The organism is Nocardioides oceani, assembly GCF_030412965.1.
Lineage (GTDB): Bacteria > Actinomycetota > Actinomycetes > Propionibacteriales > Nocardioidaceae > Nocardioides > Nocardioides oceani.
Genome location: NZ_JAUHJQ010000003.1, coordinates 214,702 through 272,372 on the forward strand (window position 1 = coordinate 214,702; position 57,671 = coordinate 272,372).

The 57,671-nt window shown below is 74.9% G+C and carries 49 protein-coding genes and 1 tRNA gene (1 of these 50 running past the window's edge); 23 read left to right on the forward strand and 27 right to left on the reverse strand.

Annotated features, from left to right (window positions below; genetic code table 11):
* Nucleotides 1–176: 176 nt before the first annotated feature.
* Nucleotides 177–252 (reverse strand) — tRNA-Gly (locus QWY28_RS10585).
* Between the two features lie 35 nt (nt 253–287).
* Nucleotides 288–1,085, reverse strand: a complete 798-nt coding sequence (locus tag QWY28_RS10590; protein ID WP_300952502.1) for an SGNH/GDSL hydrolase family protein — start codon at nt 1,083–1,085, stop codon at nt 288–290.
* Nucleotides 1,086–1,154: 69 nt separating this feature from the next.
* Between QWY28_RS10590 and dcd the strand changes: the two genes are divergently transcribed.
* Complete coding sequence (dcd, locus tag QWY28_RS10595) at nt 1,155–1,730, forward strand: dCTP deaminase (RefSeq protein WP_300952503.1); 576 nt, start codon at nt 1,155–1,157, stop codon at nt 1,728–1,730.
* A gap of 65 nt (nt 1,731–1,795) precedes the next feature.
* On the forward strand, nt 1,796–2,734 hold the full coding sequence (locus QWY28_RS10600) for a siderophore-interacting protein (RefSeq protein WP_300952504.1): 939 nt from the start codon (nt 1,796–1,798) through the stop codon (nt 2,732–2,734).
* Nucleotides 2,735–2,767: 33 nt separating this feature from the next.
* On the opposite strand, the gene QWY28_RS10605 is transcribed toward QWY28_RS10600, so the two are convergent.
* The 3 genes from QWY28_RS10605 to QWY28_RS10615 form a co-directional block, all read right to left on the reverse strand.
* Nucleotides 2,768–2,917 (reverse strand): hypothetical protein, encoded by a 150-nt coding sequence (locus QWY28_RS10605; protein ID WP_300952505.1) that lies wholly within the window; start codon nt 2,915–2,917, stop codon nt 2,768–2,770.
* 58 nt (nt 2,918–2,975) lie between these two features.
* Nucleotides 2,976–3,815, reverse strand: a complete 840-nt coding sequence (locus QWY28_RS10610; protein WP_300952506.1) for a DUF4097 family beta strand repeat-containing protein — start codon at nt 3,813–3,815, stop codon at nt 2,976–2,978.
* A 107-nt stretch (nt 3,816–3,922) separates the two neighbouring features.
* Complete coding sequence (locus QWY28_RS10615; protein WP_300952507.1) at nt 3,923–4,483, reverse strand: toxin-antitoxin system HicB family antitoxin; 561 nt, start codon at nt 4,481–4,483, stop codon at nt 3,923–3,925.
* A gap of 161 nt (nt 4,484–4,644) precedes the next feature.
* Between QWY28_RS10615 and QWY28_RS10620 the strand changes: the two genes are divergently transcribed.
* Complete coding sequence (locus QWY28_RS10620; protein WP_300952508.1) at nt 4,645–6,393, forward strand: sodium:solute symporter family protein; 1,749 nt, start codon at nt 4,645–4,647, stop codon at nt 6,391–6,393.
* 19 nt (nt 6,394–6,412) lie between these two features.
* On the forward strand, nt 6,413–6,694 hold the full coding sequence (locus QWY28_RS10625) for a hypothetical protein (protein ID WP_300952509.1): 282 nt from the start codon (nt 6,413–6,415) through the stop codon (nt 6,692–6,694).
* A gap of 18 nt (nt 6,695–6,712) precedes the next feature.
* Here the strand turns inward: QWY28_RS10625 and QWY28_RS10630 are convergent, their stop codons facing one another.
* The 9 genes from QWY28_RS10630 to QWY28_RS10670 form a co-directional block, all read right to left on the reverse strand.
* On the reverse strand, nt 6,713–8,281 hold the full coding sequence (locus tag QWY28_RS10630; RefSeq protein ID WP_300952510.1) for an MFS transporter: 1,569 nt from the start codon (nt 8,279–8,281) through the stop codon (nt 6,713–6,715).
* Nucleotides 8,278–8,841, reverse strand: coding sequence for a TetR/AcrR family transcriptional regulator (locus tag QWY28_RS10635; protein ID WP_300952511.1), 564 nt, complete (start codon nt 8,839–8,841; stop codon nt 8,278–8,280). Before QWY28_RS10635 ends, QWY28_RS10630 begins: the two co-directional genes overlap by 4 nt.
* A 148-nt stretch (nt 8,842–8,989) precedes the next feature.
* Nucleotides 8,990–12,685: a heterodisulfide reductase-related iron-sulfur binding cluster gene (locus tag QWY28_RS10640; RefSeq protein WP_300952512.1), complete on the reverse strand. Its 3,696-nt coding sequence runs from the start codon at nt 12,683–12,685 to the stop codon at nt 8,990–8,992.
* A gap of 191 nt (nt 12,686–12,876) precedes the next feature.
* Complete coding sequence (locus tag QWY28_RS10645) at nt 12,877–15,321, reverse strand: hypothetical protein (RefSeq protein WP_300952513.1); 2,445 nt, start codon at nt 15,319–15,321, stop codon at nt 12,877–12,879.
* A gap of 26 nt (nt 15,322–15,347) precedes the next feature.
* A complete protein-coding gene (locus QWY28_RS10650; RefSeq protein WP_300952514.1) occupies nt 15,348–16,316 on the reverse strand; it encodes a DMT family transporter in 969 nt (322 codons plus the stop codon).
* Nucleotides 16,313–17,065, reverse strand: a complete 753-nt coding sequence (locus tag QWY28_RS10655; RefSeq protein ID WP_300952515.1) for an IclR family transcriptional regulator — start codon at nt 17,063–17,065, stop codon at nt 16,313–16,315. The genes QWY28_RS10650 and QWY28_RS10655 overlap by 4 nt, the downstream gene beginning before the upstream one ends.
* Before the next feature lie 50 nt (nt 17,066–17,115).
* The gene (locus tag QWY28_RS10660) at nt 17,116–17,631 is read right to left on the reverse strand and encodes a hypothetical protein (protein ID WP_300952516.1); all 516 of its coding nucleotides are present in this window, start codon (nt 17,629–17,631) and stop codon (nt 17,116–17,118) included.
* A gap of 47 nt (nt 17,632–17,678) precedes the next feature.
* Nucleotides 17,679–18,869 carry an MFS transporter gene (locus tag QWY28_RS10665; protein ID WP_300952517.1) on the reverse strand — a complete coding sequence of 397 codons (1,191 nt, stop codon included), beginning with the start codon at nt 18,867–18,869 and terminating at the stop codon, nt 17,679–17,681.
* A gap of 156 nt (nt 18,870–19,025) precedes the next feature.
* A complete protein-coding gene (locus tag QWY28_RS10670; protein ID WP_300952518.1) occupies nt 19,026–20,279 on the reverse strand; it encodes a choice-of-anchor P family protein in 1,254 nt (417 codons plus the stop codon).
* A 289-nt stretch (nt 20,280–20,568) separates the two neighbouring features.
* Between QWY28_RS10670 and hutH the strand changes: the two genes are divergently transcribed.
* The 5 genes from hutH to QWY28_RS10695 all read left to right on the forward strand — a co-directional run bounded on the left by hutH (nt 20,569) and on the right by QWY28_RS10695 (nt 27,075).
* On the forward strand, nt 20,569–22,194 hold the full coding sequence (hutH, locus tag QWY28_RS10675; RefSeq protein WP_300952519.1) for a histidine ammonia-lyase: 1,626 nt from the start codon (nt 20,569–20,571) through the stop codon (nt 22,192–22,194).
* Nucleotides 22,191–23,867: a urocanate hydratase gene (hutU, locus tag QWY28_RS10680; RefSeq protein WP_300952520.1), complete on the forward strand. Its 1,677-nt coding sequence runs from the start codon at nt 22,191–22,193 to the stop codon at nt 23,865–23,867. The genes hutH and hutU overlap by 4 nt, the downstream gene beginning before the upstream one ends.
* A 76-nt stretch (nt 23,868–23,943) precedes the next feature.
* A complete protein-coding gene (malQ, locus tag QWY28_RS10685) occupies nt 23,944–25,797 on the forward strand; it encodes a 4-alpha-glucanotransferase (RefSeq protein ID WP_300952521.1) in 1,854 nt (617 codons plus the stop codon).
* Between the two features lie 4 nt (nt 25,798–25,801).
* Nucleotides 25,802–26,824, forward strand: coding sequence for a M48 family metallopeptidase (locus QWY28_RS10690; protein ID WP_300952522.1), 1,023 nt, complete (start codon nt 25,802–25,804; stop codon nt 26,822–26,824).
* A complete protein-coding gene (locus tag QWY28_RS10695; protein ID WP_300952523.1) occupies nt 26,821–27,075 on the forward strand; it encodes a peptide methionine sulfoxide reductase in 255 nt (84 codons plus the stop codon). Before QWY28_RS10690 ends, QWY28_RS10695 begins: the two co-directional genes overlap by 4 nt.
* A gap of 111 nt (nt 27,076–27,186) precedes the next feature.
* Here the strand turns inward: QWY28_RS10695 and QWY28_RS10700 are convergent, their stop codons facing one another.
* The 6 genes from QWY28_RS10700 to QWY28_RS10725 form a co-directional block, all read right to left on the reverse strand.
* Nucleotides 27,187–28,056, reverse strand: a complete 870-nt coding sequence (locus QWY28_RS10700) for an HpcH/HpaI aldolase/citrate lyase family protein (protein WP_300952524.1) — start codon at nt 28,054–28,056, stop codon at nt 27,187–27,189.
* A 2-nt stretch (nt 28,057–28,058) separates the two neighbouring features.
* The gene (locus tag QWY28_RS10705; RefSeq protein WP_300952525.1) at nt 28,059–29,165 is read right to left on the reverse strand and encodes an HpcH/HpaI aldolase/citrate lyase family protein; all 1,107 of its coding nucleotides are present in this window, start codon (nt 29,163–29,165) and stop codon (nt 28,059–28,061) included.
* 192 nt (nt 29,166–29,357) lie between these two features.
* A complete protein-coding gene (locus tag QWY28_RS10710; RefSeq protein ID WP_300952526.1) occupies nt 29,358–29,927 on the reverse strand; it encodes a DnaJ family domain-containing protein in 570 nt (189 codons plus the stop codon).
* Nucleotides 29,928–29,994: 67 nt separating this feature from the next.
* A complete protein-coding gene (locus QWY28_RS10715) occupies nt 29,995–31,461 on the reverse strand; it encodes an MFS transporter (protein ID WP_300952527.1) in 1,467 nt (488 codons plus the stop codon).
* Nucleotides 31,458–32,810, reverse strand: coding sequence for a M20/M25/M40 family metallo-hydrolase (locus QWY28_RS10720; RefSeq protein ID WP_300952528.1), 1,353 nt, complete (start codon nt 32,808–32,810; stop codon nt 31,458–31,460). Before QWY28_RS10720 ends, QWY28_RS10715 begins: the two co-directional genes overlap by 4 nt.
* Nucleotides 32,811–32,916: 106 nt before the next feature.
* Nucleotides 32,917–33,549, reverse strand: a complete 633-nt coding sequence (locus tag QWY28_RS10725) for a nitroreductase family protein (RefSeq protein ID WP_300952529.1) — start codon at nt 33,547–33,549, stop codon at nt 32,917–32,919.
* Nucleotides 33,550–33,583: 34 nt separating this feature from the next.
* Here QWY28_RS10725 and QWY28_RS10730 point away from each other — a divergent pair, with 34 nt between their 5' ends.
* From QWY28_RS10730 to QWY28_RS10775, 10 genes are all read left to right on the forward strand, one after another.
* A complete protein-coding gene (locus tag QWY28_RS10730) occupies nt 33,584–34,807 on the forward strand; it encodes an allantoate amidohydrolase (protein WP_300952530.1) in 1,224 nt (407 codons plus the stop codon).
* Nucleotides 34,804–36,084, forward strand: a complete 1,281-nt coding sequence (locus tag QWY28_RS10735; protein WP_300952531.1) for a formimidoylglutamate deiminase — start codon at nt 34,804–34,806, stop codon at nt 36,082–36,084. Before QWY28_RS10730 ends, QWY28_RS10735 begins: the two co-directional genes overlap by 4 nt.
* A complete protein-coding gene (hutI, locus tag QWY28_RS10740) occupies nt 36,081–37,250 on the forward strand; it encodes an imidazolonepropionase (RefSeq protein WP_300952532.1) in 1,170 nt (389 codons plus the stop codon). The genes QWY28_RS10735 and hutI overlap by 4 nt, the downstream gene beginning before the upstream one ends.
* Before the next feature lie 103 nt (nt 37,251–37,353).
* Nucleotides 37,354–37,503 carry a hypothetical protein gene (locus QWY28_RS10745; RefSeq protein ID WP_300952533.1) on the forward strand — a complete coding sequence of 50 codons (150 nt, stop codon included), beginning with the start codon at nt 37,354–37,356 and terminating at the stop codon, nt 37,501–37,503.
* A 27-nt stretch (nt 37,504–37,530) separates the two neighbouring features.
* Nucleotides 37,531–40,476: a helix-turn-helix transcriptional regulator gene (locus QWY28_RS10750; protein ID WP_300952534.1), complete on the forward strand. Its 2,946-nt coding sequence runs from the start codon at nt 37,531–37,533 to the stop codon at nt 40,474–40,476.
* Nucleotides 40,477–40,579: 103 nt separating this feature from the next.
* On the forward strand, nt 40,580–40,849 hold the full coding sequence (locus tag QWY28_RS10755) for a hypothetical protein (protein WP_300952535.1): 270 nt from the start codon (nt 40,580–40,582) through the stop codon (nt 40,847–40,849).
* 2 nt (nt 40,850–40,851) lie between these two features.
* Complete coding sequence (locus QWY28_RS10760; protein WP_300952536.1) at nt 40,852–42,009, forward strand: cupin domain-containing protein; 1,158 nt, start codon at nt 40,852–40,854, stop codon at nt 42,007–42,009.
* Nucleotides 42,006–42,935 (forward strand): ferredoxin family protein, encoded by a 930-nt coding sequence (locus tag QWY28_RS10765; protein ID WP_300952537.1) that lies wholly within the window; start codon nt 42,006–42,008, stop codon nt 42,933–42,935. The genes QWY28_RS10760 and QWY28_RS10765 overlap by 4 nt, the downstream gene beginning before the upstream one ends.
* On the forward strand, nt 42,932–43,999 hold the full coding sequence (locus QWY28_RS10770; protein ID WP_300952538.1) for a glycosyltransferase family protein: 1,068 nt from the start codon (nt 42,932–42,934) through the stop codon (nt 43,997–43,999). The genes QWY28_RS10765 and QWY28_RS10770 overlap by 4 nt, the downstream gene beginning before the upstream one ends.
* Nucleotides 43,996–45,297 carry a glycosyltransferase gene (locus tag QWY28_RS10775; RefSeq protein ID WP_300952539.1) on the forward strand — a complete coding sequence of 434 codons (1,302 nt, stop codon included), beginning with the start codon at nt 43,996–43,998 and terminating at the stop codon, nt 45,295–45,297. Before QWY28_RS10770 ends, QWY28_RS10775 begins: the two co-directional genes overlap by 4 nt.
* 31 nt (nt 45,298–45,328) lie before the next feature.
* Here the strand turns inward: QWY28_RS10775 and QWY28_RS10780 are convergent, their stop codons facing one another.
* Nucleotides 45,329–48,013: a SpoIIE family protein phosphatase gene (locus tag QWY28_RS10780; protein ID WP_300952540.1), complete on the reverse strand. Its 2,685-nt coding sequence runs from the start codon at nt 48,011–48,013 to the stop codon at nt 45,329–45,331.
* A 204-nt stretch (nt 48,014–48,217) separates the two neighbouring features.
* On the opposite strand from QWY28_RS10780, the gene QWY28_RS10785 reads away from it, so the two are divergent.
* From QWY28_RS10785 to QWY28_RS10800, 4 genes are all read left to right on the forward strand, one after another.
* Nucleotides 48,218–49,615 (forward strand): flavin-containing monooxygenase, encoded by a 1,398-nt coding sequence (locus QWY28_RS10785; RefSeq protein WP_300952541.1) that lies wholly within the window; start codon nt 48,218–48,220, stop codon nt 49,613–49,615.
* Nucleotides 49,612–50,253 (forward strand): TetR/AcrR family transcriptional regulator, encoded by a 642-nt coding sequence (locus tag QWY28_RS10790; RefSeq protein WP_300952542.1) that lies wholly within the window; start codon nt 49,612–49,614, stop codon nt 50,251–50,253. Before QWY28_RS10785 ends, QWY28_RS10790 begins: the two co-directional genes overlap by 4 nt.
* Entirely contained in the window at nt 50,250–51,197 is a 948-nt protein-coding gene (locus tag QWY28_RS10795; RefSeq protein WP_300952543.1) for an alpha/beta hydrolase, read from the forward strand. Before QWY28_RS10790 ends, QWY28_RS10795 begins: the two co-directional genes overlap by 4 nt.
* Before the next feature lie 63 nt (nt 51,198–51,260).
* A complete protein-coding gene (locus QWY28_RS10800) occupies nt 51,261–52,562 on the forward strand; it encodes an MFS transporter (RefSeq protein ID WP_300952544.1) in 1,302 nt (433 codons plus the stop codon).
* Nucleotides 52,563–52,609: 47 nt separating this feature from the next.
* Here the strand turns inward: QWY28_RS10800 and QWY28_RS10805 are convergent, their stop codons facing one another.
* The 6 genes from QWY28_RS10805 to QWY28_RS10830 form a co-directional block, all read right to left on the reverse strand.
* Entirely contained in the window at nt 52,610–53,785 is a 1,176-nt protein-coding gene (locus QWY28_RS10805) for a hypothetical protein (protein WP_300952545.1), read from the reverse strand.
* On the reverse strand, nt 53,782–54,240 hold the full coding sequence (locus QWY28_RS10810; RefSeq protein WP_300952546.1) for a hypothetical protein: 459 nt from the start codon (nt 54,238–54,240) through the stop codon (nt 53,782–53,784). Before QWY28_RS10810 ends, QWY28_RS10805 begins: the two co-directional genes overlap by 4 nt.
* A 52-nt stretch (nt 54,241–54,292) precedes the next feature.
* Entirely contained in the window at nt 54,293–54,748 is a 456-nt protein-coding gene (locus tag QWY28_RS10815) for a hypothetical protein (protein ID WP_300952547.1), read from the reverse strand.
* A gap of 153 nt (nt 54,749–54,901) precedes the next feature.
* On the reverse strand, nt 54,902–56,065 hold the full coding sequence (locus QWY28_RS10820) for a sulfotransferase family protein (protein ID WP_300952548.1): 1,164 nt from the start codon (nt 56,063–56,065) through the stop codon (nt 54,902–54,904).
* Nucleotides 56,062–56,910 (reverse strand): SDR family oxidoreductase, encoded by an 849-nt coding sequence (locus QWY28_RS10825; protein ID WP_300952549.1) that lies wholly within the window; start codon nt 56,908–56,910, stop codon nt 56,062–56,064. Before QWY28_RS10825 ends, QWY28_RS10820 begins: the two co-directional genes overlap by 4 nt.
* Nucleotide 56,911: 1 nt before the next feature.
* Nucleotides 56,912–57,671, reverse strand: partial view of a hypothetical protein gene (locus QWY28_RS10830; protein ID WP_300952550.1) — the 3' portion only. 401 nt of this gene lie beyond the right edge of the window; the window shows 760 of its 1,161 coding nt (coding positions 402–1,161); its start codon lies off the right edge, out of view; its stop codon occupies nt 56,912–56,914.

A 57,671-nucleotide genomic window follows, 5' to 3' on the forward strand; every position in this document is an offset into this window, starting at 1 on the left:
ATGACGAGACTCGAACTCGCGACATCGACGTCGGGTGCAGTGTCGCGCTGGTGGGCGCGGCCCCATCGGCGGCGCGTGGAGGACTGGAGCGGATGACGAGACTCGAACTCGCGACATCGACGTCGGGTGCAGTGTCGCGCTGGTGGGCGCGGCCCCATCGGCGGCGCGTGGAGGACTGGAGCGGATGACGAGACTCGAACTCGCGACATCGACCTTGGGAAGGTCGCGCTCTACCAACTGAGCTACATCCGCATGCCGGGGGACCCGACGGCGTGGAGTCTAGGGGATCACTCCCCGCCGGGTGACACGACCCGGCCGAACGTCGGGAAACGCGGCTCGACGGTGTCGCCCGAGGAGCGACCGGTGAGGCGGCGCTGGATCCACGGGGCGAGGTAGCCGCGGCTCCAGGCGGCGTCCGCACGCAGCTTCTCGCGGCGGGTCAGCACCGGCAGGTCGGGCAGAGGGAGGGGCTCGAGGTCGTGCTCCACGCCGAGCGCGTCGAGCACCATCATCGCGGTCACCTGGTGGCCGGCGGGGCCGAGGTGCATCCGGTCGACGTCCCACAGGCGCGGGTCGCTGGCGGTGACGTCGTACGGCAGCCGCTGCGCGACGCGCCAGGAGTCGGCGATGGTGGCGCCGTGGCGGTCCGCGATCGAGCGGACGTGCTCGTTGTACAGCGCGAAGCGCCCGCGGATCGGTGCATAGATCCCGCCGCTGCCGGGGTCGAAGGCGGTGAACAGCACGATCCGGGCGCCGGAGGCGGCGAGCCGGCCGACGGCCTCGTCGTACTGCTCGGCGAGCGCGTCCAGGTCGACCTTGGGGCGGACGATGTCGTTCGCGCCGGCGTAGACGGTGACCAGGTCCGGCTCGAGGGCGAGCGCGGGCTCGACCTGCTCGCGCAGGATGCCGGCGAGCTTGCGGCCGCGGATCGCCAGGTTGGCGTACCCGAAGTCGGGCTCGCGGGCGGCGAGCGCCTCCGCGACGCGGTCGGCCCAGCCGCGCAGGCCGTTGGGGCGGGTCGGGTCGGGGTCGCCGACCCCTTCGGTGAAGGAGTCGCCGATCGCGACGTACCGGTGGAAGCCCATGGGGTCATTCTCCGCCAGAGGTCGTCCGAGGAGCGGGCGGGTGCGGTCGGCGGCCGGTAGGTTGGCGCCGTGCTGCTCTCTGACCGCGACATCCTCGCGGAGCTCGACGCCGGCCGGGTCGCGCTCGACCCGTGGGACCCCGAGATGCTCCAGCCGTCGTCGGTCGACGTGCGGCTGGACCGGTTCTTCCGGGTCTTCGAGAACCACCGCTACCCCCACATCGACCCCGCGGCGGACCAGTCGGACCTGACCCGGATGGTCGAGCCGGACGGCGACGAGCCGTTCATCCTGCACCCGGGGGAGTTCGTGCTCGGCTCGACGTACGAGGTGGTCACGCTGCCCGCCGACATCGCGGCGCGGGTCGAGGGCAAGTCCAGCCTGGGCCGGCTCGGCCTGCTCACCCACGCGACCGCCGGCTTCGTCGACCCCGGCTTCTCCGGCCACGTGACGCTGGAGCTGGCGAACGTGGCGACGCTGCCGATCAAGCTCTACCCCGGCATGAAGATCGGGCAGTTCTGCTTCTTCCGGCTGACCTCGCCCTCGGAGCACCCCTACGGCTCGGAGAAGTACGGCTCGCGCTACCAGGGCCAGCGCGGGCCTACGCCCTCGCGCTCGTTCCAGTCCTTCCATCGCACGCCGATCTGAGGTCACCGCGGGCGTCCCCGTGTAAGGTCAGCCTAAGTAAGGTCACCCTCACGATCGGAACCGCGATGACCGCGCTCAGCTCGCCCGCCCTCCCGATGCTGCTGGAGGAGGTCGAGGTCGCCTCGGTCCGGCGTCTCTCGCCGAGCTTCGTCCGCGTCGAGCTCGGGTCGCCCGCGCTCGCGGAGTTCGGCGTCGACCAGCCGCTCTTCGACCAGCGGATCAAGCTGATCTTCCCGCCGGCGGGCGGCGCGCTGGAGTCCTTCGAGGGAGCCGACGAGGGCTGGATGCAGGCGTGGTACGCCCGTCCGGCCGAGGAGCGCGGCCACATGCGCACCTACACGGTCCGCGAGGTGCGCGGCGAGGGCCCCGACACCCGGATCGTGGTCGACATGGTGCTGCACGAGGCCGACGGGCACGCCGGTCCCGGCTCGTCCTGGGCCGCGTCGGCGGCCGTCGGCGACCGGATCGCGCTGATGTGCCCGCGGCGGGGGATGCCCTTCGGCGGGATCGAGTTCGTCCCCGGCTCCGCGAGCCGGGTCGTGATCGTCGGCGACGAGACCGCCGTCCCGGCCGCCTGCGCGACGCTCGCGCTGCTGCCGAACGACGCCCGCGGCGCGGCCTTCCTCGAGGTGCCGCTCTCCGCCGACGTGCAGACCGTCCAGCACCCCGAGGGCGTCACGGTCACCTGGCTGCCGCGCGACGGAGCCGACCTCGGCTCGCTGCTGGGGCCGGCGGTGCTCGAGCACCTCGGCGCTCCGGTCACGGTCGAGGAGGTGGCCGACGACGAGGTCGACCCCGACCTGTGGGAGACCCCGATGTACTCCTCCTCCGGCGAGATCGAGGCCCCGCTGGAGGCGACCACCGACGGCGTCTACGCCTGGATCGCCGGGGAGTCCAAGGTGGTCACCACCCTGCGCCGCGCCCTGGTCAACGAGCTCGGGATGGACCGCCGGCAGGTCTCGTTCATGGGCTACTGGCGCCGCGGCGTCGCCATGAAGTCCTGATCACCGGTGACGTCCTGACCGCGGAGGTCGTGGTCAGCCGTCGAGGCGGTCGGCGAAGCGCCGCAGCCCCCGGGCGACCTGGTGCCGGCGCGAGGACCGGACCTTCGGCGTGGAGGCGCGCGCGACGCGCTCGGTGATCTGGTGGTGCGCCTCACGCTCGATGAGGGCGTGCTGCTCGTTCATGGCTGCTCCTGGGGTCGGGTGGCCCCCACCGGGGCGGCGGGGCCGGTGGACGTGGTGGTCAGGCGGGCGTGAGGACGACGTCCCCGCTGACGGTGCGCGCGCGCAGCTCGACGTGGTCCTGGCCGTCGGCGGGCGCGCCGGTGCTGGGCAGCCCGGAGCGGATCGAGCCCGTGACCGTCGAGATGTCGGTCCACACCGGCGTACCGCTGCGGACGCCGACCCGGACGTCACCGGACGCGGCCTTGGCGGTGACGCGGCCGCGCAGCGCGGCACCGATCCGCAGGTCGCCGCTACCGGTGGCCAGGGACACGTCGGTGCGGGCCTCGGTGACGTCGAGGTCGCCGGACCCGGTCTTGACCGCGACCGGGCCGTCGTTGCTGCCGACCGAGACGGTGCCGGAACCGGTCGAGACGGCGACGGCCGAGGCGGCGTGCCCGAGGCGTACGTCGCCGGACCCGCTCTTGACGCGCAACTCGCCGCCCGCCTCCTCGATGTCGACGCGCCCCGAGCCCGTCTCGACGGTGGCCGGTCCGCCCAGCTCCTCGACGCGTACGTCGCCGGAGCCGGTGCGCAACTGGCAGCGACCGACCCGGCCGGCGAGGACGACGTCCGCGCTGCCCGTCCGGGTCACCACCCGGCTGCCGTGCGGGACCTCGACCTCCACGACGAGCGTCCGGTCGCCGGAGAGGAACCCGGTCCGCCGGCGGGGGCCGACCACCGACACCCGCTCGTCCCCGAGCTCGAGGGCGACGTCGTGGGCGTCGTGGCCGGTGACCCGGACGGCGCTGCGGTCGGTGTCGGTCGCGGTGACGTGCACGCGGCCCTCGCCGACCTCGACGTACAGGTCGACGGGGCCGGGGGCCGGGTGGTCGTGCTCGATGGCGGTGCGCTCGCTCACGGGAGCCTCCTGAGGGTGTGGCCGACCACGGCGCCGGCCGGGGGCCGGCCCCGGAGGGGGTGGGGTGGGATCGGGGAGAGGACGGGTGGGACGGGGGCTGGTGCGGGCTAGAGCCAGCCGTTCATCCGGCGGTTGCCGCGGCGGCCGAGCGGGTCGCCGCCGCCGAGGAACGGGATGCTGGAGAGGTCGATGTCGACGCTGATCGAGCCCTCGCGGGTCGCGCCGCGGACGACGCCGACCAGCCAGGTGTTGAGGGACTGGCCCGACCTCGCCGCGAGCTCCTCGGCGCGTGCCTTGACCGACTCGGGGAGGCGGAGGGTGATCCGGGCGACCGAGTCGTCCTCCGGCTCGGCCTCGGCGCCGGGCCCTGCCGGGGGAGCCGGGGGTGCCGGCGGCGCCAGCGGCGTCGGAGGGGTGGGCGGCGTGGGGGCCGCGTCGACGACGAAGTCGAGGTCGCGGCCGTTGAGGCGGACGTCGACGCCGCCGGCGGGCATCTCGGCGGTGATCTCGGCCGCCGCCTGGGAGACGGCCTCCATCAGGGCCAGCCGCGCGGCCGGGTCGAGGGCGAACGCCAGTCGCTCCGCGGCCTGGCGCGCCTCGGGGCCGGCTGCCTCGGCGGCCGCGAGCAGGTCCCGGCGCAGCGAGTCGACGTACGGCGTGATGTCCATGCGCACCACAGTGACACCACGGTGACGTCACGTCAAGAGGTGTTGGCGTCACGCCGGCAGCAGTTTGCCGTCGCGGACTTCCGGGCATCGGCCCAGACGGCTCCGCCCCCGCTCCACGGAAGCGGCGCCGCACCCCGCACCGCCGTCACGAAAGGCCGTCCATGGCCACTTGGGCACCGACCGTCCTCGCGAGCGACACCCTGATCGACGCGCGAGCCGTCGACTACCTGATCGTCGCCCTCTACTTCGCCGTCGTGCTCGGCATCGGCGTCATGGCGCGCAGACAGGTCTCCGACTCCGTCGACTTCTTCCTGTCCGGGCGCTCGCTGCCCGCCTGGGTCACCGGCCTGGCCTTCATCGCGGCCAACCTCGGCGCGGTCGAGATCATGGGCATGTCGGCCTCCGGTGCGGAGTTCGGCCTGCCGACCGTGCACTACTTCTGGGTCGGCGCGATCCCGGCGATGCTGTTCCTCGGCGTCGTGATGATGCCGTTCTACTACGGCTCCAAGGTCCGGTCGGTGCCGGAGTTCATGTACCGCCGGTTCGGCACCGGCGCGCACCTGGTCAACTCGATCTCGTTCGCGGTCGCCCAGCTGCTCATCGCGGGCATCAACCTCTACCTGCTCGGCACGATCATCCAGGCGCTCCTGGGCTGGCCGCTGCTCGTGGCGCTGCTCGTCGCCGCGGTCGTCGTGCTCTCCTACATCACCCTCGGCGGCCTGAGTGCCGCGATCTACAACGAGGTGCTGCAGTTCTTCGTCATCGTCGCCGCGCTCCTCCCGCTCACGCTGATCGGCCTCGACCGGGTCGGCGGCTGGGGCGGCCTGCAGGACAAGATCACCGACGCCGCGGCGGACAACCCCGAGACCGCGACCGCGGCCCAGCAGCTCAACTCCTGGCCGGGCAACGCGCTGTCGGGCTTCGACTCCGACCTGCTCTCGGTCGTCGGCATCGTCTTCGGCCTCGGCTTCGTGCTCTCCTTCGGCTACTGGACGACGAACTTCGTCGAGGTCCAGCGCGCGATGGCGACCGACTCGATCTCCTCGGCGCGCAAGACGCCGATCATCGGCGCCTTCCCGAAGATGTTCGTCCCCTTCATCACCATCCTGCCCGGCATGATCGCGGCGGTCCTCGTCTCCGAGATCGCGCAGACCAAGGCCGGCGAGGAGGTGGCCGGTGGTGCGGGCGGCACGGTCACCTACAACGACTCGCTGCTCTACCTGATGCGCGACCTGCTGCCCAACGGTCTCCTCGGCGTCGCGATCGCGGGCCTGCTCGCGGCGTTCATGGCCGGCATGGCCGCGAACATCTCGGCGTTCAACACCGTCTTCAGCTACGACCTGTGGCAGCGGTACGCCGTCAAGGACCGCGACGACGACTACTACCTCAAGATCGGCCGGCTCGCGACGGTCGGCGCGACCGTGATCGCGGTCGGCACCGCGTACCTCGCCACCAACTTCTCGAACATCATGGACTACCTCCAGACGCTGTTCGGGTTCTTCAACGCCCCGCTGTTCGCGACGTTCATCCTCGGCATGTTCTGGAAGCGGATGACCGCCACGGCGGGCTGGGTCGGCCTGGTGTCGGGCACCCTGTCGGCGGTCGCGGTGGCGTTCCTGAGCAAGGACGCCTTCGGGTCGCTCAGCCTCGGGGTGATCCCGGTCGGCGGCCAGGGAGCGGCGTTCCTCGCGGCCGGTGCGGCGTTCGTCGTCGACATCGTGCTGAGCGTGGTCGTCTCGCTGGTGACCAAGCCCAAGCCGGTCGAGGAGCTGCGCGGCCTGGTGTACTCCGAGACCCCACGCGAGGACCTGGTGGACGCCGACGAGGCGTCGTACCCCTGGTACCGCCGTACCCTCCCGCTGGCCGGCGTCGCGCTCGCGATGGTCGTCGTCCTCAACGTCCTGTTCTGACCGGCTCCAAGGAGTTCTCGTGCCTTCTGCAACCGTCCCCGACGCCCCCCGGCGCCGGCACCGCGCCGGCGCCCTCGACATCCGCAACATCATCGGCGGCCTGCTCGCGGTCTACGGCGTGATCCTCACGCTCGTGGGCCTCTTCGGCGACGCCGAGACCGAGAAGACCGGCGGCACGAACGCCAACCTGTGGTCGGGCCTGGTGATGCTGGTGGTCGGCCTGGCGTTCATCGCCTGGGCCGCGGCCCGGCCGACCTACGTGCCCGATGGCGGCGCCGAGGAGTCCGCGCCGACCGAGTGAGGGCACGGGCCCGGTCGCTCAGTGCTCCTGCTGGGTGATGTCGAGCCCGCGCGGCGCGGTGGACCACACGACGACGGCGACCGCGAGCATCACCGCGCCACCGACCAGGCAGGTCTCCACGAGCGCGTCGGTGAAGGCGGCCGCCGCGCGCTCGGCGAGCGCGGGGGCACCGAGCGTGCCGGCGACGTCGACGGCGGCGCCGAGGGAGTCCTCGGCCGTCCGTGCGGCTCCGGCCGGCAGGCCGTCGGCCACGAGGGTCCCGACCGCCAGCCGGTCGCGGTAGACCACCGACGCCACGCTGCCGAGGACCGCGACGCCGAGCACGCTGCCGAGGTCGTACGCCGTCTCCTCGATCGCCGCCGCGCTGCCCGCCCGGTCCGCGGGCGTGCCGGCCATGATCATCGCCGACCCGATCGCCAGCGACCCGGCGCCGGCGCCCACCAGGGTCATCGCCGCCGCGACGGTGCCGTACGTGAGGCCGCCCGGCACGAGCGGGACCAGCAGCGCGCCGAGCCCCGCGGCCGCCAGGCCTCCCGCCAGGACGGCGCGGGCGCCCACCAGGCGGGCGAGCGGTGAGGCCAGCAGGGACGCGACGAGGCCCCCGCCGGCGAGCGGGAGCAGGCGCACGCCCGCCTGGAGCGGGGAGTGCCCCTCGACCAGCTGCAGCCACTGGGCCAGCAGCAGGAGGATCGCCGCCATCGCGAACATCGCGCTGAGGGCGGCGACCACGCCCGCGGTGAACGGGCGCCGGCGGAAGAGCCGGACGTCGAGCAGCGGCTCGGGGCGGTGCAGGCAGCGGCGCACGAGGACCGCCAGGGCGGCGAGCGCCGCGACCAGCACGGCCAGACCGAGGGGGTCGGTGAGCGACTCCTCCTCGGCGACGTGCTTGACCGACCACACCAGCCCGACCATCCCGGCGACGGACAGCGCGACCGACGGGAGGTCCCACGGCGACGCGCTGGCCGCCCGCGCCTCCGGGAGGATCGTCACGCCGGCCACCAGGGCCGCGAGCATGAGCGGCACGTTGACGAGGAACGCCGCGTGCCAGCCGAAGTGCTCGAGCAGCGCGCCGCCGGCGATCGGGCCGACCGCGGCGCCCAGTGCCGAGACGCCGGCCCAGACGCCGAGGGCGGTCGCCCGCTCCGCGGGGTCGGTGAAGACCGAGCGCAGCAGCGAGAGGGTCGTCGGCATGATCATCGCGCCGCCGATGCCGAGCAGCGACCGCGCGGCCACGACCTCCCACGGCGAGTCGGTCAGCACGACCAGTGCCGAGGCGGCGCCGAAGACCGCGAAGCCGAGCAGCAGCAGACGCTTGCGCCCCCAACGGTCGGCCAGCGCGCTCATCGGGATCAGCAGTCCGGCCAGGACGAGGGAGTAGCTGTCGACGATCCACAGCTGCTCGGTCGCCGACGGGCGCACGTCGGCGGCCAGCTCCGGCAGGGCGACGTTGAGGATGGTCAGGTCCATCGTCACCACGAGCAGGCTCGCGGAGAGGACGGCCAGCGAGGCCCAGCGGCGGGCGGGCGGGACCTCGACGGTGGTCCCGGCGGAGCCGGTGGCCGAGGGGGAGCCGGACGGGGCGCTCATGCCTCGCCCCCCTCGACGGTGCTGAGAACGGCGATGGCGGCGGCCAGCGACGCGAGGTCGAGCGGCTCGTCGTGGAACGACGCGTGCATGGCCGCCCCGTCGAGGTAGACCGCGAGCGCGACGGCGGCCCGGGGTGAGACGTGGTCGCGCAGGACGGCGGTGAACCCGTCGTACCAGTGCCGCACGAGGCGGTGGAGCTCGGCGTCCCGCAGTGCCGCGGCCCACAGGGCGTTGTCGGCGCGGATGCGCTCCTCGTCGGCGATGTAGTCGTGGAGCAGCGCGGCCAACGTGCCCGGACCGCTGCCGGGGGCGGCGAGGGCCTCCCGGATCTCGACCAGCCCGGCCTCGTTGGCCGCGGCGATCTCCTCGAGCGCTGCCGTGCGCAGGTCGGCCAGGGTGGCGAAGTACTGCGTCGTCGAGCCCAGCGGCACCTCGGCGCGCGCCGCGACCCGGCGATGGGTCAGGTCGGCACCGTCGCCCTCGAGGAGCAGCTCGACGGCCGCCTGCACGATGGTGCGGCGGCGCCCCTCCGGGTCGCGCTTGCGGGCGGGGGCGGTCATGGGTCCTCCCGTCCTGTACGGATGTACATGTACGAGCGTACAGGTCGTCGTGGCTCCCTCGGGAACGCCGACGGGGTCGTGTGCCCCTCACCGCGCCGGAACGCGTCCTGGAGCACACGACCCCGTCGGTCGTGCGGTGCCGCCTCGCTCAGAGGTCGAAGAGCGACCCGCCCTCGGAGATCTCCACGTCGGTACGCGGCTGGTTGGCCGCGCCGCTCGAGGTCGGCTTCGGCTTCTCCTCCTCGGCCGGCTGCTCGGCCGGCTGCTCGGCCGGCTGCTCAGCGGGCTCCTCAGCGGGCTCCTCGTCGGCCTCCTCGTCGGCCTCCTCGTCGGCCTCCTCGTCGGCAGCGTCCGCCTCGGCGTCCGCCTGCTCGGCCGCCGGCTCCTCGGACTCGGCGCGGGCCTCGTCCTGCGCCTCCGCCTCGACCTCCGCCTCGGCGGTGGGCTCCCCGGCCGGCTCCGGCGTCGGGTCGTCGCTGGCGGCGGCCGTCGCGGCCGCGGTCAGCTCCTCCCCGCTGGGGGCGTCGGCCGGCGCGGCCGGCTCGGCGGCCGGCTCGGCGGGCGTCTCGGTCGGTGCCTCCGAGGCCGCAGCGGCAGGCTGCTCGGCCGGGACGGCGCGCTCCGGCTTCTTCTCCGGCTGGGCGACGGCCGCCGGGGCGGCGATGTCGAAGAGCGAGCCACCCTCCGGGATCGACGCCGACGGCGCGGCAGCCGGCTTCGGGGACTCCGCCGCCGGGGCGGCGGTCTCGGTCTCGACGACCTCCTCGGCGGAGGTCTCCTCCGACTCGGGGCTGTGCGAGGACTCGACGACCTCGTCCTCGGTGGCCGCCGGGGCGTCCACCTCGGGGTCCGAGGCCGCGGGCTGCTCGGCCTCCGGCGCGGGCGCCGCCGGTGCCTCGATGTCGAAGAGCGATCCGCCCGAGGACAGGTCGGTCTCGTTCATCTCCGGCGCCGGAGCCGCCTTCGGCTGCTCGGCCTTCGGCTCGGCCGGCTTCGACGCGGCCGGCTCGGACCCGGCCTTCGGGGCAGCCGGGGCCGGCTCGTCGGCGGAGATGTCGAACAGCGAGCCACCGGAGCCGAGGTCGGTCTCGTTCTTCTCGGGCGCCGGCTCGGCCGCAGCCTCGGCCTCCGGCTCGGCCTCGGGCTCGGCCTCGGCCTCGGTCTCGGCCTTCGCCTCGGCCGGCTCGTCGCCGCCGATGTCGAAGAGCGACCCGCCGGACGCCGGCTCGGCCTTCGCCGCGGTCGTGGTCGTGGTCTCCGGCGCAGCCTCGGTCTTCGCCTCGGTCCTCGCGGGCTCGGCCGGCTCGTCGGCCGTGTCGTCGCCGCCGAGGTCGAACAGCGACGAGCCACCGCCCTGGCCGCCCTGGCCGGCGGAGGACGCGGCCTCCGCCTCCTGCGCGGGGGAGGACTCGGTCGAGGCGGACTCGGCCTGGTCGCCGGAGGCGGCGTCCTCGGCGGGGGTGTCGAACAGCGAGGAGCCGCCCGAGGCCTTCGCCAGCGGGCCGGCGTCGGCCGTCTCGGTCACGACGTCGTCGGAGGCCTGGGTGTCGTCGCCGGCCTCGGGCTCGGCCTTGACGTCCTCGGACGGGGCCGCCTTGGCCGACGGCGTGCCGCCGCCCGGCTTGATCTTCGTCGCGACCTCGCCCTTGACCGAGGCGAGCAGCATCTGCGCGACGTCGAGGACCTCGACCTCCTCGCGGGCCTCGCCCTTGGACTGCTGGGCGGTGAGGCCGTCGGAGAGCATCACGCGGCAGAACGGGCAGCCGACGGCGATCTGGTCCGCGCCGGTGCCGACGGCCTCCTTGGTGCGGTTGAGGTTGATCCGCTCGCCGGTGTTCTCCTCCATCCACATGCGCGCGCCGCCGGCGCCGCAGCAGAAGGACCGCTCGGAGTTGCGCTCCATCTCGACGTACTCCGCTCCCGGGAGGACCTGGAGCAGCTCGCGCGGCGGCGAGTAGACGCCGTTGTGGCGACCGATGTAGCAGGGGTCGTGGTAGGTGATGGAGCGCTTGTGCGCGCCCTCGCCGGTGTCGACCGGGGTCAGCTTGCCCTCGCGGACCAGGCGGTTCAGCAGCTGGGTGTGGTGGACCACCTCCAGCTCGATGCCGAACTCCTTGTACTCGTTCTTGAGCGTGTTGAAGCAGTGGGCACAGGTCGTGACGGCCTTCTTGACCTTGTACTCCTGGAAGGTCTCCACGTTCTGCTGGGCGAGGCCCTGGAAGACGAACTCGTTGCCCGCGCGGCGGGCCGGGTCGCCGGAGCAGGTCTCGCCGTTGCCGAGCACGCCGAAGGAGACGCCGGCCATGTCGAGCAGCTCGGCGACGGCGCGGGTGGTCTTCTTCTGGCGGTCCTCGTAGGCGCCGGCGCAGCCGACCCAGAACAGCCAGTCGACCTCCTCGAGGGACTCGATGTCCTCGCCGACGACCTTGACGTCGAAGTCCAGGCCCTTGGCCCAGTCCATCCGCGCGCTCGGCGACATGTTCCAGGGGTTGCCCTTGTTCTCCAGGCCCTTGAACAGCCCGTTGAGCTCGGCGGGGAAGTTGGACTCGACGAGCACCTGGTAGCGGCGCATGTCGATGATGTGGTCGACGTGCTCGATGTCGACCGGGCACTGCTGGACGCAGGCGCCGCAGCTGGTGCAGTTCCACAGCACCTCGGAGTCGATGACGGCCGCGCCGCTGTCGGGCATGTAGAACCAGTCGTCGCCGGTGTCGCCGACCAGCGGCCGCTCCACCTCGCGGGCGATCTTCTCGTCCTTCTCCAGCAGGGCGGTGGCGGCCTCGCTGCCCTCGCCGCCGGCGTGGACGTACGGCGCCTTCTGGTAGGCGTGGTCGCGCAGCGCGGTGATCAGCAGCTTGGGCGACAGGGGCTTCTCGGTGTTCCACGCCGGGCACTGCGACTGGCAGCGGCCGCACTCGGTGCAGGTCGTGAAGTCGAGGATGTTCTTCCAGCTGAAGTCCTCGACGGTGCCGACGCCGAGCGAGGCGTCCTCGTCGAGGTCGTCGATGTCGTCGAGGCTGACCCGCTCGCCCTTGTTCGTGAGCGGCTTGACCGCGCCGAGCGCGGTGCGGCCGGAGGCCTCGCGCTTGAAGAAGATGTTGAAGAAGACCGTGAACCGGTGCCACGCGACGCCCATGTCGATGTTGAGCGAGATCGTGATCATCCAGGTGAAGGAGATGAGGATCTTCAGCATCGCGACGAGGTAGATCAGGTTCTCGATCGCGCCCAGCGAGAGGCCCGAGAAGGCGTGGCCGAGCCACGCGGTGAAGGGGAAGTGCAGCAGCGAGGCGTGCGAGGAGCCCTCGTGGTCGAGCAGGGCGTACTCCAGGCCGCGCAGCACCATGATGCAGAGGCCGACGCCGAGGATGACGCTCTCGACGAAGTAGCCCTGCCACATCGTGGAGCCCCAGAACCGGCCCTTGACGCCGCGGGTGCGCTCCTTGGGGCGGGTGGCGCGGTAGACGATGAAGCCGATGATCGCCACGAGCATCACGACCGTGAAGAGCTCGGAGATCCACTCGTAGAGGAAGAACTCACCGATGAGCGGCAGCGTGAAGTGGGCGTCGAAGAGCTGCCCGAACGCCGTCAGCAGGGTGAAGAACAGCAGGCCGAAGCCCACGAAGATGAACCAGTGGGCGATGCCCACCAGCTTCCACTGGAGCATCCGGGTGTGACCGAGCGTCTCCTTGACCAGGACCCAGGCCCGTCTGCCCGGCTGGTCCATGCGGTTCATCGCGGGCTGGCCGATGCGGATGACGCGGAGCATGTTCCTGATCGCTCTCGCGAACAGGGCGATGCCGACCGCCGCGATGGCGAGTGACACGACGATGGCGAAGATCTGCATGCTGCTCCTCGTAGTGGTGCCCGTCCGCTGAGCACGGACGCGTCCGCGAGCCTAGGTGTCACGCTCCGGCGCGTCATGGCCCGGTGGCGTGACAATCATCCTACGGACCAGTAACTTGCGGGCCCAGCGCGCGGTCGGACTCGCCGGCGCGCCCGCAGCGGGGGCCGCCGGCTCCGCCCCCGGCTCCGCCCTCAGCCCAGACGGCGCACGCCGGTGACGACGCCCTTGCGCGAGAAGTCGACCCGCACCATGACCTTCGGGTCGCCCGGCGCCTTGGCGCAGAAGCGGTACGTCGTGCCGAGCCGCTGGTAGGGCTGGCCGACCTTGCCCATCACCGAGCGGGTGGTCATGCCGGGCCGGACCAGCTGCCGCACGAGCGACCACTGCCGGCGCAGGCCCGGGTTGCGGCACGAGTCGGGCTGCACGCCGTACGCGCGCTCCCACGTCTGCAGGTAGGCCTCCGCGCCGCGGGCCATGTCGTCGACGATCGCCGCGCCGTCCTTGCCGGCGACCTTGCGCAGGTCCTCGACCCAGTCGGGGTAGAGGCCGTACTGCGCGACGCCGTCGACGTTGATGTCGTAGACGCGCTGGCCGGCGCGCTGCTTCTTGACCGTCACGCCGCCGAGGCCGCGGAAGGGGTAGGTCACCTTGTTGCGGACGTCGGCGCCGCGCGGGGCGCCCTGGGCGCCGAGGCCGTTGATGTCGGCGCCGAAGCCGAGGCCCCAGTAGAACCGCTCGTCGGCCCAGCCGACGTGGCGGCGCCACTTCTCGACGAAGCCGGTGGAGTCACCGGCGTACGGCGCGATGAAGCCGCCCGCCCGGTAGATGCGCGGGTAGGTGTCCGGGGTGGACCACGAGTGGCTCGAGAGCACGCCGGGGTAGCCCATCCGCTCGATCTGGTCCATCGCCTGGTCGCGGGCCTTGACGCTCATGTGGTCGGGGTCGAAGAGGATCTTGCGCTCGGCCAGCTCGCTGATCGTGTGCTCGCCGAGCGTGGTCAGGCCGCGGTTGTTGCAGTGGTCCGGCGGCGGGTAGAGCGGCAGCGGCACGGTCGGCAGGCCGAGCGAGGCGATCGCGCCGAACAGCGCGTCCTGGACGCCGGCGGTGATGTCGGGCACCGCGACCTGGTTGTTGTCGTGCGACTCGCCGTCGGCCGGCTCGCAGTGCCGCATGTCCCAGAACGTGCCGGTCTCCAGGAAGTTCGCCAGGTTGACGACCGGCCCGACCGCGCCGGCGTCGCCGGCGACCCCGGAGAGCGCGTTGTCGAACTTGTTGACCAGCTCCATCTGGCGCACGCCCATCCGGTGCACCTCGGCGATCTGCCGGTCGATCTCGGCGGCGTCGCAGGCGGGGACGCCGAGCTTGACCGTGCAGCCGAAGGGCACCGAGGTCTCGATGCCCATGACCACGGCCATCTTGCCGGCGTTGATGACCTCCCGGGCCTCCCACGGGGTCTTCACGATCCGGTAGAAGCCCTTGCCCGGCCCGCCGAACTGGGCGTCGATGTAGTCCTCGAAGGCGTGCATCTGGCGGGCCTGCAGCCGCACGGAGTCCATGTCGTCGCAGGAGTTGCGCTTGAAGGGGTAGAGCATGCACAGCTGGTTGTTCTCGACCAGGAGGTTGACGAACAGCCGCTGGCCGCCGCGCCAGGCGCGCTCCATCCACCGGTAGTAGGTGCCCTCGTGGGTCAGGGAGTTCGGCGCCGGCCAGTCCTTGAACGTCGGCCAGCCGACGGGGTCGTGGTTGGGCGTGCCGCTCAGGACGGACTCCAGCACGCCGCCGTACCCACCGGTGACGGTGTGGTCCTCGCAGTCGACGAGCGCGTACGGCGCGCCGTACTCGTGCCACGGGCGGCCGCAGTGCGCCTCGCCGCCGAGGAACTCGAAGGCCATGCCGTGCGTGTGCGCGTCGACGTACCCCCGCACCTCCTGGAACGGCGTGACGCCGGCGTGCGGGCCGCCCGCGACGTCGATCTGCGACTCGGGGTAGGCGGTGCAGCCGGTCGTGCGGGTGAGCGCGAAGGCCGACGTGGAGCCGATGCGCAGCGTGCCGGTGCCGTTGCGGAAGGTGAACCGCGCGCCCTTCTTCGTCACCGTCCAGACCGTCTCGGCCGAGGGGCGGGCGGCCCGCTCGCCGCCGGCGGCCACGAAGGTGCGGTCCTCGGCGTAGAGGAGGTACTTCCCGAGCGCGGTGGGCTTGAAGTAGAAGGGCTGCCCGGCCAGGGCGTAGCAGCCGTTGGCCATCGCGTAGCGGTCCTGCGGCCGCTGGCGGCGCGGCTGGACCGCGGGCACGGAGCGCAGCTGCGGGTCGGGGAGGGCCCGCTCGGAGGCGACGTACGCCGCCGCGGACCGCGCCTGCTCGGCGGTGGTCGGGTCGGTGGCGTCGGCGCCGGAGCCGACCGCGCGGGAGATCGCGTTCTTCGCCTCGTCCATGGCGACCTTGGTGGCGGTCGCGTCGGCGAACTGCTGCTCGAGGGAGCCGCCGCGCAGGCCTGCCGCGCCCGGGAGCACGAACGCCCCGGTGACCAGGGCGGCCGCGGTGAGGCCCGCGACCGCGAGCCGGCCGACGGTGCCCAGCCGCCGGCGTCCCGGGCGGCGTGGTGCGGTGCGGTCCGACGGCTTGCCGAGTGCGGGCATGCGTGCTCCCCAGTGGTTCGGCCCGGTCACGGGCGGTGCAGACCTGAGACCCTGTCAGGTTCTCGGGGTGGGGTCAACGGTCCGCCCACGTCCTGGCCACGGCGGCCCAGGCCGGCGACGGCGGCCAGGATCAGCAGGGTGCCGGCGATCCCGAGGGGGCCGACGCGCTCGCCGAGGAGGGCGGCGGCCACCAGGGCGGCGGTCACGGGCTCGAGCAGCGTCGCGACGACCGCGGAGCTGCCGTCGGCGGTGCGCAGCCCCGCGTAGAGCAGCCCGTAGGCCAGCGCCATCGTCAGCACGCCGAGGTAGAGCAGCACCGCGACCGGCACCGGCTCCGAGGTGGCGACGACCCCGCCGGTGGCCGCGTCCACGAGCAGCAGCGGCAGGAGCACCAGGGAGCCGACCGTGGTGGTCGCGATGGTGAGCGTCAGCGGTCCGGTCGACCGGGCGAGCGGCTCGCCCAGCGCGGTCGCCAGCGCGTACGCCGCGCCCGACGCGGCGGCGAGCGTCACGCCCAGGACCGGGTGCGGCCCCGTGGAGCCGCCGTGGCCGGCCCCGACGCTCACCAGGACCAGGCCGGTCAGGGCCGCGACGAGCACCAGCACCCGGTCCGCCCCCGGCCGGCGGCGGCTCCGGGCCGCCGCGGCCAGCGTCAGCAGCACCGGCGCCAGCCCCAGGCTCACGACCGTCGCCACGGTCACGCCGGCCGAGACGACCGCCCCGAAGTAGAGCGCCTGGTAGGCCGCCGTGCCGCAGCCGACGACCACGACCCGGCCCGGCCGCTCCCGCAGCAGCCGGCCGAGCGCCGGCCCGCCCCGGAGCGCCACCAGCGCCAGGAGCAGCACGACCGCGGCGATCGCCATCCGCCAGGCGCTGATCGTCAGCACCGACATCGGCACGTGCTCGCGCACCAGCTGCACGCCGAGGCCGCCGGTGCCCCACAGGACCCCGGCCATCGCGATCTGGGCCAGCCCGAGGCGCGGGTCCGGCCTCACTCGGCACCACCCAGGCGCCGGGTGAGGAGCCCGGCCGTGCGGCGTACCTCCTCGGCGATCGCGGCGGGCGAGGCGTCGGTGCTCTCGAACGTGACCGCCACCCCGGCCATCGGGTGGCCGTTGTGGTCGACCACCGCGGCCGCGACGCTGGCCAGCCCGGGGGTGACCTCGCCGTCCTCGGTGGCGAAGCCGCGCTGGCGGGTCTCGGCGAGCAGCACCCGCAGGGCGCTGAGGGTGCGCGGGCCGCGCCCGTGCCGGTCGACGAACGCGTCGGCGGAGGGGTGGAGGGCCCGCACCTGGGCGGCCGGCAGGCGGGCGAGCAGCGCGCGGCCGCTGGCCGTCAGGGAGGCGGGGAGGCGGACGCCGACGTCGGTGACGAGGGGCGGCCGGCCGGGTGCACGCTCCTCGAGGACGTAGAGGACGTCACGGCCGTGCAGGACGGCGAGGTGCGCGCTGTGCCCGACGCGGTCGACCAGCGCGGCCAGCGGCCGGCGGGCGATCCGCTGGAGCGGCTCCTGGCGGGAGTAGCCGCTGCCGACCTCGAAGGCGGCCACGCCCAGGCCGTAGCGGTGCTCCTCGGCGAGGTGGACGACGAAGCCCTCGGCGATCATCGCGTTGAGCAGGTGGTACGCCGTGCTGCGCGGCAGCTCGCAGGCGCGGACGATGCGGTCCAGCGGTGCGGGGTCGGGCTGGCTGGCGAGGAACCGGAGCACCCGCAGCGCGCGCGTCGCCGCCGGCACCTGACCCATGGCCGGAGCCTAGGGGCGGTGCCGGCGAGCGGCGCGCTGGTTTCCGCGGGTCAGACGTCGCGGCGGTGGGCGCCGGCCGAGGGGTCGGTGCCGGTGGTGCCTGTGTCGGTGATCCCCGGGGTGCCGGTCGTCCCCGGAGTGCCGGTCGTCCCCGGGGTGCCGGCGGCCGGGTCGTGCGTGGGGCCGGCGGCGGTCGGGGGCCGCGGGGTGTAGTCGGAGGAGCGGTGGTCGACGTCGGGGTCGAGCCGGTCGGCCTGGCGCAGCACGTCCTCCTGGCGGGCCTGCTCGTGCGCGAGACCGGTGTGCGCCTCCTGGGCGCGGAGCTGGGCGCGCTCGGCCTCCGCGCGGGCGAGCTCGGCGCGCGCCTCGGCCTCCCGTGCCTCGATCTCGGCCTGGGAGAGCCCGGTCGAGTGGGTGACGGCCTGCTGGCGCAGCTGCTGGGCCTCGAGGCGCTGGTGCGCCTCGCGCTGCTTCTTCTTCTTGCGCATCAGGGTCAGGAGCAGCGCCGCCAGCAGCAGCACCACGACCACGGCCACGATGATCCAGATCCACTTGTCGTCGTCCATGTCGGGGCCGGTACCCCCGTGTGTGGGCGATCACGCCGGCGGGTCGGTCAAGCCAGCTCGCGCTCCTCGGCGACCGGCACCAGCGGGGCGGCGAGGACCGGGAGGACCGCGGCGGCGGCGAACGCGGCGGCGTACCCCCACGTCGCGACGACCGCGCCGGCCAGCGGCGGGACGGCGGAGGCGGTGAGGTACTGCGCGGTGTTCTGCACGCCGAGGGCGCGGCCGCTCCAGGAGGGGCCGGACCGCTCGGCGACGGCGGTGAACGCCAGTCCGTTGTCCGCGACGGTGATGACGGTGGCGACCACGACCAGCGGTACGGCGACCGCGGCGTCGAGGCCCGCCGCGACGCCGAGCAGCCCCATGGAGGCGCCGGCGGCCACCGCGACCCAGCGCAGCGGGCGCATCCTGGCGCCGACGACGTCGGAGAGCCAGCCGGCCGCGATCCGCCCGAGGGCACCGGCGACCTGCGCGCCGGCGACGAGCGAGCCGGCGGCCGCGGCGGACCAGCCGCGCTCCTGGACGAGCCAGGCGAACGCGAAGGTCCACACCAGGAACTGGGGCACCACGAGGAGGACCGAGACGCCGTGGATGCGGGCGAGGTAGGAGTCGGCGAGGTAGGGGTTCGGCGACCGCTCGGTCCGCGGGTCGGGCCGCGGCGGGTCGACCACGACGGCGGCGACGACGAGCGCGGCCAGGGCGGCGGCGACGGTCGGCACCCACAGCGCCGCCGCGATGCCGTGCCGCTCGGCGACGACGGCGATCGAGACCGCCGCGATCCCGACGCCGGCCGGCTGGGCCATCTGGCGGATGCCCATCGCCAGCCCGCGGCGCTCGGGCGGGAACCAGCCCACCACGACGCGGCCGCTGGCCGAGCCGGTGCTCGCGGCGGCGGCGCCGGCCAGCAGCAGGGCGAGGGCGAGCAGCACGGTGCCGCCCGCGAAGGTCGCTGCGGCGCCGACCAGGGCGGTCGCGCCGAGACCGGTGAGGAGCACGAAGCGCTCGCCGCGGCGGTCGACGACCAAGCCCCAGAGCACGAGCGTGAGCATGACCCCGACGGTGGGCGCGGCCGCCACCACGCCGGCCTCGGGCAGCGACAACCCGGCCCGGTCGTGCAGCGCGGGGATGAGGAAGGCCGGCCCGTGGATCATCACCGCCGCGGCCCCCTGGGCCAGCGTGCTCGCCGCCAGCATCGTCCAGCGGCGCGCCGTGCCGATCGTCGTCCCGCCCGGTGCTGCCACGCGGGTCAGTCAACGCCCGGCCGATCGCCCGCGCCCGCCGGTCCCGGCATGCGGCCTGTGAGAAATCAGCCACCGCGACGACGACGGGGTCGTGTGCCTCGGGACGCGCGGTGACGCGTCCTCCGGCACACGACCCCGTCGTGTGGAGCGGTGGTGCTACTTCTTGACGCCCGAGGGCTTGATCTCCAGGCGCGCGTTGCCGAGGTTCACGGTGGCTCCGGTGCCGTCGAGCAGCGTCAGCCGGACGGCGGTCACCTTGATGCCGAGCCTGGTCTTCTCGACCACGTTCGCCTCGAGGCGGAGCAGGCCCGGGATCTCGAGGGCCTGGCCCGGCGGCGGGATCGCCTGGGACTCACCGTCGACGACGATCTCGCCGATGGTGGTGCCGTTGGCGTTGCGCTTGATCCGGCCGTCGCGGAACCGGGTCACGTTGGCGCGGGCCTTGATCGCGTTGATCTGGAGCGGGCCGAGCTTGATGCCGGCGATCGTGGACTCCTCGAAGCCCGTGGCGCGCTTGTTGTTCTGCTCGCCCATCTGGCGGTTGCGGACCGCGCCGACGACGATCTCACCGGCGAGGTCGACACCGGCGACCGACTTCTCCCGGACCTTGCCCGCGGTGCCCTGGCAGGGCATGTACGACAGCGGGTTGGGGCCGGAGCGGACGTTCTCGTCGAGCGCGTCGACCTGGGTGCCGTGGGCCTGGCCGCGGAACCGGCCGACCTTCACGCCGCGGTTGATCTTCGCCGCGGAGTGCGCGATCCGGATGACGGTGTCGCTCGGCTCCAGCACGACCTTGATCGCGTTGCCGGCGGCGTACGCGCCTTCCTTGTTGGCGTAGCCGTTCTGGTCGCCCAGGTAGATCGTGGCCAGGCCCGGGATGGCGATCGGGACGTTCGGCGTCGGGATCGGGAAGGTGTCCCCGCCGGCCCGGATGCCGCCGATCGAGGTCTCGACCTTCTTGTGGAAGCCGTCCTTGTCGTGCCAGACCGTCGCCTTGGAGCTGACGGCGGTGAGCGTGAGCTGACCGCCGAGCGTGACCTTGGCGACGTCGTGCTGGGAGACGACGCTGGTGCGGCCCTTCTTCTCGTTCGTGTACGTGTTGACCCGCGTGCGGATGCCGTCGACCTGGCCGAGGCCGGGCAGGGTCACGGCCGCGACGTCGTTGCGCCGGGCGAGGCCGGCCTTGTTGGTGCAGCCGATGGTCTGGTAGGCGGTGGTGCCGGACTGGACGGGGACCGAGCCACCCTGGACGCGCGTGCCGTAGCCGGTCGCCTTCATGGCGAACTCGGTCTTGACCTTCGTGGCCGCGGCGCGGTCGGCGACCAGGGCCTGGGTGGAGCCGGGGACGGTGAGGATCGCGGTGGCGACCGCGAGGGCGGTCGTCGCCCCGAGGGGGAGGAACCGACGCATATGAGTACTCCTGTGTTGTGTGCGACGCACCCCCCGGGCGCCGTACGTGTGCTGCTGGCCTGTGATCACTCCCCCGGGGCGGTGGTGCCGAAACCTGGGGGGAGGTCTTGTCGTCGCAGGTCGGCCCTGGGGGAGGGCACGACGGGTGGTGCAGGGGATTCACCTGCGCAACGACCCTTTGCCCGAGGAGTGACGCGAGGTGCGGTCCGCCCGCCTGAGGTCTCGGATCCGAGACGGTCGGCGCGGTGACCGGCTGGTGGGTGCCCCCCGGGCGCCGGACGATGGCGACATGTCCAGACCGCTGACCTCCCCGGCGACCTCCCCGGCGACCTCCCCGGCGACCTCCCCGGTGGCCTCCCGTCCGGCCTCCCCTGTCCTGGTCGGTGTCGGCCCGCTCACCCCGGCCGAGGTCGTCCGGGTGGCCCGCGGCGGCGCGCCGGTCGAGCTGACGGGCGAGGCCGTCGCCGCCATCGGCCGTTCCCGCGAGGTCGTCGAGGCGCTCGCGGCCGGGCCGGTGCCGACGTACGGCGTCTCGACCGGGTTCGGCGCCCTGGCGACCCGGCACATCCCGACCGAGCAGCGCGCGCAGCTGCAGCGCTCGCTGGTCCGGTCCCACGCCGCCGGGTCCGGGCCCGAGGTCGAGGAGGAGGTGACGCGCGCGCTGATGCTGCTGCGGCTCTCGACGCTGGCGACGGGCCGCACCGGCGTGCGGGTGGGGACCGCGCGGCTGCTGGCGGACCTGCTGAGCCACCGGATCACCCCCGTCGTGCACGAGCACGGCTCGCTCGGCTGCTCCGGCGACCTCGCCCCCCTCTCGCACTGCGCGCTCGCGCTGCTGGGCGAGGGGACGGTGCGCGACGCGGCCGGGGACCTCCGCCCCGCCGCGGAGGCGCTCGCCGCGGCCGGGCTCGCACCGGTCGAGCTCGGCGCGAAGGAGGGGCTGGCGCTGATCAACGGCACCGACGGGATGCTCGGCATGCTCGTCCTCGCGATCGAGGACCTGCGGACGCTGCTGCGCACCGCCGACGTGGCCGCGGCGATGTCGGTCGAGGGACAGCTCGGTACCGACCGGGTCTTCGCCGCCGAGCTGCAGGCCCTGCGCCCGCACCCCGGCCAGGCCGCCTCGGCCGCCAACCTGGTCGCCCTCCTCGCCGGCTCCGGCGTCGTCGCCTCGCACCGGGGGACCGACTGCAACCGGGTCCAGGACGCCTACTCGCTGCGGTGCGCCCCGCAGGTGCACGGCGCCGCCCGGGACACCCTCGACCACGCCGCTCTCGTCGCCGGTCGCGAGCTGGCCTCGGCCGTCGACAACCCGGTCGTGGTGGCCGACGGCGAGCAGGGCCGGGTGGAGTCCAACGGTAACTTCCACGGAGCGCCGGTGGCCTACGTCCTGGACTTCCTGGCGATCGTGGCCGCCGACGTCGCCTCGATCAGCGAGCGGCGCACCGACCGGTTCCTCGACGCCGCCCGCAGCCACGGGCTGCCGCCGTTCCTGGCACACGACCCGGGGGTCGACAGCGGCCACATGATCGCGCAGTACACCCAGGCCGCCATCGTCTCCGAGCTCAAGCGGCTCGCCGTCCCCGCGTCGGTCGACTCGATCCCCAGCTCGGCGATGCAGGAGGACCACGTGTCCATGGGCTGGGGCGCCGCGCGCAAGCTGCGCCGGGCCGTCGACGGCCTGACCCGGGTGGTCGCGATCGAGGTGCTGACCGCCGCGCGCGCGCTGGACCTGCGGGCGCCGCTCACCCCCTCCCCGGCGACCGGCGCGGTCGTGCGCCTGCTGCGCGAGGCGGGCATCGAGGGCCCCGGGCCGGACCGCCACCTCGCCCCCGAGATCGAGACCGCCGTCGGACTGGTCCGGTCCGGCGCCGTGACCGCAGCCGTCGCAGCAGTGATCGGAGAGCTGGCATGACCGACCGCACCGCCGTCCACGCCCCGCGGGGCACCGACCTGACCGCGCGGTCGTGGCAGACCGAGGCCCCGCTGCGGATGTTGATGAACAACCTCGACCCCGAGGTGGCCGAGCGGCCCGAGGACCTCGTGGTCTACGGCGGCACCGGGAAGGCGGCGCGGTCGTGGGCGGCGTACGACGCCCTCTGCTCGGCCTTGCGCGACCTGGCCGACGACGAGACCCTGCTGGTGCAGTCCGGCAAGCCGGTCGGCGTCATGCGCACCCACACCTGGGCGCCGCGGGTGCTCATCGCGAACTCCAACCTGGTCGGCGACTGGGCGACGTGGGAGGAGTTCCGGCGGCTGGAGGACCTCGGGCTGACGATGTACGGCCAGATGACCGCCGGGTCGTGGATCTACATCGGCACCCAGGGGATCCTGCAGGGCACCTTCGAGACCTTCGCGGCGGTCGCCGAGAAGCTGGCCACCGGCGGGGTCACCGGCCGCGGCGGCTCGCTCGCGGGCACGATCACCGTCACCGCCGGCCTGGGCGGCATGGGCGGCGCGCAGCCGCTCGCGGTGACGATGAACGACGGCGTGGCGATCTGCCTCGAGTGCGACCCCGCGCGGATCCAGCGGCGCATCGACCACCGCTACCTCGACGTGCGCGCGGACTCCCTCGAGCACGCCCTGGAGCTGGCGGTCGCGGCGCGCGACGAGCGCCGGCCGCTGTCGATCGGCGTGCTCGGCAACGCCGCGGAGCTGCTGCCGCGGCTGGTGGACTCCGACGTGCGGGTCGACGTGGTCACCGACCAGACCTCCGCGCACGACCCGCTGATGTACCTCCCGGTCGGCACGGCCTTCGAGGACTGGGAGCGCGAGCGGACCGCGGACCCCGCCGGTTTCACCGAGCGGGCGCGCAGCTCGATGGCCGCCCATGTGCGGGCGATGGTGGAGCTGCAGGACCGCGGCGCGGAGGTCTTCGACTACGGCAACTCGATCCGCGACGAGGCGCGCAAGGGCGGCTACGACCGGGCGTTCGACTTCCCCGGTTTCGTGCCGGCGTACATCCGGCCGCTCTTCTGCGAGGGCAAGGGGCCGTTCCGGTGGGCGGCGCTCTCCGGCGACCCCGCCGACATCGCCGCGACCGACCGGGCCGTGCTGGAGCTCTTCCCCGAGGACGAGAAGCTGCGGCGCTGGATCACGCTGGCCCAGGAGCGGGTGCACTTCCAGGGGCTGCCGGCGCGGATCTGCTGGCTGGGGTACGGCGAGCGGCACCGCGCCGGGCTGCGGTTCAACGAGATGGTCGCCAGCGGCGAGCTGAGCGCGCCGGTCGTCATCGGCCGTGACCACCTCGACTGCGGGTCGGTCGCCTCGCCGTACCGCGAGACCGAGGGCATGCTCGACGGCTCCGACGCCATCGCGGACTGGGCGCTGCTCAACGCCCTGGTCAACACCGCCTCCGGCGCGACCTGGGTCTCGATCCACCACGGCGGCGGCGTGGGCATCGGCCGGTCGATCCATGCCGGCCAGGTGTGCGTCGCCGACGGCAGCGCGCTGGCGGCGGAGAAGATCGAGCGGGTGCTCACCAACGACCCCGGGATGGGCGTCGTGCGGCACGTCGACGCCGGCTACGACCGGGCGGTCGAGGTCGCGCGCGAGCGCGGCGTGCGGATCCCGATGCCGCCGGCCTGACCGGTTGCTGGTCCGGCTGCTGGTCCGGCTGCTGGTCCGGTTGCTGATCCGGCGCGGTTCGGGGAACCGTGCGCGGGTGAGCGCACCGAACGTCGACCAGTGGGGCATCCAGCAGGACTGGGTGGACGCCGACGACCAGCCGCAGCGGTCCAGCGAGGAGACCGTCGCCCGTCTGCGGGAGGTGATCGGCGAGCCGCCGGCCGACCTCGAGGAGCGCGCTCCGGTGGTGACCCGGCCCGGCCGCTCGACCGGCCTGCGCTCGACGGTGTCGTGCGAGGACGGCTCGACCCGGGAGCTCGACGACGTGGTGCCCGACGACTTCCCGCTCGGTTACCACCGGCTCGCCGACGGCCGCCGGCTGATCGTCTCCCCGGGCCGGTGCCACGTTCCCGAGGAGCAGGCGTGGGGCTGGACCGTGCAGCTGTACGCCGCGCGGTCGCGGCGCAGCTGGGGCATCGGCGACCTGCGCGACCTGCGGACGCTGCGCGAGTGGACCGAGTCGCTCGGCGGCGGCTTCCTGCTGGTCAACCCGCTGCACGCGGTCGCCCCGACCGTGCCGCAGGAGACCAGCCCCTACCTGCCGGCGACCCGGCGGTTCCGCAACCCCGTCTACCTCGCCGTCGAGGACGTCCCCGGCGTCGAGGACGCCGACCTGGAGCGGCACGACGCCGAGCTGGCCACCCTGCGGTCGGCCGGGCTGGTGGAGCGCGACGGGGCGTGGACGCTGAAGCGGGCGGTGCTCCGGTCGGTCTTCGACCGGACCGCCGAGGACCCCGAGTTCACGAGCTGGCGGGCCGAGGCCGGCCAGGCCGTCGAGGGCTGGGCGACCTGGTGCGCCCTGGCCGAGGAGCACGGGCCTGACCGGCTCGCCTGGCCCGAGGCGGTGCGCCGCCAGGACGCCGGCGGCGTGCCGGCGTACCTCCGCGACCACGCCGACGACATCGCCTTCCACGTGTGGCTGCAGTGGCTGCTGGACCGGCAGCTGCGCGCCGCGACCGGGTCGACCACCGTGCTGCAGGACCTGCCGATCGGCGTCTCCGGCAGCGGCGCGGACGCGTGGGCGTGGGACGACGTGCTGGCCGCCGGCGTCACCGTCGGCGCCCCGCCGGACCTGCTGAACTCCGTCGGTCAGGACTGGGGCTCGCCGCCGCTCGTGCCGTGGCGGCTGCGCGAGGCCGACTACGAGCCGTTCGTCGAGTCGATCCGCGGCACCATCGCCGGCGCCGGCGGGCTGCGCATCGACCACGTCATGGGGCTCTTCCGCCTCTGGTGGATCCCCGGCGGGGCCGGCCCGCAGGAGGGCGCCTACGTGCGCTACCCCGCCGACGACCTGCTCGACATCGTCGCGCTGGAGTCGCACCGGGCCGGCGCGGTCGTCGTCGGCGAGGACCTCGGCACGGTCGAGCCGGGCGTCCGCGAGGCGCTGGCCGAGCGCGGGATCCTGTCCTACAAGGTGCTGTGGTTCGAGGACGAGCCCGCCGCCGCGTGGCCGGCCGGCGCGCTGGCCGCGGTGACCACGCACGACCTGCCGACGGTGGCGGGGCTGTGGACCGGGTCGGACGCGGAGGACCAGCTGGCCTCGACCGACATGGCCGAGGACGACGTCCGCTCCGGACGCGAGGACCTCCTCGAGCGGCTGCGTCGCGACCGGCTGCCCGCCGACGCCCCGGTCGAGGACGCGGTCGTCGAGGCGTACCGCCAGCTCGGCCGCGCACCCTCCCTGCTGCTCTCGGTCGCCCTCGAGGACGCGGTCGCCGAGGAGCGCCGCCCGAACGTCCCCGGCACCACCGCGCGCGACAACTGGCGCCTGCCCCTCGGCGTACCCCTCGAGGACCTGCCGGACCACCCCGGCGTCGCGCGGCTGCTGGCCGCGATGCGCGGGACGCTGCCCGAAGACGACCCGGCCCGGGGGAGGTCCGTGGGAGGCTGAGGTGGTGACGACGCAGCCCGCGCGCCAGCGCACCATCCTCCGCGACATCTCCTCCCGTGCCTGGGAGCACCCCGCCGACCGTGGTGCGCTCGTCGCCCTGCGGAAGCTGAAGGGGTTCGACGCCGTCCTCAAGGCGGTGTCGGGGCTGTTCAACGAGCGCGCGGTGCGCCTGGTCTTCCTCGGGTCAGCGGTGCGGGCCGATGAGCGCCAGTTCGCCACGCTGCACCGGCTGCTCGGCGAGGTCGCGGAGACCCTCGACGCGCCCGACCTGCCGCACCTGCCGGAGCTGTACGTCGCCGCGAACCCGGTCCCGGGCGCCCAGACCCTCGGCATCAACGAGCCGTTCATCGTGCTCACCTCGGGCCTGGTCGACCTGCTCGACACCGAGGAGCTCCGCTTCGTCATCGGCCACGAGCTCGGCCACGCCATCAGCGGGCACGCCGTCTACCAGACCCTGCTCCAGCGGCTCATCCAGCTGGCCGGCGTCACGGCGTTCATCCCGATCGGCGGGCTCGGCGTGCGCGCGATCGTGGCCGCGCTGCACGAGTGGTCGCGCAAGTCCGAGCTGTCCGCCGACCGCGCCGGGCTGCTCGCCACGCAGGACCCGGCCACGGCGTTCCGCGTGCACATGAAGCTCGCCAGCGGCGGCCGGGTCGAGGACCTCGACGCGACCGCGTTCCACGCGCAGGGCCGGGAGTACCTCGAGGCCGGCGACCTGCGCGACTCGGTCCTCAAGCTGCTGCTCATCGAGAACCAGACCCACCCGTTCGCCGTCGTCCGCGCCGCCGAGCTGCGCCGCTGGGTCGACTCGGGGGAGTACACCCGGATCCTCGCGGGCGACCGCCCCTCCCGCACGAGCGACGACGAGGCGACGGTCTCCGACGCCGCCCGCGAGGCCGCCCGCAGCTACTCCGAGACGTTCGCGCAGAGCCAGGACGCCGTCGGCCGCCTCGCCCACGACCTCGCCGGTTTCCTCGGCACCGCCAAGGGCTGGCTCGACGAGACCTTCCGCCGCCGGGGCGCGTGAGGCCACCCGACCTCCTCGCGCTGTTCGACCGGCTCCCCGAGGGCTGGTCGGAGGTCACCCACGCCGGCGGCTCGTGGGGCGTGTCGCGCGTGGTCCGCGTCGGCGGTCGCCAGCAGAGCGTGTACGCCGAGGAGCTCGGCGGCACCCGCGTCGTCAGCGCCAACCTCTACCTCACCGCCTCCGGGCCGCTCCTCAAGCCGTGCGAGATGCCGGCCGAGGTGGTGCTGGAGTTCCTGGTGGGGTGGGTGTGATGGGAGTGAGTCGCAGAATCCCAAGTTAACGTGGGATCCTGAAGGTTCGCGGCCATCGCAATGGCCGCGAAGCGTCAACATCCCACGTTCACTTGGGATGTTGACACCCGCTCACCCCAGCGCCTGGATCGCCTCGTGGATCGAGAGCGTGCGGCGGGCGGAGTCGACGTGGAGGTTCTCGACCATCCGGCCGTGGTAGGTGACGACGCCGGACCCGGCGCCGTCCTCCCAGGCCTGGATCAGGCCGCGGGCGTCCTCGACGGCCTGCTCGGAGGGGGCGAAGGCGGTGTTGGCGCCCTCGACCTGGCCGGGGTGGATGAGGGTCTTGCCGTCGAAGCCCATCTCGCGGCCTTGGCGGCACTCCGCGAGGAAGCCGTCGGTGTCCTTGACGTCGTTGTAGACGCCGTCGAGGACGGCGATGCCGGCGGCGCGCGCGGCGAGCAGGGCGGTGTGCAGCGAGGGGAGGATCGGCGCGCGGCCCGGGACGTGCTCGGCGTACAGCTCCTTGACCAGGTCGTTCGTACCGATGACGAACGCGGTCAGCCGCTCGCTGGCGCGGGCGATGCTCAGCGCGTCGAGGACGCCGACGGGGGTCTCGATCATCGCCCAGAGCTTGGTGTGGTCGGGCGCGCCGGCCTTCTCGAGCGCGGCGACGAGCTGGTGGACCTCGTCGGCGCTGTTGACCTTGGGCACGACGACCGCGTCGGGGCCGGCCTGGGCGATCGCGGCGAGGTCGGCGTCGTGCCACTGGGTGCCGATGCCGTTGGCGCGGATGGTGACGGTACGACGGCCGTACTCGCCGCTGGCGGCCGCGGCGCAGGCGGACTCCCGCGCGGCCTCCTTGGCGTCGGGGGCGACCGCGTCCTCGAGGTCGAGGATCAGCGCGTCGCACGCGATCGACTTGGCCTTCTCCAGGGCCCGCTCGTTGGAGCTGGGCATGTAGAGGACGCTGCGCAGCGGGGTGAAGGTCGACTCGGTCATGCTCAGGCCTCGCTCTGCTCGTCGGAGTCGGCGCCGATGGCGTCGTACTGCTGCTTCAGCTCCGGGTCGACCGCCGCCAGCTGCTCGGCGAGCTCCACCATCACCAGGCACTGCTTGAGGGAGGCGTCGTCCTCCATCTTCCCGTCGAGCATCACCGCGCCGGTGCCGTCGCCCATCGCGGCGACCACGCGGCGGGCGTGCGCGACGTCCTCGACGCTCGGGCTGAAGACCCGGTTCGCGATCGCGATCTGCTTGGGGTGCAGGCTCCACGTGCCGACGCAGCCGAGCAGGAAGGCGTTGCGGAACTGGTCCTCGCACGCGGTCGTGTCGCTGATGTCGCCGAACGGCCCGTAGTACGGGTAGATCCCGTGCATCGCGCACGCGTCGACCATGCGGGCGATCGTGTAGTGCCACAGGTCCTGCTGGTACGTCGCCCGGCTCGCCTCGAGGTTGGCCACGCCGTCGATGCGCGGCGGGTCCTCGCGGACGAGGTAGCCCGGGTGGCCGCCGCCGACGCGGGTGGTCTTCATCCGGCGGTCCGCAGCCAGGTCGGCCGGGCCGAGCGAGAGCCCCTGCATGCGCGGGCTGGCGCCGCAGATCTCCTCGACGTTCGCGACGCCCCGGGCGGTCTCGAGGATCGCGTGGACGAGGATCGGCTTCTCCAGGCCGGCCTTGGCCTCGAGCTGGGCGAGCAGCCGGTCGACGTAGTGGATGTCCTCGGCGCCCTGGACCTTCGGCACCATGATCACGTCGAGCTTGTCGCCGATCGCCGGCACGAGCGTGGTGAGGTCGTCGAGCACCCACGGGCTGTCCAGCGCGTTGATCCGGGTCCACAGCTGCGTGGGGCCGAAGTCGGTCTCCTGCGCGATCCGCACGAGGCCCTCGCGGGCGGCCTCCTTGTTGTCGGCCTTGATGGCGTCCTCGAGGTTGCCGAGCAGCACGTCGACCTTGCCGACCATGTCCGGCACCTTGGCCGCCATCTTCGGGTTGCTCGGGTCGAAGAAGTGGATCGCCCGGCTCGGCCGGGCCGGGATCTCGCGCAGCGGCGTCGGCGCGCCGACGGCGAGGGGCCGGAAGAAGTCCTTGGGGCTGCGGCTCGCGGCGGTCATGGGGCGGAAGTTAGCAGCGAGCGGTTACTCGTCGGTATGACGGATCTGACAGGTTTGCCGAGCGTCGGTCATCCAGGGCCCGCTGCGGAAGTTTCATCGGCCGGCCGATGGAACTCACGGTGGGCCGATGAAGTTTCATCGGCCACCCGACAGCTTCATCGGCCGGCCGATGAAGCTCGCGGCTGCCGGACCTCAGGGCCGCCGCTGCCACCAGCGCCGCCGGGGAGCGGGGCGGGAGGCGGCGAGGGCGGCGCGCTGGGCCTCGAGGCGGGCGGTACGCCGGTCGCGCCAGGCCGCGAGGGTGGCGTCGACGTCGCGGGGCATGGTGATGAGCGGCGGGCCGGGGCTGAGGGAGTAGCGGGCGCGGATGACGCGCTCGTTGAACTCCTCGACCTCGCGGCGCACGTCGCCCTCGAAGGCGATCGTGTCGAGGCGGGCGTCGAGCTCCGCGTCCTCCTTGCGCAGCGCGACGCTGGGCGGGAGGACGGTGATCTGCTCGCGCTCGACGAGCCGCTTGAGCCACCAGTCGGGGTCGTGCTCGGTGCCGAGGTCCTTGATCGGCTTCCCCGTGCCCGGGAGGTCGTCGAAGTCGCCCTTGGCCATGGCGACGCGGACCTGCTGGTCGACCCAGGAGGCCTGGTTCGCGATCCGGGCGTGCGCGGCGGAGTGGCCGCTGCGCTTGCGGCGCTCGGCCTCGTCCTCGGCGCTCGAGCGCTCGGTGGGTCGGGCGTTCTCGCGGGACTGCTCGGGACGGTCGCTCATCGCACATCTCCTCCGCCCCCGAGTGTAGGAACCCGGCAGAAGGCGGGGCCCGGCCGGCGGGGGCGGCTCAGGCGGTCGCCGGCTCGTGCTCGACCGGGTGCTCGGTCGCCTGCGGCGGCATCTTGAGCAGGACGAGCGCGGCGAGCACGGCGGCGACCGCGCAGATCGCCCAGACCGTCAGGTAGCCGCTGAGCGGGGCCGCGCCCTCGGCGGGGCCCTCGAGGGATCCGGTCGCGGCCAGGGCGATCGCGAAGACCGACGAGGCGAGGGCGCCGCCGACGGTCTTGGTCGCGTTGGTCATGCCGGTGGCGAAGCCGGTCCGCTCGGGGGGAGCGGCGGCGGCCGCGGCGGCCGGCAGGGCCGCCACGAGGGCGCCGGAGCCGAGGCCGATGACGGCCATGTTGGTCAGCGCCTGGGCGGTCGTGTCGTGCAGCGGCAGCCACAGCGCGTAGCCGAGGCCGACGAGCAGCGCCGAGCACACCAGCGCGTTGCGGGCGCCGAGCAGGCGCGAGGTGAGGGGGAGCGTGAACGCGCCGATGGCCATGAACACGACGTACACGCCGATGAGGGTGGAGACGAACGACGCGCTCGCGCCGAGGCCGTAGCCGGCGACGTCGGGGTCGGTCCGCGCGAAGGTCGACAGCGGGATCTGGGCGCCGAGCACCGACATGCCGAAGAGGAACGCCGTCAGCTGCACCGGCCACTGGCCCGGCGAGCGGAGCAGGCGCACGTCGATGATCGGGTCGGGCCGGGCGTCCTCGTGCCGCACGAACGGCACGAACGTCGCCACGCCGGCGAGCACGAGGGCCCAGGCGAGCACGCTGCTCGGGCCCTCGAGCCGGACGACGACCAGTCCGGCCATCACCAGGCCGATCGCGGCGCTCACCAGCGCCAGCCCGCCCCAGTCGAAGCCGCCGGTCGCCTCGCCCGGGACGTCCTCGACGCCGAACCAGACGACGACGAGGCACAGCGTGGTGGCGATCGCCGGGAGGGTCAGCAGCACGGTCATCGAGGTGGCCTCGACCAGCGCGCCGGAGGTGAGCGCGCCGACGATGACGGCCAGCTCGAGCGCGCCGACCAGGACGGCGGCGGCGCGGCGGGTCAGGAGCGCCTGCCGGCCGGTGCCGGCGGTGCGCCGGTGGATGATCGCGACCTCGAGCGGCAGCCACACGACGTACGCGCCCTGGAGCGCCCAGCCGACCAGGAAGGTCGTGAAGCCCGGAGCGAAGGCCAGCACCCACGAGCCGAGCGCGGTGACGGCGGTGGAGACGAGCAGCACCTTCTTGTGGCCGACCAGGTCCCCGAGGCGCGCGAGCGGCGGGACGACCAGGGCGGAGACGAGCAGCTGCGCGGCCTCGAACCAGTTGACGTCGGCGTCCTGGATCCCGAGGTGGTCGGCGATGTCGCTGAAGATCGGCGTGTAGTAGCCCTGCAGGATCCCGCTGGCCAGCTCCACGACGACGAGGAACCCGACGATCGCGGCGAGCCCGCGCACGCGGGGGTCGGAGGTCAGCGGGGCGCGGGTGCCGGTCATGCGGGGAGCCTCTCGATCAGGCGGCGGTACCACCGCACGCCGTCCAGGAACGCGTCGACGCCGAGGTGCTCGTCGTAGGAGTGGATCGACTCGCGCTGGGCCTTGGTCATCCGGAACGGAGCGAACCGGTAGACCCGGTCGCAGATGCGGGTGAAGAACCGGGAGTCGGTGGCGGCCATCATCACGTACGGCGCCGGGACGGCGTCGGGGAACAGCTCGGCGATCGTGGTCTCGACGAGGCCGAACGCCTCGTCGCGGGGGGAGACCGGGCTCGGCTCGTTCTGCTCCACGACGTCGATGTGGACCTCGTCGTCGGCCACGACCCTGCGCACGTGCTCCAGCACGCCGGCGACGGTGTCGCCGACCATGATCCGGATGTTGACGCCGGCCTTGGCGGTCGCGGCGACCACGTTGAGCGCCGGGCTGCCCGAGAGGGTGGTGACCGCGAACGTCGTGCGGGTCATCGCCGCCGGCTCCGGGCCGGCCGCGACGAGCGCCCGGGTGAGCACCGGGCCGAGCCGACCGGCGTTGGCCATCAGCGCCCGCAGCGGGAGCGGCGCGTGCGGCGCCATCCGGCGGAACAGCTCGACCGTCGGCTCCGGCGTGCTCGCCGGCATCGGGGAGCGGTCGATGCGGGTGATCGCGCGGGCGATCCGGGCGGTGGGTCCCATCCGCGCGGGCGTCGAGGCGTGGCCGCCGCGGCCCTCGACGCGCAGCTCCAGGGAGGTGACGCCCTTCTCGGTCACGCCGACGACGCCGACCGGCGCGGCCACGCCCGGGAACGCCTCGCTCGCGACCGCCCCGCCCTCGTCGAGCACGAACCACGGTCGTACGCCGCGCCGTACCAGCTCCTCCACCGCCAGCGTCGCCGCCTCGCCCGAGACCTCCTCGTTGCAGCCGAAGGAGAGCCAGACGTCCTGCGCCGGGACGAAGCCGTCCTCGAGCAGGGTCTCGACGGCCTCGCAGATCGCCGCGACGCAGCCCTTGTCGTCGAGGGTGCCGCGGCCCCAGATGCTCCCGTCGACGACGTCGCCGGAGAACGGCGGGTGCTGCCAGGTGCCCTCGACCGGCACGACGTCGAGGTGGGCCATCAGCACGACGGGGCGCTCGCTGCTCGCACCGGCCCAGCGCAGGAGCAGCGCGTGCGTCGGGATCCGGGTGAGCTCCAGGCGCTCGTGGAGCAGCGGGAACTGCCGCTCCAGCTCGACCAGCAACCGGTCGAAGGCGTCGGTGTCGACCAGCGACCAGTCCCGGTGGCTCACCGTCGGGATCCGGACGAGCGCCTGCAGCTTCTCCACGGCGCGGGCATGCTCCCGCGCGCCCTCGCGGGCGTCCTCCCCTGACGTCACCGGCGCGACGCTACCGCCCGCGGGACTGTCTCGGATGCGAGATCGGAGGACCCGGCCCGGCCTTGTCCGGTGGGCGCGGGGCCGCTGGGATGGGCGGGTGCTGCTCTCAGCGGGTGCCCTGCCACCGTCCCCGGTGGACGACCTCGTCGGCCGGCCGGCGTGCGCGCCGGCCGGCGGAGCCGCGGCTGCCGGTGTCCGGGACGCGGTGGCCGACGGTGATCGCGCCGACCGGGTCGAACTCCGCCGGGATGCCGAACGCCTCCTTCAGCGCGGGGTACGCCGCCGGCGGGATGCCGAACCAGCAGGCACCGAGTCCCTCGTCGACCGCGGTCTGCAGCACGAGCAGCGCGGCCATGGCGGTGTCCATGTGCCAGTACGGCACCGCCCAGCGCGCCTCGCGGTCCGCCGCGGCGGCGTCGGTCCAGCCCTTGTCGGGCTCGGCGTAGCGACCGAGGTACGCCGCCTTGCTGCTGCACGGCACGACGAGCACCGGGGCGGTCATCATCCCGGCCAACCAGGTGTCGGGGTCGGCCATCCGCTCCGGGCCGGCCGTGGCCTCCCAGTAGCGGCGGACGTCCGCGGGCGTGTCCAGCACCAGGAAGCCCCACCCCTGGGTGAACCCGGCGCTCGGCGCGCGGGTGGCGTTGTCGAGCAGTCGGGTCACCACCGCCGGGTCGACCGGCCGGTCGTCGTAGCGGCGGACCATCCGGCGGCGGCGCACGACGTCCTGGAACTCCATGGCGTGGAGTATGGGGTGCGACGGGGGAGGCGGCATGGCTGAGCGGCCCGACGGCTTCGAGCGGATGTGGGCCGACCTGGCGCCGGTGGGTCGCTCGGCGGCGACCGGGGGCTACCGGCGGCAGCCGTGGACGGCCGCGGAGGCCGAGCTGCGTGCCTGGTTCGTCGAGCAGGCGACCGCCCGCGGGCTGCTGGTCGAGACCGACGGCGTCGGCAACACGGTCGCCTGGTGGGGCGCCTCGGCCGCCGACAAGCGCGAGCGGGTCCTGACCGGGTCGCACCTGGACTCGGTGGTCGACGGCGGGGCGTACGACGGTCCGCTCGGCGTGGTCTCGGCGCTCGCCGCGGTCGACCTGATGCGCGAGCGCGGCGTGGTCCCCGCACGGCCGCTGGGCGTCGGCGTCTTCGTCGAGGAGGAGGGCTCGCGGTTCGGGCTGGCCTGCCTCGGGTCGCGGCTGGCCACCGGGGCGGTGGCGTGGACCGATGTCGAGGGGCTGCGCGACGCCGGCGGCGTGCGGCTCGGCGACCTGGCCGACGGCGGGCCCGGGTCCGGCGCGGCGGGGCTGCTGGCCGGCGTGGCGGCGTACGTGGAGCTGCACGTGGAGCAGGGCCGGGCGCTGGTCGATCGCGGCGCTCCGGTGGGGGTAGCGAGCGGGATCTGGCCGCACGGCCGGTGGCGCCTCGACGTCACCGGGACCGCCGACCACGCCGGCACGACGCGGATGGAGGACCGGGCCGACCCGATGCTGACCTACGCGACGACCGCGCTGGCGGCCGACGAGCTCGCGCGGCTGGCCGCGCCGGACGCCCGCGCGACGTTCGGGCGGGTCGAGGTGGCGCCCAACGGCACCAACGCGATCCCCTCCCGGGTGACCGCCTGGCTCGACGCGCGGTGCTCCTCGGAGGAGGCGCTGGCGGAGCTCGTGGCGGCGGTGACGTCCCGCGCCGAGGAGCGGGCGGCGCACGACGGGACCGCGGTGACGGTGACGCCGGAGTCGCTCTCCGGCGCGGTGTCGTTCGAGCCGTCGCTCGTCGCGCCGGTGGCCGGCCCCCGGGGCTGGCCGGTGCTGCCGACGCAGGCCGGCCACGACGCCGGCGTGCTGTCGGCGGCCGGCATCCCGAGCGCGATGCTCTTCGTCCGCAACCCGACCGGCGTCTCGCACTCCCCGGCCGAGCAGGCCGAGGCGGCCGACTGCCTGGCCGGCGTCGAGGCGCTCGCCGACGTGCTCGGGCCGCTCGTGGTGGGGGCCGCCCGGTGAGCCGCCTGCTGCTCGAGCGGGCCTGGGTCGACGGCGCCGTGCACGACGACGTGCTGGTCGAGGTCGAGGGCGGCCGGTTCGCCGCCGTCGCCCCGGGACAGCCGGGCGCCGACGCGGAGCGCGTGCCGGGGCTCGCGCTGCCCGGGCTGGCGAACTGCCACAGCCACGCCTTCCACCGGGCGCTGCGCGGGCGGACGCAGCGGGGCAGCGGGACGTTCTGGACCTGGCGGGAGCAGATGTACGGCGTGGCCGCACGGCTCACGCCGGAGCGCTACCACCGGCTGGCCCGGGCGGTCTTCGCCGAGATGGTCGCGGCCGGGATCACCTCGGTCGGGGAGTTCCACTACGTGCACCACCGGCCCGACGGCACGCCCTACGCCGACCCGAACGCGATGGGCCACGCGGTCGCCGAGGCCGCCCGCGAGGCCGGAGTCCGGCTGGTGCTGCTCGACGCCTGCTACCTCAGCTCGGGGTTCGGGGCGCCGGTCACCGCCGCGCAGCGGCGCTACGACGACGGGTCCGCAGCGGCGTGGACGTCGCGGGTGGCCGCGCTCAGCGGGGTCCGGGTCGGGGCGGCGGTGCACTCGGTGCGGGCGGTGCCACGGGTCGAGCTCGGCGCGTTCCGGGGGCTCGCCCCGCTGCACGTGCACCTGTCCGAGCAGCCGGCCGAGAACGACGACTGCCGGGCGGCGTACGGCGTCACGCCCACGCGGCTGCTGCACGACGAGGGCCTGCTCGGACCCGGCACGACCGTCGTCCACGCGACGCACCTGACCGCGGAGGACGTCGCTCTGCTCGGCGACAGCGGCACGAACGTCTGCTTCTGCCCGACGACCGAGCGGGACCTGGGCGACGGCATCGGCCCGGGCCGGGAGCTGCACGAGGCGGGCGCCCGGCTCAGCCTCGGCTCGGACAGCCACGCGGTGGTCGACCTGTTCGAGGAGATGCGGGCCCTCGAGCTCGACGAGCGGCTGGCGACGCGGACCCGCGGCCACTGGACGGCCGCGGAGCTGCTCGCCGCCGGCACCCGCCACGACAGCCTCGGCGTCGACGACGCGGGCGCGGTCGCGGTCGGCCTGCGGGCGGACCTGGTCGTGCTCGACACCGCCGGCGTGCGCACCGCGGGCACCGGCGCGGACGAGCACACCGCGGTGTTCGCGGCCACCGCGGAGGACGTGGTGCGCACGATGGTCGACGGCCGCTGGGTGGCCTCCCGGGAGGGCCGGCCCGCCGTCGGACGGGCGCTCGGGTCCGCGATCGAGGAGGTGCTCGGGTGACGAGCACGGTCATCACCGGCATCGGCGAGCTGGTCACCAACGACCCCGCGCGCGCCGGCCTGCTCGGCATCGTCGAGCACGCCGCGGTCGTGGTCGAGGGGGACCGGGTCGCCTGGGTGGGGCCGGCGGCCGAGGCGCCCGCCGCGGACGCGCTCGTCGACGCGGGCGGCCGCGCGGTGCTGCCGGGGTTCGTCGACAGCCACAGCCACCTGGTCTTCGCCGGCGACCGGGCGGGTGAGTTCGCCGCGCGCATGGCCGGCACGGCGTACGCCGCCGGCGGCATCCGCACCACGGTCGCGGCCACCCGCGCCGCCACCGACGAGCAGCTCCTGTCCGGCGCCCGCCGGCTGGTCGACGAGATGCTGCGCCAGGGCACGACGACGGTGGAGGTCAAGAGCGGCTACGGGCTGACCGTCCGCGACGAGGCCCGCAGCCTCGCGGTCGCCCGGCTGCTCACCGAGGAGACGACGTACCTCGGCGCGCACGTCGTGCCCGACGGCACCACCCCGGAGGAGTACGTCGCCCTGGTGACCGGTCCGATGCTCGACGCCGCGGCCGAGCACGCCCGCTGGGTGGACGTGTTCTGCGAGCGCGGGGCGTTCGACGCCGACCAGGCGCGGGCGGTGCTCGCGGCCGGCGCGGCACGCGGCCTGCGCGGGCGGCTCCACGCCAACCAGCTCGGCCCCGGTCCGGGCGTGCGGCTGGCGGCCGAGCTCGGGCTGGTCGCCGTCGACCACTGCACCTTCCTCGACGACGCCGACGTCGCCGCGCTGCGCGACAGCGGCACCGTCGCCACGCTGCTGCCCGGCGTGGAGTTCTCGACCCGGCAGCCCTACCCCGACGCACGGCGGCTGCTCGACGCCGGCGTGCGGGTCGCGATCGCGAGCGACTGCAACCCCGGGTCGTCGTACACGAGCTCGATGCCGTTCTGCGTCGCGGTGGCGGTGCGGGAGATGGGGATGACGCCGGCCGAGGCGGTGCACGCCGCGACCGCGGGCGGCGCCCGGGCGCTCGACCGGGACGACGTGGGCGTGCTCGCCCCGGGCCGGCGCGCCGACCTGGTGCTCCTCGACGCTCCCTCGCACGTCCACCTGGCCTACCGGCCGGGGGTGCCCCTGGTCGCGGGGGTCTGGCAGCGCGGCCGGCCGGTGCTGACCCTGAGGTAGCGGCGAGCGCGGGATACGGCACTCGCCCGATGTGGCGGCCTACCTCAGGCGACCAGCCTCGGGACCACCGAGAACGCCTGAGGACCACACCCGAGGAGCCACCGTGCACACCAGCAGCACCTTCCAGTCCGAGATCGACTACCGCAGCACCCGCATCCGCCGGCAGACGGGCGCGGCCGGCCCGGCCGGCCGCCGGCGCCACCGCGTCCCCCTCGTCCGCCGGCCCGCCGGGGGCGACGAGCCGCAGCGCTGAGCGGCCGGGGGCGGCAGGATGCACCCCGTGGCCCACACCAGCCGGACCCTGGTCGGACGAGACGCCGAGCTGACGGAGATCGCCTCCGCGCTCGGCGTCGCTTCGTCCGCGCCCGGCGGCGACGCCACCCCGGTCGTCCTGCTCGCCGGCGACGCCGGCGTCGGGAAGACCCGGCTGCTCACCGCGCTGCGCGACCACGCGGTCGGGCAGGGCTGGCAGGTGCTGGCCGGGCACTGCCTGGACTTCGGCGACAGCGCGCTGCCCTACCTGCCGTTCTCGGAGGTGCTCGGCCGGCTGGGCGCCGAGCGGCCCGCGCTGGTCGACGAGGTCGCCGCCGCGCACCCGGTGCTCGCCCGGCTCCAGCCCGGCCGGCGCGTCCTCGGCGCCCGTGGCTCGGAGGAGACGGGCCAGGCCGGCGACGAGCGCACCGGCCTGGACCGGGCCGACCTGTTCGAGGCCGTGCACGCCCTGCTGGACCGGGCGGCGCAGGACGCGCCGCTGCTGCTGGTCGTCGAGGACACCCACTGGGCCGACCGGTCCACGCGCGACCTGCTCAGCTTCCTCTTCAGCCGGCCCTACGCGGCGCGCGTCGCCCTCGTGGCGTCGTACCGCTCCGACGACCTGCACCGCCGCCACCCGCTGCGCCGCCAGGTCGCGGAGTGGAGCCGGCTGCGCGGCGTGTCCCGGGTCGCGCTCGGTCCGCTGCCCGACGACGCGGTCCGCGCGCTGGTGGCCGAGCTCGCGCCCGACGCGATCGGCGAGCGGGAGCTGGCCGCGATCGTGGAGCGGGCCGAGGGCAACGCGTTCTTCGTCGAGGAGCTGGCCAGCGCCGCCGCCGGCCCCGGCGACTGGGTGCCGGCCGACCTCGCCGACGTGCTGCTCGTCCGGCTGGACCGGCTCGACGACGCCGCGCGCCAGCTGGTGCGCACCGCGAGCGCCTCGGGCCGCAAGGTCACCCACGAGGCGCTCGAGGCGGCCTCAGGGCTGGACCCCGCCGCGCTCGACGAGGGCCTGCGGCAGGCGGTCGAGATGAACGTGCTGGTCGCCGATGCCGGTGGCTACTCCTTCCGGCACGCGCTGCTCGGCGAGGCGGTCCACGACGACCTGCTGCCGGGGGAGCGGGTCCGGCTGCACGGGGAGTACGCCGCGGCGCTGCGCGACGGGCGGGTGCGGGGCACCGCCGCCGAGCTCGCCCGCCACGCGCGCCTCGCCCTCGACCTCGACACCGCGCTGCAGGCCAGCGTCCGCGCCGGCCACGAGGCGACGGCGGTCGGCGGCCCCGACGAGGCGGCCTACCACTTCCAGCAGGCGCTCGAGCTGCTCGCCGACCCGCAGCGCGAGCGGGGCGACCTCGACGTCTCCAAGCTGGTCGTCGGTGCCGCCGAGGCGCTGACCCAGAGCGGCGACCCCGAGCGCGCGGTCGCGCTGCTGACCGAGCAGCTGGGCCGGCTGCCCGCGGACGCGGAGCCCGTCGCGCGGGCCCGCCTGTCGACGTACCTCGCCACGGTGCTGTGCATCGTCGAGACCGACGTCGACCCGCTGCCGATCGCGGCCGAGGCGGTCGCGCTGGCGCCGCCTGGGGACAGCCCGCTGCGGGCCCGGTGCCTGGCCAACCACGCCCGCGTGCTCTCGGCCGCCTGCCGGTGGGAGGAGGCGGAGGCCGTCGGGCTCGACGCGCTGGCCCTCGCCGAGCGGCTGGACCTCTCCGAGCTGGCGTCGGACGCGATCACCACCCTGTCGGGCCTGAAGAAGACCGGCCCGAAGGAGGGGCTGCGGTCCGCGCTCGTCGACGCCGTCGCCCGCGCGGAGGCGGCCGGGGCGGTGCACGCGGAGCTGCGCGGCCGGTTCTTCCTCGGCCGCTCCTTCGAGGACTGGGCGGAGATGGACGAGGCGGAGGCGTGGTTCCGCAGCGCCCTGGACCGTGCCGAGCGCGCCGGCCTGCCGTGGGCGCCGTACGGCTTCGAGTCGCGCTGGCAGCTCGCCCTGGTCGACCTGCTCCGCGGGCGGTGGGACTCCGCGCACGCGCTGGCCTCCGTGGCCGAGCCGAGCGCCCCGCCGATCCCGCGGGCGCTGCTCGACACGGTCCGGCTCGCGGTCGAGCAGGGCCGCGGCGCGGACGTCGGGGCGGAGGTGCGCCGGCTGCGGAGGTACTGGGAGCGCGAGGGCTCGGTCGCCATCCACGCCGCCGAGCTGGAGCTGGTGGCCGCCGGCCGGGCCGGGGACGGCGACGGCGTGCTCGCGGCGTACGCCGACGCGGTGGGCCTGCTCGGACGCATCTGGCACCCGTGGTTCAGCGCCCGCCTCCGGCTGGCCGCCGTCGCGCTGCGCGAGCTCGCGCCGGTGCTGCCGCGGCTGCCCGCCGGCGACCGCCCGGCCTGGGTGGAGGCCGTGACGAGGCTGCACGCCGACGGCCGCGAGGTCCTCGACCGGATCGACCCCGGGGTGCACTGGGGGCCCGAGGGGCGCGCCTGGGCACGGCGGCTGGAGGCGGAGGCCGCCCGGGCCCGCTGGCTGCTCGACGCCGACGCCCCGGGGCTCGACGCGCTGGTCGGCGCCTGGCGGGAGGCGGAGGCCGCCTTCGACGAGCTCGGCCACGTGCCGGAGCTGGCGCGCACCCGGATCGCGCTCGCGGGCGTGCTGCGCGCGGGCGGCGACCCCGCCAGCGCCCGGGCGCTCTGCGACGCGGCCCGGGAGACCGCGCACGCGCTCGGGGCGCAGCCGCTGCTCGACGAGCTGCGGGCCCTCGGCGGCACCCCGGCGCGCGCCGAGGCCGCCCCCGACCAGCTCACCGCGCGGGAGACCGAGATCCTCGGGCTCGTGGCGCAGGGCCGCTCCAACGGCGAGATCGGCAAGCAGCTGTTCATCAGCACCAAGACCGTCTCGGTGCACGTCTCCCACATCCTCGGCAAGCTCGGCGCCGCCGGCCGGACCGAGGCGGCCGCGATCGCCCGCCGCCGCGGGCTGGTCGACTGACCCGGTCGGGCGCGGGGGCTCGTGTGGCCCCGCTGCGGCCTGGGTAACGGCCAGGCGTCCGGACCCGGACCCGACCCGTACCCGCCAGCCCCTGGAGGACGCCATGACCAGCACCCCCGAAGAGCCCCTGTCCGACGAGGACATGACCACCGTGCCCGCCGGCGACCCCACCCTGGACCTCGCCGAGTCCGGTGACTCCGACGGCGCCGACGGCGACGCGACCGACAGCACCGACGGGGACGCCGGCGACGGCGGCGACTCGGACGGCACCGACGGCGGCGACTCGGACGGCACGGACGGCGACGCGAACGACGGCGACGCGACCGACACCACCGACGGCGACGGCACCGACTCCGACGGCACCGACGCCTGACCTTGGCCGACCACGCACCCCCGTCGGGCCCGCACCCGGCGCTCGACCTGCTCAGCGGCGACGCCCGGACCTTCCTGGAGAAGGTCTGGGCGTCCCGCGTGCACCTGCACCGCACCGCGCCGGCCGACCTGGTCGGGCTGCTGTCGCTCGACGACGCCGACCACCTGCTGACCTCGACCGCGATCCGCACGCCGTCGGTCCGGCTGGCGCAGGACGGGTCGGTGCTGCCCGAGTCGTCCTTCACCCGCTCGGCCACGCTCGCCGGCAAGCAGCTGACGGGGCTCGTCGACGGCCGCAAGGCGCTCGCGGCGTTCGCCGACGGCGCGACGGTCGTGCTCCAGGGCCTGCACCGCTACCACCCGCCGCTGGCCCGGCTCGTCGCCCAGCTCGAGCTCGAGCTCGGCCACCCGTGCCAGGCCAACGCCTACCTCACCCCGCCCGGCTCCCAGGGGTTCGCGGTCCACTCCGACAGCCACGACGTCTTCGTCTTCCAGACCGCCGGCACCAAGCAGTGGGAGGTGCACGGCCAGGACGGGCCGGAGGAGGTGCTCCTCGAGCCCGGCCTCTCGATGTACCTCCCCACCGGGACCCCGCACGCCGCCCGCGCGCAGGACACCGTCTCGCTCCACGTCACCCTCGGCATCAACCAGCTCACCTGGCGCGGCCTGGTCCGGCGCACGCTCGACCCGCTGCTCGCCGAGGTGCCCGACGAGCACCTGCCGGCCGGCTACCTCGACGACCGCGAGCCGCTCGCGACCGGCCTCGCCGACCGGCTCGAGGCGCTCGCCGCCCGCGTGCGCGAGGTCGACACCGGCGCCGCCGCCGAGCGGGAGGTACGCCGCTTCCTCACCACCCGCCCGCCCCGCCTGCCCGGCGGGCTGCACGACGTGCTCCGCCTCGGCTCGCTCACCGACGAGACCCCGCTGCGGCGTCGCGCGGGCCACCCCTGCGTGCTCGTGCCGGGTGCCGAGGGTCGGCTCGACGTGCTCCTCGGCGACCGCGTGCTCGACGTCCCGGCGCGGCTCGCCCCCGCGCTCGAGGAGGTCCGGGCCCGTGGCGAGCTGTGCCCCGCCGACCTCGCCGAGCACCTCGACCCGCAGTCGCGCCTGGTCCTGTGCCGGCGCCTCGTCCGGGAGGGGCTGCTCGAGGTCCTCGGGTGAGCGCCGCGCCGTTCCGCTGCAGCGTGGCGAGCGCCGGTCGTGGCGAGGAGCCCGCCGGCACCGCGTCGACCGTCCGGGCGTTCCTGCTGCTCGAGCACGCCGGCCCGTGGGGCGTCGACGCGCTGCGCGACGCCCGGCTCCCCGACGGCCTCGGCCCCCGGATCGCGGCCGCCGCGGCCGCCGCCCGGGTGCGCCCCCTGCTCGTGCGCCGACCGGGTCGCACCCGCGACGCGTCCGAGGGCTCCCGCGGCCTCCGGGTCCTCGCCGCCTCGTGCCTGCCGGGCGGCACTCGGCTGGAGTCCGGCACGGTGCAGGACCTGCACGAGGTGCTCGACCTCGACCTCGCCTCGCTGCGCGCCGGCGGCAGCAGCGGCCTGGCGCCGCACGAGGGCACCGTGCTCGCGGTCTGCACGCACGGCCGCCACGACGCCTGCTGCGCCGAGCTCGGCCGGCCGGTCGCCGCGGCCCTCGCGGCGGCCCACCCCGAGGAGACCTGGGAGGTCTCCCACATCGGCGGGGACCGGTACGCCGGCAACCTGCTGCTCCTCCCCGACGGGCTGTACTACGGCCGGCTCGACCCCGGCGCGGCCCTCGAGGTGGCCGACGCCTCGGCCCGCGGCCACCTCGAGCTGGACCACCTGCGCGGCCGCACGGCGTACCCCATGCCGGTCCAGGCGGCCGAGGTCGCCCTGCGCCGCGAGCTCGCCGAGACCCGTCGCGACGCGGTCCGGTGGCGGGACCGATCCGTCGAGGGCCCGGCGACGAACCTGGTCACGCGCGCCGTCTTCGACGTCGCCGGAGAGGCCTGGACGGTGCGGGTGCGCACCACGTCGGGACCACCGGCCCTCCTGACGTGCCGGGCGTCGCGCGAGAACCCCACGCCGCGGCACGAGGTCGAGGCGGTGACCCGAGGAGACCACCGATGACCGACCCCGCCGTGCCGCTGCAGGTCGTGGCCGGCCCCCGCACCCACGGCGTCGTGGAGTACGCCGCACAGCTGGCGCGGGCGCTCGGCGCGCGGTCGCTGGTGGGCGGGCCCGACGTGCTCGACGGTCCGGTGCCGGACGGCCCGGCGCACCTGCACTTCACCGAGCGGCTGCTCGGCCCGACCGCCGCGGTGTCGGTGCGACGGGTGGTCGACCTGTGCGGTCGGGTCCCGACGACGGTGACGCTCCACGACGTGCCCCAGCCGTGGGCGTCGGAGGAGCGGGTGTGCGCCTATGCCGAGGTCGTCCGGGCCGCCGCGGGCTGGGCGGTCAGCAGCCACCACGAGGCCGACCTGCTCCGCCGCGCGCTCGCCCGGGTCGGCGCGGACCGCGGGCTGCCGCCCGGGACGGTCGTGCACCTGCCGGTCGTGCCCGCCGTGCCACCCGCGTCAGCCGTCGAGCGGCCCGCCGCCCGGCCGGTCCCCGACGGCCCGGCGACCCTGGCGGCGCTCGGCTTCGTCTACCCCGACAAGGGCCACCGCGAGCTGCTGCAGGCGGCCACCGAGCTGCGCGCCCGCGGCCGCGCGGTGGACGTGGTCTGCCTCGGCGCGCCCGTCGAGGGGCACGCCGACCTGCTCGACGAGCTGCACCGCCGGGCGCGCGCCGGCGGCGTCGGCCTGACCGTCACCGGCTGGCTGCCCGACGACGCGCTGGCGGCCGCGATGGTCCGGGCGACCGTGCCGGTCAGCGGCCACCGCCACCTCTCGGCGTCCGCCTCGGTCAACCGGTGGCTCGCCGTCGGCCGCCGCCCGCTGCTCCTCGACGGCCCCTACGCCCGCGAGGTGGCCGCCCTGCGCCCGGGCGCGCACGTCCTCCACGACGACGCAGGGCTCGTCCCGGCGCTCCAGCGCGCCCTCGACGACCCGTCCCTCACCTGGCTCCCGGACGGCTACGTCCCCGGCCCCGACCTCGCCGCGAGCGCCCGGCAGTACGCCGCGTGGTGGGCCTCGGTGCACCGCACCGTCCCCGACCCGGACCGGCCCGTGTTCGTGCCGTTCCCGTGAGCCGGCCGCCGCAGGGGTCCACGGTCCCGGGCAACCGGTGGGACCTGGCCGCGCCGGTGCCGGGTCCGCCGCCGAGCGTCACCGTCGTCGTCACCCACTACGAGCAGCCGCGCGAGCTCGCGCGGACCCTCCACGCCCTGGCCCGGCAGACCCACCCGGCCGACCGGCTCGAGGTGGTGGTCGCCGACGACGGCTCGGCGACCCCACCGGCGGTGCCCGGCGGCGTACGCCTGGTCCGGCAGCCCGACGAGGGGTTCCGCGCGGCCGCCGCCCGCAACCTCGGCGCGTCGGCCGGGACCGGCGAGGTCCTGGTGTTCCTCGACGCCGACACGACCCCCGAGCCGGGGTACGTCGCCGAGATCAGCCGGCTGCCGCACCTGCTGCCCGAGGCGCTGGTGGTCGGCCGCCGGCGCCATGCCGACCTCGCGGGCGTGCCCGTCGACGTGCCGGTCGAGGTGGCCGGACCGGCGCACGAGCTGCCGTCGCCGGCGTGGCTCGCCGACGGCCTCGAGCGCACCCGCGGCCTGCTCGACGCCGACGACACCTCCTACCGCTTCGTGCTCTCCGCGGTCGCCGCGTGCAGCCGGTGGCTGCACGCGGAGACCGGAGGCTTCGACGAGTCGTTCCGGACCTACGGCGGCGAGGACTGGGAGTGGGCCGCCCGGGCCTGGCGGCACGGCGCGCTCCTCGCCCACGAGCCGGCCGCGGTCGCGTGGCACGACGGCCCCGACTTCGCCGGGCGCACGTCGGCCGCCGACCGCGACCGTGCGCTCGCCGAGACGCTCGCGCTCGCCCGGCGGGTGCCGGCGCCGGGGGCCGCGCCCCGCGGGCTGCTGGTCGGTCCGCGGGACCCGCTCGTGACGGTGGCCGACGGCCTCGACCCGGCCGAGGTGCTGATCGCGCTCGACAGCCTCCTCGCGGCGCTCCCGAGCGCCCGCGTGCAGGTACCGCCGCCCCTGGCGGGACTGCTCGCGGGCGACCCGAGGGTCGGCTCCGAGCCGCCCCCGGACGCGCCAGCCTGGCACCTGCACCTGGACCGGCCCGCCCGCGGCACGCCGGTGGCGTGGCGGGCGGTCGTCGACCGGCTGGCCGGCCCCGGGGCGCCGGCCGCGCTGCGGCTCGCCGGGCCCGACGGTGCGGCCCTGGTCACGGCGCGTGCGCTGCGCGGCGTACGTCGCCAGGAGCGGTGGGGCCGCACCGACCTGTTCCCCGACCTCACCGAGCCCGCTGCTGACCTGGGTCTGGCGCCGGTGCCGGAGGGCACCTCGCTCGAGGCCCACCTCGGCGGCTGGGGCTGACCAGCCGCAGCCGGCGCGCGCGGAGCCCGGCTCAGCCGTCGGGCGTGGCCGGGTCGGCGGGGACGCCCGGCGGGACCGCCGTCGGTCCGGCCTCGGCCGGGCGCGGCCGGTCCTGGGGGTGCAGCCGCACGGCGACGAGCGCGATGTCGTCGTCGCGGGCGTCCGGCACCATGCGGGTCAGGACCTCGTCGCAGAACGCCTCGAGACCCAGGCCGTCGGCGACGAGGTCGGCGACGACGCCGCTGAGGCGCTCCACGCCGCGGTCGATCACCTCGCCGCGGCGCTCGACCAGCCCGTCGCTGTAGAGCAGGACGGTCGAGCCGCGCGGCAGGGTGACGGTGTGCTCGTCGCGCCGGGTTCCGGGGTCGATGCCGAGGAGCAGGTTGCTCCCCGCCGCCTGGAGGGTGAGCGTCCCGGGGCGCTGCCCCTCGGCGGCCGGGAGCACGACGACGGGCGGCGGGTGGCCGGCGTTGGACCAGCGCAGCCGGGTGACGCCCCGCTCGACCTCGTCGGGGGTCTGCTCGAGGCGGGCGACGACCGCGGTGGCGGTCGTCTCGATCCGCAGCGTCTGCATGGCGGCGTCGACGCGGCGCAGCACGTCGGCCGGCCCCTCGCCGGTGGTGACGGCGATCCCGCGCAGCAGCCCGCGCACCTGGCCCATGGCGGCCGCCGCCTCGGTGTCGTGCCCCACGACGTCGCCGATGACCAGGACGGTCCCGCCCTCGGGCTGGATGAACGCGTCGTACCAGTCGCCGCCGATCTGGGCGGCCTCGGCCGCCGGGGCGTACCGCACGGCGACGTGCACGTGGTCCGGCTCCGGCGGCGCGGTCAGCATGCTGCGCTGGAGCCCCTCGGCGAGGTTGCGCTGCTCGGTGTAGAGCCGGGCGTTGTCCAGCGCGAGGCCGGCGCGTCCGGCGAGCTGGGTGAGGGTGTCGAGGTCCTCCGGCGTGAAGCCCGGGCGGCCCTGGTCGCGGAAGATGGTGAGCAGCCCGGCCGTGCGGTTGCGGCCGCGCAGGGGCACGACGACCGCCGACTCCGGGGCGAGGCGGCGGGCCAGGTCGCGCGCCTCGCCGGGCACGAGCACCTCGCCGACCTTCTCCGCGGCGTGGGCGGGGATGAGCACCGGCTTGCTGCGCTGCAGGGTCTCGGCGACGAAGGAGGTGTCGGCCAGCGCCGGGATCCGGACCGCGGTGTACCGCTCGACGAGGTCGCGCCGGTCCGGGTCGGCGTGCCACCAGCCGACGTCGCGCAGGCGGCGGCGCCAGTTGGTGGTCAGCCGGGCGTCGACGGCGGCGTCCGCGCCGTCGACCAGCGTGACGACGCACCAGTCGCCGAGCACCGGGACGAGCATCTGCGCGAGCCGGCCGACCGCCTCCTCGCCGTCCAGGGTGTCGGTCAGGGCCGCGGTGACCTCGGCGAGCAGGCCGGCGCGGGCGGCGGCGAGCCGCCGCTGCTCGCCGATCGCGTGCCGCTCGGTGATCTCGATGAAGTAGACCGCCAGGCCGCCGTCGTGGTCGGGCCACGCGCGGACCTCGTACCAACCGTCCAGCGGAGGCGGGTAGTGGGCCTCGAAGGTGACCGGCCGGCCCGTCTCGACGGCCGCGCGGTAGTGGGTCTCGAACTCGCTGCCGACGGTGGCGGGGAAGAGGTCCCAGATCGTGGCGCCGACCGGATCGCTGCTGACCCCGCTGAGCAGGCGCCGCGCCTCGCCGTTGACGTAGGTGAAGCGCCAGGCGTCGTCGAGCTGGTAGAACGCCGTCGGCATCGACTCCAGGACCCGCGCGACGCGGCTCTCGACGTCGCGGACCGCGGTCACGTCGTAGGCGGCCCCCAGCACCCTGACGGCGTCGCCGTCGGGACCGGCGAGGGCCTGCCCGCGGGCGCCGACCCAGCGGACCGACCCGCCGGGCAGCACGACGCGGTACTCCGCGCGGTACTCACCGCACGCCGCGATGGCCTCGGTGAGGGCGGCGCCGACCCGGTCGCGGTCGTCGGGGTGCAGCGAGGCCACGAACGCCTCGATGGTGCCGCCGAACGTGTCCCGCGCCAGCCCGAAGAGGTCGAGCAGCCGTTGGTCCCACCGCAGCTCGCCGGTGAGGAGGTTCCAGTCGAACGCGCCGACGCCGGCCGCGTCGACGGCGAGCTGCCAGATGAGCCGCTCGTCGCCGTAGTCGACCTCGAGGGCGGCGAGCTCGAGCTCGGCCATGACCGGGGTGGCGAGCAGCTCGAGCAGGGAGATGTCGTCCTCGTCCCAGCCGCGGGGTCCGGCGTCGAAGACGCACAGGGCGCCGACGACGTGGCCGCCGGCCGCCAGCGGCACGCCGAGGTAGGAGCCGACGACGCCCGAGGTGACCGGCGGCAGGTCCCGCACCCGTGGGTCGTGCGGGGCGTCGGTCACCGCGACCGGGCGCCCCTCGCGCACGGTCACCGTGCACAGCGACTCCTCCGCGGGGGACTCCACGCCCACCGACGCCGCGGCCGCGCCGACCCCGCCCACGACGGTCTGCACGTCGGCGACCACCGACACCTGGGCGGAGTCGGTGCCGAGCAGGCGCGCGGCGAGCTCGGCGAGCCGGTCGGCCGCGGAGACCCGGGTGCCCCGGCCGGCCAGCCGCCGGGCGTACCGCATCCGCGCCGCCTCCAGCTCGCCGCCGCTGGTGAACGGGCCCCCGGGCACGCCGGCCGCGGCCCGGCCGCCCTCGGGCTCGCCGGTCACCCGTCGCGCTCCGTCGTGCACCCGTCCAGCGGAGTCATCTCTTCCCGTTCGTACGTCGGCCGGGGCCGGGTCGATGCCTGCCCCGGTCGGATTGTGCGCGAGCGGCGATGTCGTCGACGAAGGATCGTCCCAGATTTGTCCCGGCGCGACCGACGTCGCCCCCTCTCTTGACGCGTGTCAAGAACGCGTTCTAGTTTCGCCGGCATGCGAGCACCCACCACCGCCGTCATCGGCGCGGGCATCAGTGGCCTGACCGCGACCAAGATGCTCGTCGACTACGGCGTGCCGGTCACGACGTTCGAGAGCTCCGACCGGGTCGGGGGGAACTGGGCGTTCGGCAACCCCAACGGCCACAGCAGCGCCTACCGCTCGCTGCACATCGACACCTCCAAGCACCAGCTGTCCTTCAAGGACTTCCCGATGCCGGAGCACTTCCCGGACTTCCCGCACCACACCGACATCAAGGACTACCTCGACAGCTACGCCGACGCGTTCGGCCTGCGCGAGCACATCGAGTTCCAGAACGGCGTCGTGCACGCGGAGCGGCTGCCCGACGGCGGCTGGGAGCTGGAGACCCAGCGCGGGGAGACCCGCCGCTTCGACCTGCTCGTCGTCGCCAACGGCCACCACTGGGACCCCCGCACCGCCGACTTCCCCGGCGAGTTCACGGGGGAGTCCATCCACTCCCACCACTACATCGACCCGTGGACGCCGCTGCACCTGATGGACAAGCGGATCCTCGTCGTCGGGCTCGGCAACAGCGCGGCCGACATCACCGTCGAGCTCTCCCAGCGGGTCCTGCGCAACCGGGTCACCCTCTCCACCCGCAGCAGCGCCTGGATCGTGCCGAAGCTGATGTACGGCAAGGCCGCGGACATGAACTACCGGACCTACCCGCAGCTGCCGCTGTCGTGGCAGCGCAAGGTCGCCCAGTGGGGCCAGCGCTTCACCGGCTCGGATCCCACGAACTACGGCCTGCCCGCGCCCAACCACAAGTTCTTCGAGGCCCACCCCACGCAGTCGACCGAGCTCCCGCTGCGGCTGAAGTCCGGCGACGTCACCCCGCGCGGCAACGTCGCCCGGCTCGACGGCAGCACCGTCCACTTCGAGGACGGCGGCTCCGAGGAGTTCGACGTGATCGTCTACGCCACCGGCTACAACCTGACGTTCCCGTTCTTCGACCCCGACTTCATCAGCGCCCCCGGCAACCGGATCGACCTCTACAAGCGGATCTTCAAGCCGGGCCTCGACGACCTGCTCTTCGCCGGCTTCGCCCAGGCCACCCCCACCCTCTTCCCGTTCGTGGAGAGCCAGGCGCGGCTGATCGCGGCGTACGCCGTCGGGGAGTACGTCCCGCCGCCGGTCGACCGGATGCACGAGGTGATCCGCGCCGACGACGAGCTCTACATGGGTCACATGCTCGACCGGCCGCGGCACACCCACCAGCTCGACTACTTCGTCTACGAGCACCAGATGCGGACCACCGAGCTGCCGCAGGGCCGCGAGCGGGCCCGCCGCACGGGTGCGCCCGTCCTCGCCGGGCGGAGCGCCGCGAGCCCCGTCGCGAGCAGCGGCGCGGTCGCGGAGCCGGCCGCCCCGTGAGCCCGGCCGCCACCCGGGGCGACCAGCGCCGGGCCGCCCTGCTCGAGGCGCTCGACCGGGCCTTGCGCGAGGCCGGCCCGCACGCGCGCCTGGAGGACATCAACGTCGCCGACCTCTCCCGGCGGGCCGGCGTCACCCGGTCGGCGTTCTACTTCTACTTCGACAACAAGGCCGCCGCCGTCGCCGCCCTCATGGACGAGATGGAGGACGACGCCTGGGACGCTGCCGGCCTGCTCGGCGGCGAGGGCGCGATGAGCGAGCGGATCGCCACCGCGATCCGCACCGTGGTCGTGGGCTGGCGGCGGCGTACCCACGTCCACCGCGCCATGCTCGAGGCCCGCGCCACCAGCGCCGCCGTCCGGGAGGGCTGGGAGCAGCGGATCGCGTCGTTCGTCGACGTGGTGGCCGCCCTCATCGAGTCCGAGCGAGCCGCCGGCCGGGCGCCGGCCGGGCCGCCGGCCACCGCCGTCGCCACCGCCCTGCTCGACCTCAACGACCGCACCCTCGAGCGGCTCGTCCGCCTCGAGGACCGGGCCGAGGACCGGCCCGGTGACCGGCCCAGCGACCGGCCGGACGACCAGATCGCCGCCGTCGTGCACCTCTGGACCAGCGCCATCTACGGGAGGACCACCTCATGACCAGCCAGCCGCAGACCGCCGGAGCCACCCCGACCGCAGCAGCCGCCCTCGCCGGTCCCCGCCACGACGTCTCGATCCCCGCGGGTGGGACGGAGCTCTCGGCGTGGCACTTCCCGGCCGCGACCGACGAGCTCGCCGGCCCGGCCGGCCGGCCGGTCGTGGTGATGGCCCACGGGCTGGCCGGCACCAAGGACTCCGGCCTCGAGCCGTACGCCCGTGGCCTCGCCGCTGCCGGGCTGGACGTCCTCGCGTTCGACTACCGCGGCTTCGGCACCTCCGGCGGCACGCCGCGGCAGACGGTGTCGATGGCCGGCCAGGTCGAGGACTACCGCGCCGCGATGGCCGCGGCCAAGCGGCTCGCGGGCGTCGATGCGGGCCGGCTGGTCCTGTGGGGCGTCTCGCTCGCCGGCGGCCACGTGCTCACCGCCGGCGCGTCCCGCGACGACGTCGCCGCGGTGGTCGCGCTGACCCCGCTCGTGGACGGGCTCGCCGCGGGCCGCCTCGCCGCGCGGCACCACAAGCCCTCGGCGATGCTCCGCTCGACGATCGAGGGCGTGCGCAGCCGGGTGGCCGGCCCGCGCACGATGCCGGTCGTCGCGCGGCCCGGCGAGCTGGGCGCGCTCACCCTCGACGGCTGCTACGAGGACTACCTCGCGATCGCCGGCCCGAGCTGGCGCAACGAGGTCGACGCCGCCGTCGGCCTCGAGCTCGGCGGGCACCGCCCGGCCCGCCACGCCGCCGACCTGCGCTGCCCGCTGCTGGTGCAGATCGCCGACCACGACCGCAGCGCCCCGCCGCACGCCGCGCTCAAGGCGGCGTTCGCGGCTCGCGGCGAGGTGCGGCACTACCCGTGCGACCACTTCGACGTGTACGCCGGCAAGGAGTGGTTCGAGCCCGCGCTCGCCCACCAGGTGCACTTCCTGCGCCGCCACCTCGCGCCGTAGCCCGCGCGACCGGTTCGCGCGGGCGTCGGTCGGGGTGCGACCATCGCCCCTCGTGATCGACGCATGACCTGGACCGCCCGGCTTCGCACCGCCCTGCGCGGCCTGCAGATGGACATCACCCCGCTGCGGGAGTCCCGCGACTTCCGCCTGCTGTTCTGGGCGGGCACCGTCTTCTACCTCGGCGCGATGGTCACCTACGTCGCGGTGCCCTACCAGGTCTACACGCTGACGGGGTCGAACTTCGCCGTCGGCGCGATCGGCATGGTCGAGCTGGTGCCGCTCGTCGTCTTCGGCCTGTACGGCGGCGCCCTGGCCGACCACGTCGACCGCCGCAGGCTGCTCATCTGGACCGGCGTCGCGCAGGCGTTCTTCACCGGCGTGCTCGCGCTCAACGCGTTCCGCGACGACCCGGACGTGTGGGTCGTCTTCGTGGTCGCGGTCTTCCTCGTCTCCTGCTCGGCGCTGCAGCGGCCCTCCCGGGAGGCGCTCCTCCCGCGCACGGTGCGCCACGACCAGCTGATGGCCGCGAACGCCCTGGGCAGCTTCGGGATCCAGATCGGCGTCCTGCTCGGCCCGGCCATCGGCGGCGTGCTCATCGCGACCGTCGGCATCGGCTGGTGCTTCCTGCTCGACGTGGTGGGCCTGGCCGTCGCGACCATGCTCTACGTGCGGATGCGGTCCTACGCCCATCGCGCCGAGACCACCCCGCCCAGCCTGGCCGCGATCGGCCAGGGCGTCCGGTACGCCTTCTCCCGCCGCGACCTGCTCGGCACCTACCTGGTCGACATCGCCGCCATGCTGCTCGCGCTGCCGGTCGTGCTCTTCCCGGCCCTGGTCGAGGAGGTCTTCGAGAACCCCGAGCTGCTCGGCGCCCTCTACATCGCCCAGACGCTCGGCGCCATGCTCGCCACGGCCACCAGCGGCTGGACCACCCGGGTCCACCACCACGGCCGCGCCATCGTCGTCGCCGCGGCGGCGTACGGCGGGTGCGTCGCGATCGCCGGCATGATGCCGTCGTTCTGGCTGGTCCTGCTGTTCCTCGGCCTCTCCGGGACCGCGGACATGATCTCGGGGATCTTCCGGGCGACCGTGTGGAGCCAGACGATCCCCGAGGCGATGCGCGGCCGGCTCGCGGGCATCGAGATGCTGTCGTACTCCCTCGGACCGCTCGGCGGCCAGGTGCGCGCCGGGGTCACCGCCGACCTGTGGTCCGTGCGCGGTGCGATCAGCAGCGGCGGCGTCGCCTGCGTGGCCGGGGTCGCGCTGACCGCCGCGTGGTTGCGGGACTTCTGGTCCTACGACGACCGCACCGACGAGCACGCCGTCGCCGAACGGGCCGCCCGCGCCGCCACCGGCGACGCCTGAGGGAGCCGCGCTGCCCGCGGGCTGCCCACCTCGACGGACCGCAGCGGTCAGCGGGGGCCGGGGAGCGGCCAGGCGTGGGCGTCCGGCAGCGGCTCGAACGCGGGACCCGCCGGCTGACCGGTCGCCTCGAGCGTCGTCCATGGCTGGCCGACCGCCTGGGCCACCTGGTGCCCGCGCGGCCCGTCCCCGTGCGGCCCGTCCCCGCGCTGCCCGTGCTCCGCGGCGTGGGCCGCCTGCTGGGCGGCCTCGATCTCGTCGTTGCGCTGCTGCAGCTGCTCCAGCTCCGCCTGCGTCTCGGCCAGCTGCTGCTCGGCGGCGGCCAGCTCGGCGACGAGCGCCTCCTGCGCGACCGGGTCGGTGGTCGCGGCGAGCTGCTCGCGGATGCCCTCGACCTCCACCTGGTGGTCGCGGACCTGCTGGGAGAGGCGCAGCTCACCCTGGACGTCGGGCGCCTGCAAGACGCCCGCCTGGTGCGGCACGCCGACGAGCTCGGCGTGGTCCCGGCCCCCGTCCCGGCCCCCGTCCCGACCTCCGTCCCGCCCGCCGGTCGGCTCGAGGTCCCGACCGCCCACGGGTCCGGAGCCGCCGGCCGAGCCCGAGCCGCCGCCCGCACCACCACCGGAGCCGCCGTCCGCACCGCCGCCCGAGCCGCCCGAGCCGCCCGTGCCGCCCGTGCCGCCCGTGCCCTGCGGGACGGGCAGCGGCTCGGCAGGGGCGAGCCCCTGCGGCCGGGGCAGCTGCTCGGGGGTGATGGCGGACAGGGCATCGACGAGCGCCTGCTGCAGCGCGAGCTCGCGCTCGCGGAGCCGGTTGACCGTGGCGACGGCGTCGTTCCAGGCGAGGACCTGCTCGTCGGTCGGGTCGGCCGGCAGCACGATGTCGCGGTAGAGGCTGGACTGCAGGCCGGCGGCGAGGGCGGCCGACCAGGCCTGCTCCATGCCCTGCTCGACGTCCTCGATGCCGTCGGCGAACCGCGACAGCGCGGTCTCGGCGGTGTCGGCGTCGTCGGAGAGCCGGCGACCGGCAGCGGAGACCACCTGGCAGGCGCTGGAGAGCGCCTCGGCGGCCTGGCCGGCGGCCGAGGCCGAGGCGAAGTGCCGCGAGCGCTCGCGCCCGTGGTCCTCGGCGCGGTCGGCCCGGCGGCGCAGCGCCCGCAGCTCGGCCGCGGTGTCGCGGCAGGAGGCGGGGTCGGCGGCGACCTCGGTGCTCATCGACGTGCTCATGGCCGGTCCTTCTGTCCGGGGCCGCTCCCGGCTCCGCCGGAGCCGTGGGAGGAGGCGTCGTGGCCAGGGGTGAGGTTCTCCGGCAGCTCGACGACGTCGGGTGCGCCCGGCGTCTGGGTGACGTGGCCCTGGTAGCCCTCCAGCCCCGGGCCGAGGCCGTACCCCCCGCCGGGGCTGGACGGGAAGTAGGGGCTCAGCCCGCTGTACTGCGGGACCTGGCTGCGGTCGACGGTCTCCACCTCGTCGCGGACCTCGGTCACGACGCCGGCGAGGGCGGTCAGCTGGGCGCCGAGGTCCTGGGCGCGGGCGACGAGGGTGTCGATCGCGACGGTCGAGGCCCCCTCGACGCCGGTCACCGGCGCCGAGACGCTGGTCGAGCCGAGCCGCTCGCCCCGGGCGCTGAACGTCGCCGAGGTCGACGTGAGGTCGTTGTACTCGAGGAGGATCTCGCCCATGGCGGCACTCTTCCGCTCCGGCGGCGCCGCGAAACCCCGCCCTACACCACGCTCACACCACCGTCATCAGCGCCCCCGGCTCGACGCTCCCCGCGGCGTCCTCGAGCACGTCGTACAGGTCGGCGTAGTCCTCGAGGGCGACGGTGGCGGAGAGGGTCAGCCCGCGGCCGCCGAGGAGCCAGGACCACTGCTCGGTGACCAGGTCGACGCCGACGCCGCGGTGCCCGAACCGGGCGTAGGCGACGTCGCGGCCCTCCAGCTCGATCACCTCCTCGTCCTCGACGGCGAACCCGTCGAGGAGCCGGCCGAGGCCGGCGAGGGCGGAGGCGCGCCAGCCGGCCAGGTCGTCGAGGTGGCGGGCGGGGACCTCGGTGCGCCGCAGGACCAGCTCGGGCGCGACGCCGGAGCCCAGCGGGGGCCCGCCCCGGGCGGCGACGAGGACGTCGGGCGCCGGGTCGGGGTGGTGGTGCCAGCCGAGGGGGACGGTGAGGAGCGGGGTCGTGGTCATGCAGGCCACGCTGCCCGCGGCCGGCCCCGCGGCGTACCGGCCTGGTGCCCGGCTGTGGACGCGACCGCCCGACCGGCCGCCTGTGGACGCGAACCGGGCCCGGAGCGCCCCGGAGCGCCCCGGAGCGCCCCGGAGCGCCCCGGAGCGCCCCGGTCACCGGTCGAAGGCGGCCCGCACGTCGGCCTCGGTGAGCCCGTAGTCCTCGATGGAGTAGCGGTGCGAGGGCTTGGCGGCGCCCTGCTTGGACTCCCGGTCGATCTCCTCCATCGCGGTCTGCGCCTCCGGCGTCCAGTCCAGCCCGAACCGCTCGTAGACCGACCGGGCGGTGCCGAGCGGGTCGTCGAGCAGGTCGCGGAAGGCGACGTCGACGAACTGCGCCTGGTCGTAGCGCGGGCGGGCGTCGTGGAAGGCGTGGAACGAGCGCGACCACAGGTCCAGCTGGGTGCGGCCGATGGTCTCGCCGACGTACGTCGTGGAGTGCCCGGCCGTGGTCTCGGCCGACAGCGAGCAGGACGAGGCGATGCACACGACCGGGTCGCGGTGGGTGTAGACGACGAGCGCGTCGGGGTAGACGGCCATCAGCGCGTCGAGCGCGGTCATGTGCGAGGGGTTCTTGAGCACCCAGCGCTTCTCGGGGTCGTTGAGCCCGACGAGCTGGAGGTTCTGCTTGTGCCGGGCGTAGGCGTCGGTCCAGTCCTGCTCGGCCAGCCAGGCGGAGTACCGCGGGAGGTTGGCCAGCGACTCGTAGGAGTTGGACTTGCCGGTCTGGCGCAGCAGCCGCCAGCACTCCTCGACCGTGGTGGCGTCCATGTAGTGGATCCCCATGTACTCCGGGCTCTCGACGTGGTGCGCGGAGAACGCCTGCTGCATGGCGCCGAAGATCGGGTCGGCCTTCCAGGTCTCGCGCGGCGGGCGCGGCTGGGGGTACTGCGTCAGCCACATCTCCAGGCCCTGCGCCGCGGGGTCGGCGTGCAGCAGCCGGTGCAGCGCGGTGGTGCCCGTGCGGGGCAGCCCCATGACGAAGACCGGCCGCTGGATCGGCACCTCGGCGTGCTCGGGCCGGGCGGTGAACTGCGCCTGGGTCAGCAGCCGTCCGACCAGCGCGCTCTTGACCTCCGAGCGCTGGAAGTAGTTCCCGCGCGGGGTGAGGCCGGCCTCCGGCGAGGCGAGGTCGTCGACCAGGACGCGCAGGCCCTCCTCGTGGCCGGTGCCGCCGAGGTCCTCGAGGCCGGTCGTGCGGACCGCGGCCGCGACGATGTCGTCGTAGGTGCCCACGTCCGCGCGCTCGCGGGTCATCACGTTGAGCCCCTCGCTCATCGGTGGAACTCCCCGCAGTCGACGTTGAGCACCTGGCCGGTGACGGCCGAGCAGAGGTCGGTGGCCAGCACGAGCGCTGCCCGCGCGACCTCGGCGGGGCTCGCCAGCCGCTTGAGGTCCGTCGGCGCGGCCTTCTCGGCGTACACCTCGTCGTGGGTGCGCCCGGACTCCGAGGCGATCCAGTCGAAGTAGCCCTTGTTGACGTCCTCGTAGATGTAGGACGGCGCGACGGAGTTGAGCCGGATCCCGCGCGGGCCGAGCTCGGTGGCCAGCGAGGAGGAGAGGTGCTCGAGCGCGCCCTTGGACAGCTTGTAGCCGGCGAACTCCTCCTGGGACTGGTAGAGCACGCAGGAGTTGACCATCAGCACCGAGCCTCGGCTCGCGGCGAGCGCGTCGGCGAAGAGCGCGGTGAGCCGCAGCGGCGCGAAGACGTTGGTCTCGTTCGCGGCGCGCAGCCCGTCGAGGCCGAGCGTGGTCAACGGGTCCATCGGCGGGATGCCGAAGGCGTTGTTGATCAGGCAGTCGACGCGGCCGAACTCCTCCAGCGTCTTCTCGACCAGCGCGACGCGGGAGTCCTCGTCGGTGATGTCGGTGGGTACGACGAGTGCTCGGCGCCCCAGCGAGCGCACGGTCTCGGCCATCTTCTCCAGGCGCCGCTCGGTGCGGCTGACGAGCACCAGGTCGGCGCCCATCCGGGCGGCCTCCTCGCCGAAGGCGCGGCCGAGGCCGGGGCCGACGCCGGAGAGCACCAGCACCTTGCCCTCCAGCAGCGGAAGGGGCCGGTAGCGCGCCTCGACCTCGGCGTCGGTCTCGAGGTGGGCGGCGGCGGTCTGCGGGCCGGTCATGTCAGCTGATCATCCTTCGGGCCACGGAGCGCTGCCGGGCGGCGATCCGCGCGGCGTACTCCTCGGGGGTGACGGGGGAGTGGTGCGGGAGGTGGTCGCGCACCGCGTCGAACGGCACGACCTCGACGGTCGGGCCGTCCTCGGGGCCGAGGTCGCGCTCGAGGCGCTGCCAGCGCAGCATGATCGCCCCGGTGCGGTGGCCGGTGGTCTCCAGCCAGTTGGCGATGCTCCCCCCGGGCACAGACGGAGGCCGCTCGGAGACGACGAACCGCATCATCCCGTCGGGGTCGGTGACGGCCTGGGCCTTGGTGAGGGAGGTCTGGTGGGTCTCGTAGTCGGTCGAGGCGTACCAGTCCGACCCGATCTGCACCGCCTGGTAGGAGCAGTCGGTGCACTCCGGCACGGTGATCACCATCGCCTGGTCCTCGTCGAGCTCGTAGTGGCCGATGGAGGAGCGCTGGGAGGCCAGGCCGCCCGGGGTGGACTGCGGCGGGGTGAGGGTGTTGACCGGCTGCTTGTACTGGAAGAAGTGGGGGAAGGCGAACCACGTCTGGATCGAGCTGGTCAGCGAGCGGGCCGCCACCTCGTACCTCTTGGCGAGCGTCGCCTGCGTGAGCGGCTTCGCCGGCGTGCCCATCGTGTCGGGCCGCTCGATCCACAGCACCCCGCGCTCCTCGGTGTCCCAGTCGTTGAAGACCTCGCGGACGATGAGGGTCTTGGCACCCGGCTCGGCGGTGTAGGTGAACTCGAAGGTGCCGTCG

Bases quoted from the DNA above. Each gene is read 5' to 3' on its own strand.
- QWY28_RS10825 (WP_300952549.1), bottom strand. From the start codon at position 56,910: ATGACCGGCCCGCAGACCGCCGCCGCCCACCTCGAGACCGACGCCGAG.
- hutH (WP_300952519.1), top strand. From the start codon at position 20,569: ATGTCCAGACCGCTGACCTCCCCGGCGACCTCCCCGGCGACCTCCCCG.
- hutU (WP_300952520.1), top strand. From the start codon at position 22,191: ATGACCGACCGCACCGCCGTCCACGCCCCGCGGGGCACCGACCTGACC.
- QWY28_RS10710 (WP_300952526.1), bottom strand. From the start codon at position 29,927: ATGAGCGACCGTCCCGAGCAGTCCCGCGAGAACGCCCGACCCACCGAG.
- QWY28_RS10615 (WP_300952507.1), bottom strand. From the start codon at position 4,483: ATGGACATCACGCCGTACGTCGACTCGCTGCGCCGGGACCTGCTCGCG.
- QWY28_RS10755 (WP_300952535.1), top strand. From the start codon at position 40,580: ATGACCAGCACCCCCGAAGAGCCCCTGTCCGACGAGGACATGACCACC.
- QWY28_RS10715 (WP_300952527.1), bottom strand. From the start codon at position 31,461: ATGACCGGCACCCGCGCCCCGCTGACCTCCGACCCCCGCGTGCGCGGG.
- QWY28_RS10590 (WP_300952502.1), bottom strand. From the start codon at position 1,085: ATGGGCTTCCACCGGTACGTCGCGATCGGCGACTCCTTCACCGAAGGG.
- QWY28_RS10670 (WP_300952518.1), bottom strand. From the start codon at position 20,279: ATGCGTCGGTTCCTCCCCCTCGGGGCGACGACCGCCCTCGCGGTCGCC.
- QWY28_RS10620 (WP_300952508.1), top strand. From the start codon at position 4,645: ATGGCCACTTGGGCACCGACCGTCCTCGCGAGCGACACCCTGATCGAC.
- QWY28_RS10770 (WP_300952538.1), top strand. From the start codon at position 42,932: ATGACCGACCCCGCCGTGCCGCTGCAGGTCGTGGCCGGCCCCCGCACC.
- QWY28_RS10705 (WP_300952525.1), bottom strand. From the start codon at position 29,165: ATGACCGCCGCGAGCCGCAGCCCCAAGGACTTCTTCCGGCCCCTCGCC.
- QWY28_RS10820 (WP_300952548.1), bottom strand. From the start codon at position 56,065: ATGAGCGAGGGGCTCAACGTGATGACCCGCGAGCGCGCGGACGTGGGC.
- QWY28_RS10730 (WP_300952530.1), top strand. From the start codon at position 33,584: ATGGCTGAGCGGCCCGACGGCTTCGAGCGGATGTGGGCCGACCTGGCG.
- QWY28_RS10815 (WP_300952547.1), bottom strand. From the start codon at position 54,748: ATGACCACGACCCCGCTCCTCACCGTCCCCCTCGGCTGGCACCACCAC.
- QWY28_RS10795 (WP_300952543.1), top strand. From the start codon at position 50,250: ATGACCAGCCAGCCGCAGACCGCCGGAGCCACCCCGACCGCAGCAGCC.
- QWY28_RS10805 (WP_300952545.1), bottom strand. From the start codon at position 53,785: ATGAGCACGTCGATGAGCACCGAGGTCGCCGCCGACCCCGCCTCCTGC.
- QWY28_RS10605 (WP_300952505.1), bottom strand. From the start codon at position 2,917: ATGAACGAGCAGCACGCCCTCATCGAGCGTGAGGCGCACCACCAGATC.
- QWY28_RS10700 (WP_300952524.1), bottom strand. From the start codon at position 28,056: ATGACCGAGTCGACCTTCACCCCGCTGCGCAGCGTCCTCTACATGCCC.
- QWY28_RS10800 (WP_300952544.1), top strand. From the start codon at position 51,261: ATGACCTGGACCGCCCGGCTTCGCACCGCCCTGCGCGGCCTGCAGATG.
- QWY28_RS10630 (WP_300952510.1), bottom strand. From the start codon at position 8,281: ATGAGCGCCCCGTCCGGCTCCCCCTCGGCCACCGGCTCCGCCGGGACC.
- QWY28_RS10655 (WP_300952515.1), bottom strand. From the start codon at position 17,065: ATGGGTCAGGTGCCGGCGGCGACGCGCGCGCTGCGGGTGCTCCGGTTC.
- QWY28_RS10645 (WP_300952513.1), bottom strand. From the start codon at position 15,321: ATGCCCGCACTCGGCAAGCCGTCGGACCGCACCGCACCACGCCGCCCG.
- QWY28_RS10600 (WP_300952504.1), top strand. From the start codon at position 1,796: ATGACCGCGCTCAGCTCGCCCGCCCTCCCGATGCTGCTGGAGGAGGTC.
- QWY28_RS10660 (WP_300952516.1), bottom strand. From the start codon at position 17,631: ATGGACGACGACAAGTGGATCTGGATCATCGTGGCCGTGGTCGTGGTG.
- QWY28_RS10785 (WP_300952541.1), top strand. From the start codon at position 48,218: ATGCGAGCACCCACCACCGCCGTCATCGGCGCGGGCATCAGTGGCCTG.
- QWY28_RS10635 (WP_300952511.1), bottom strand. From the start codon at position 8,841: ATGACCGCCCCCGCCCGCAAGCGCGACCCGGAGGGGCGCCGCCGCACC.
- QWY28_RS10640 (WP_300952512.1), bottom strand. From the start codon at position 12,685: ATGCAGATCTTCGCCATCGTCGTGTCACTCGCCATCGCGGCGGTCGGC.
- QWY28_RS10725 (WP_300952529.1), bottom strand. From the start codon at position 33,549: ATGGAGTTCCAGGACGTCGTGCGCCGCCGCCGGATGGTCCGCCGCTAC.
- QWY28_RS10810 (WP_300952546.1), bottom strand. From the start codon at position 54,240: ATGGGCGAGATCCTCCTCGAGTACAACGACCTCACGTCGACCTCGGCG.